This window comes from Oceanisphaera sediminis (genome assembly GCF_039539745.1).
GTDB classification, from domain to species: domain Bacteria; phylum Pseudomonadota; class Gammaproteobacteria; order Enterobacterales; family Aeromonadaceae; genus Oceanimonas; species Oceanimonas sediminis.
The window spans coordinates 57500-113196 of record NZ_BAABDS010000014.1 but is presented as its reverse complement, the minus strand read 5'-3'; the positions used below and the strand labels follow the sequence as shown (position 1 = coordinate 113196).

The window sequence follows — 55697 nt, the reverse complement described above, 5'->3', positions numbered from 1 at the left end:
TCAGGGTGTTAAGCAAAATTTCCTACTGTCATGATTTATAAAATAATTTGCGATAAGCAGGGAACTTCGTCCATACTTAGCTTGCCTAAGTGGTCTTTTGACTCCCATACAAACAAGGAGCAAGTAATGCGTAATAAAATGATGTTGGTTGGTGGTGTTGTAGGTACTCTGCTGCTGGCAGGTTGTAGCTCTACTGATGCTCTGGAAACCAAAATGGACAGCCTGGCCCAGGACGTACAAGCCGTTCAGCAAGGCCAGCAAATGAACTCTGCCAAGATCGATCGTCTGGCTGCCGACGTTGCCGAAGCCCGCGCTTCTGCCGACCGCGCCAACTCTCGTCTGGATCAGATGGGCCGTTACACCAAGTAATTTGGTACGACGGAAAAAAGCCTGGCTCATGCCAGGCTTTTTTATGTCTGCTATCCGGAGGTGGGCGTTAAGGTAATTGCCCCACCAGCTGCGGCATGCCTTGCTGGCTCTGGATGACCTGTTCGATCAGTTGACGGTCGGCGCCCTGCTCCAGCAGGGGTGCGAGCTGGGTCATATCCAGGGGGCGGTCATCGGCCAGTCCTTCGGGGGTCAGGGGCTCGTGGGCTTCAACAAAGGTCTGGCCGTATTGATCGGTACTGACCTTGAGTGCCTGATTGACGATCTGCACCTGAGTGCCGCTATCAACCTGGGCAAACAGCCATTCCACATGCTCGGGGTACATGCGAATACAGCCGGCGCTGGCACGCAGGCCCACATCCAGCGGGTCATTGGTACCGTGGATCAGGTACTCACCACGGCCATAAGCCAGACGCATGGCATACTCACCCAATGGATTATCGGGTCCGGCCGGAACCACTGCCGGCAGTGGCAGGCCTTTTGCCTCATACTCGCGCCGGGTGGTGGCGGTGGGCGTCCAGGTCGGATTCTTGCGCATCTGGCTGATACGGGTAATCATCTCGGGGGTGGCCCGACCGACCCGGCCGATACCGATGGGAAACACATAGACTTCACCACCCTGCTCCGGGTAATAGTACAGTCTCAGCTCGGCGAGATTGATGACGATACCTGTCGTTTCCGCCCGGGGTAGTAACAGTTGATTGGGAATCACCACCTGTTGCCCCGGTTTCAGCAAAAACAGGTCCTGATCCGGGTTGGCCGCCAGCATCAATATCGGGCTGACACCGTAGTAGCGAGCCAGGCTGGCCAGGGTGTCACCGTCCTGAGCGGTGTGCAGCAGTATCTGCCCCACCGGTTGGCCTCGATCCTCCGGCAGGGGGAGTGGGTTGATGTTGGCCCGGGCCAGTGCCGCGGGCAGCAAGAGTATCAACAGTAAAACACCTAATCTTTTCATCTGTGTTCTCGTGGGAATGTTGGAGTGATTGAATGACCATGATCGTATCATGGGCACAAAAAAGGGACGCGCCCATCGCGTCCCTTAGTAGACCTTAAAGTGCGGCTTACGCTTCCAGCTCTTTTAAGCACATTTCTTCATATACCTGTTTACACCAGTCTTTAACCCGGCTTTGCGTCAGCTCGGGTTGACGATCCTCATCGATCCCCAGACCGATGAAATGAGCATCATCTACCAGGGCGCGTGAGGCTTCAAAGTCGTAGCCTTCGGTCGGCCAGTGACCCACGATAATGGCACCCTTGGGTTCGATGATTTCACGCAGGGTGCCCATGGCATCGAGGAAGTATTCGGCGTAGTCTTCCTGATCGCCACAGCCGAACAGTGCGACCAGCTTGTCGTTGAAGTCGATGTTCTCCAGCTCGGGAAAGAAGTCGTCCCAGTCAGCCTGAGATTCGCCGTAGTACCAGGTAGGGATACCCAGTAGCAGCAAGTCGAAACCGGCGATGTCCTCTTTGGTGCTCTTGGCAATGTCATGCACCTCTATCAGATGCTTGCCCAGCTCTTTCTGGATCATCTTGGCCACGGCTTCGGTGTTGCCGGTGTCACTTCCAAAAAACAGACCTACACTTGCCATAATAATGCTGTACCTGTCGAAAATGTGGGTGGTCAGGCCGCCCGGCCTAATTGCCGTCCTGCTGCTCAAGTTGTTGCAACAGCAAAGCCTGGATCAATTCGGCCCGGCTGAGCTGCTGCTCGGCGGCCAGTAAGTTCAATCTACTCAACAATTGTTCGTCTACTTTCAGCTCTATGCGACGAAGACCACGTTCGCGATCACGCTTGAGCTGATTGCGCTTGTTGAGTTTGAGTTGGGCTTCCCGGGGCAGGGGATTGGTCTTGGGCCTGCCGCGCCGGCGTTCGTCGGCGAACAAATCCAGCGTGGTTCTGTCAGTATCTTGCTTGGCCATGAATTAACCGACACCGCCTCCTTCCCAGACGGCCTCGATAATGCCCTTGGCCACAAAGCCGGCACAGCCCAGAAACAGAACTGCCCAGACGATGTAACGGCCAAATTTGGGCACATTGCCTCGTTTGAGTACATCCTGAATAGCCAGTCCGATCAACAGAAATATCGCCACGAAAAACAGCTTGAGACCGAGGGTTTCCAGTAGCTCGATTTGTTCCAATGACATCTTGTTGTCCGACCCTGTAAATTGAGCGCCACTATATCATAAAGGATTTGAGCCTGTTAACTGGCCTCGGCCAGGAAATCCAGCACCAGGCGATTGAACAGCTGGGGCTTTTCCGCGTGCAGCCAGTGGCCGGCTCCCGGAATCACCCGGGCCCTGGCCCGGGGAAACTGCTGCACGACCTGTGACTGGTGTTCGGGCAGCAGATAGTCGGACTCGCTTCCCTTGATAAACAGCACCGGCCCCGAATAAGGCTGCTCGACCCCGGGCCAGTCCATGATATTGCGATAATGGCTGAACAATACCGGCACGTTGAAGCGCCAGGGGTCGACACTGTTGGTGACAAAGGATTTCAACAAAAACTGACGAACCCCGGCGATCTGCACATGCCGGCTCAACACCTCGTCGGCGGCTTTTCGGTCACGGCAACCGGCTTCGGTCACGGCCTGCAACCCCTTGAATACCTCGTCATGGCGGGCCTGGGTATAGGTCACCGGCGCCATGTCGGCCACCACCAGTCCGCCAATGGTGTCCGGGGCCAGCCCGGCGGCCATCATGGCAATCTTGCCGCCCATGGAATGCCCAACCAGTACGGGGCGCTCGAGTTGCAGTTGCTCGCTCAGGTGCAGAATGTCTTCGGCCATGTCGCGATAGTTCATGTGCTCGCTACGCGGTGACAAACCGTGATTTCGGACATCCACGGCGATCACGTCGAAATGCTCGGACAGTGACTTGCTGAGTCCGTTCAGGTTATCCAGGCTGCCGAACAGACCGTGGATGACGATCACCGGTCGACCTTGCCCCTGGCGGCGAAAATTCAGTTGCATGTGTATTTCCAAACGAGGAATCGAGGGCAATATTGTTGCCTGCCAATGCGGGCGGTGCAACCTGCTTGGGCCTGTGGTCCGCTCCATGTATAATCAGGCTCCGTCATTGGGAGTGGACATGCCAGAAAACATGATGAAAACCATAGAGGTAGATGAAGATCTTTATCGTTATATTGCCAGCAACACCCGGCATATCGGTGAAAGTGCCTCGGATATTCTACGGCGCCTGCTGAAACTGGAACCGATAGCGGCGACCGATGAGCCGTTACCGGCTACGCCGCCGACACCCGCAGCCCAGCCGGGGCGGGGGGTGGTACAGATGCTTGAGGGAGACGAGCTGGCGGAACAGGAATCCGCTATCGATCGTTTCATGCATATTCTGTCGGTGCTGTACCGCGAAAATCCGTCAGCCTTCTCGCAGGCCAGCGACATCAAGGGCCGCAAGCGCATTTATTTTGCCGACGACGAAGCGGCGCTGCTTGCCTGCGGTAATACCACCAAGCCGAAAGCGATTGAAGGCAGCCCTTACTGGGTGATTACCAACACCAATACCGGTCGAAAGCGCAATATAGTGGCGCAGCTGATGGCGGCCATGGGCTATCCGCACGGGTTGATCGAACGGGTGTGTCAAAGCATCTGATAAATTATTAAGGACGTATTTGATGAGTACAGACCCGAGAGCCGGAATGCCGGCCAATGCCGCCGATTTGGTTAATGTTCCGCGGCTGATGGCAGCGTATTACCAGCTGCGGCCCGACGTGACCAAGGTTGGGCAAAAGGTGGCGTTCGGCACCTCCGGACATCGGGGCTGCGCCCTGGATCTCGGCTTTAACGAGCGGCATATTCATGCCATCTGCCAGGCCATCGCCGAATATCGCCGGCAACAGGGACTGACCGGTCCACTGTTTCTGGGCATGGATACCCATGCGTTGTCGGAAGCGGCCTGGGGATCGGCACTTGAAGTACTGACGGCCAATGGGATAGAGGTCAGAATTCAGCCGGAGCGAGGCTATACGCCGACGCCGGTAATATCTCATGCCATTCTTAATCACAACAAAGCCCATCCCGATACGCTCGCGGACGGCATCGTGATCACGCCTTCGCATAATCCTCCTCGCGATGGGGGCATCAAATACAATGGTGCCGACGGTGGCCCGGCGTCAAGCGAAGCCACCGGCTGGATTCAGGACAGAGCCAACGCGCTGATTGCCGCCGATGATAACGGTATTCTTACCCAGCCTCTGACAACGGCATTGACTCAGGCGGTGCCCTTCGATTACATCAATCATTATGTTGCGGAGCTGGGCGAAGTTGTCAACATGGCCGCCATTCGTGACGCCGGCATTCGCATCGGTATCGATCCCTTGGGCGGGGCCGGCCTTGCCTATTGGGCTCCTATCGCCGAACGCTATGGTCTGGATATCACGGTAGTGAATCCCTGTCAGGAGCCGACCTTTTCCTTCATGACGCTGGATCATGACGGCAAGATCCGCATGGACTGCTCCAGTCCTTACTCCATGGCCAACCTGCTGGCGATGAAGAATGACTTCGATATCGCCTGTGGCAATGATCCCGATTACGATCGTCATGGCATCGTCGACGCCGACGGCCTGATGAACCCCAATCATTATCTGGCGGTGTGTATTCATTATCTGTTTACCCACAGAGCCGACTGGTCGGCAGATCTGGCGGTCGGCAAGACCCTGGTGTCCTCTTCCATGATCGATCGGGTGGCAGACAAATTGGGACGCCGCTTGATGGAGGTACCGGTCGGATTCAAGTGGTACGTCAAGGAGCTGATGGACGGTCAGCTGGGCTTTGTTGGGGAAGAAAGCGCCGGGGCGTCTTTTTTACGGATGAACGGCGAAGTATGGAGTACCGATAAAGACGGCTTTATTCCTTCTCTGCTGGCGGCGGAAATACTCGCCGTCACCGGGCTGACACCGCACCGGTATTATGCGCAGCTGACGACCGAGCTGGGGCAACCGGTATACCGCCGCGTCGATGCGCCCGCCACCCCGGCCCAGAAACAGGTGCTGGCGCAACTGGATGCCGAGGCTATTGATGCAGATACCCTGGCCGGAGACCCCATTATCGCGCGTTTGACCCAGGCGCCGGGGAACGGGGCCGCCATTGGCGGACTCAAGGTGGTAACCGAGCAGGGCTGGTTTGCGGCGCGCCCCAGCGGCACCGAGCAGGTCTACAAGATTTATGCCGAAAGTTTCCGGGGTGAGGCTCATCTCGAGACCCTGATCCAGGAAGCACAAGAGCTGGTCGGCGCCACTTTTGCCAAAGCCGGCGTTTAATCACTCCAGGGGTGGCCATGCTGCCCCTTTGACTCACCCCGCTGTTTTCTGTGTTTATTTTTCAGATTCATCACCATTCGTGGGTATTGCATAATCATACGACCAGATTGCTTATAACCGCATGAATTATCATGATTTATGCCAGTTAACTCATCCTGATCCTGTGCCAGCCTCATTTTCCTCCACCTTGAAAGCGCACGGACTGCGTCATCGCTAGACTTTAGTGCTGCAATCGTGTCTTATCACCATCGGATATTTTGATTTTATCGGTATTATTGGAGGTAAATGTGAACGGAAGCCGGCTCGATGATTTTTTAGCGCTCAGCAGGGCGCATCCCTGGGAGCTTGCTCCCTTCAGCGAGTCCTTGCCCGACGGTGGTCAGGTTCAGGTATGGGATACCGGGGTCTTGTGTATCGAGCCGGCGGTACCGGGCAATCGGGATCTGGTGCTGTCTTGCGGCATACACGGCAATGAAACCGCGCCTATCGAGCTGTGCGAGCGTCTGCTGAATGCCATATTGAGCGGCCGTTTAACCTGTCGGCAACGACTGCTGTTTATTTTCGGTAACCCGGCGGCGATGAATCTGGGCGTGCGTGAAGTGGAAGAAAACCTCAATCGGCTGTTTTCCGGCGCCCATGCCCGGGGCGAGCGACGCAATCACGAGCGCACACGGGCGGCCCGGCTGGAGCAGTATGTTAGCCGTTTCTTTCAGGCCCGGGACGGCGCCGAGCGACTGCATTACGATCTGCATACCGCCATTCGGCCCTCGGCATACGAAAAGTTCGCCATCTATCCCTTCACGCACGGTGCGCCCTATAGTCGCCGGCAGTTGGCTTTTTTGAGCAGCGCCGGGGTCGACACCATACTGCTGGCCCATGGCCCGACCACCACCTTCAGCTACTTCAGCGCCCATGGCTTCGGCGCCCATGCCTTTACCGTGGAGCTGGGCAAGGTGATGCCCTTTGGTCAGAACGACGCCCGCCGTTTTGCCGCCATGGAGCAAAATCTGGAACAACTGATAGGTGATCCCGACTGGCAGCCGCCTGCGTTTGACCTTGACCAGGTTCGTGTATTCAGGGTATGTCAGGAAATTATCAAGCAGAGTGAACAATTCTGTTTTCATTTTTCCGATGGGGTGGCCAACTTCAGCGCCTTTCCCGCCGGAGCCCGGCTGGCCGAAGATGGCGAGCAACAGTGGTTTGCCCGCGAGCCGGAAGAGGCGGTGGTGTTTCCCAATGCCGGGGTCGCCGAGGGGCAGCGCGCCGCGCTGATGGTGGCAGCGACCACGCTGACGGCCGACATGCTGGTATGACCCTGAAAACACTGTATACAATGAATTGGATCACAGTAGTGTGATTTTTTGTTTATTTTTGTGAACAAAATGTAGATTTATGGTGTCGGTCTGTGTAATTATTTTTGTGTCTAGAATAAAGCCGAATACATACCACTGACGCCGTTTAAATGAATAAAAATCAGGACGTCATATTTCAAGAATGTGAGGGAATCACGAATATGAAGCAACTCAGCAAGCGCATCTTTACCGTCTCCGCCCTGGCTCTGGCCGTTTCCGCCGCTCCCCAGCTGAGCGCCGCCACCTGGTCCGATACTTATATCGGTTATCGTTACGGCACCGAGTTCACCGAACCCAACAACGACAGGGATATTGAAAGGCATATTCTGCAACTGACCCACGCCAGCGGCTATGCCTACGGCCAGAACTTCTTCAACCTGGATGTGCTGCAGTCCGACGAAAATGATCCGGCTAATGGTAGTGCTCGTGGCGAAGGTGACGGCGCATTGGAAGCTTATCTGACCTACCGTCACCAGCTGCATCTGGGCAAGGTGCTGGACAAGGATCTGAGCTTCGGTCCGGTCAAGGAAGTGGCGCTGAGTGCGGGTTTCGATATGAACACCGAGAACACCGCTTTTGCGCCGCGCAAGCAGTTACTGCTGGTGGGGCCGACCCTAAAATTCGGTCTGCCCAAGGGTTTTGCCGATCTGAGCCTGTTTTATGCCTATGAGCGGAACCACTGCGGCTTGAGTGCGTGCAGTGCCCCCGGAAATAAAAACGATCTCAGTTTCGACCCTTATTATGTGATCAACCTGGCGTGGGGTGTGCCCTTCCAGGCGGGTCCGGTACCGATGAAATTCCAGGGTTTCGGTAATTATAATGGCGCCAAGGGTAAGGATTATTTCAATAATGAAACCAAGCCCGAAGTACTGATACGTACCTCGCTGATGGTGGATGTGGGCCAGCTGGCGTTCGACAAGAGCAACACCCTGTGGGCCGGTGTCGGCTACGAATACTGGGACAACAAGTTTGGTAACCACGGCAAGCCGGGCGTCGATACCCGTGCGCCTAGCTTTAACCTGGAATGGCACTTCTAAGCCTGTTCCCAGCCTCTGTGTTATCTGTCCTTGTAAAAAAGAGCGCCTCGGCGCTCTTTTTTTGCTGTGTTGTTACCCTCGAGTCATGAGGACTCGTTCGCCCGACTTTCGGCGGTGGTGGGTGTCGATGGCGCGGCTGGCGCCGGCTCGGCGGCCTTGGGCACCTTGGGACCGAAGGGGTAGCGGCGATGGGTAAAGATATAGTGATACAGACTGGCGAAACCGACCATGAACAGGCTGCCGAGCAGGGTGGGCATCATAAAGTCCATCGGCGGCAGATGAGCGCCGGACAGATAAATAAGAATCGGGTTGGCGCCCGCCGGCGGGTGCAGGGTGTCGGTTAAGACCATCAGGGTAATGCCGAGACCAAAGCTGGTGGCCAGCCCCAGCATGGGGTCGGGTATCAGCGCCATGCCGAGCACGGCGATACCGCTGGTCAGCAGGTGGCCCAGAATGACGTTTTTGGGGCGAGACAGCGGGGCGGAGGGTAGCAGCAGCAGCAGTACCAGGGTGGCACCCAGCGGGGCGCTCAGGACCATCAAATGGGCCCAGCTTTTGAGATAGCTCAGCAGAATCACCGCGACAAAGGCCGCCAGGCCGGCGAGGGTGGCGTCGCGCAGTCGGTGTTTAAAGTGCATAAAACCTCGATGAAAAAACGGGATAGCGTGCGAGAGTAGGTCAACGGATAAATTGTATTCAAAATGCATAAAAAATAAAAGGCACGGCTGCTACGCTAACGTTATAACTTAGTGCAGGAGGCGATATGAACGAGCATGAGTCATTACGCAAGGCGCTGTCTTGGTTGATGGAGCAGCCTAGCTTGGATCAAGAGACAATTGCCGAGGCCAGCCGGCATTTCGATTTGTCTCCGGTCGATGAAGAGTTTCTGCATCGCTATTTTACCGAGCAACAGCGACGGCAGGCCGATTTATCGCCAAAAAACACGCAAAATGATGATTTAGACAGCAGTTGAATCGCAAGCTGTTTACAGCGGTAATCGGGTTCAGTATGATTCATCTCGTTCGGAGGGGTGGCAGAGTGGTTGAATGCACCGGTCTTGAAAACCGGCATGGGTTTATAGCCCATCCAGGGTTCAAATCCCTGCTCCTCCGCCATATAGCAAAAGAAAACGCCGCCTGGCTTATGCCAGGCGGCGTTTTTCGTTGTGCAAAGCGTAAACGCCGAGAAAGGCTTTTGCACCGGCAGAATGGGGATAATACCAATCTGTAAAACTAACTGATCTGTTTAGCAGCCCCGAAAAGGTCGAACGAAGGGTCGACTCCACCGACACGCTGAACCGCATCCCTGCGACGCTCAGCACATGACGTCCTGTCATGTGATGGCCGCTGGAGTTGAACCCTTCATCCGCCCCTCTGCTGCGGAGTCGCCTGAGGGAGTGCCCTGCAGACAACTCGGTGCTTAAGGAAAGGTAACAGAGAGCGGCTCCCGCGACCGTGAAAAGCCAGGGTCAGTATGTCGGACCGGCATCACCGGCCCGACAAGAGAGTACTCAGCGATTGTTGATGGCGGCGATCATGCGATGCAGGGCCTCGTCCAGCATGGCGCGGGAGCAACCGAAGTTGAGCCGGACAAAATCGCTGCCGCCGAACTGGCCGCCGGGCGACAGGCCTACGCCGGCCTGCTCGAAAAAGCCGATGGCATCGTCCAGTTTCAGCGCGCTGATATCCACCCAGGCCAGGTAGGTGGCTTCCGGCGCCAGTACCTTGATGCCGGGCACCTGGTTCAGGCGTTCAACCAACAAGTCCCGGTTCTGGCGCAGATAGGTTATCTGGGCGTCCAGCCAGTCGTCACCGTCCCGATAGGCGGCTTCGGCTGCCACAAAGCCGAGCAGGTTGACGTCGGCCATGATGCCACGAGCGGCGCGGGTAAAGCGGGTACGCAGCTCGGGGTTGGGCACGATGGCAAAAGAGCAGCACAGGCCGGCGATGTTGAAGGTCTTGCTGGGTGCCATCAGGATCACACTGCGGCTGGCGGCATCGTCGTCCAGGGCGGCGTAGGGGATATGAGGCTTGCCTTCGTCGAGCAGCAGATCGCAGTGAATCTCGTCCGAGCAGACAATCAGGTTATGACGCTTGGCAATGTCGTTGATGGCCAGCAATTCTTCACGGGTGTAAATAGTGCCACCCGGATTGTGCGGATTGCAGAACAGCAGCAGTTCGCTTTCCTTGGCCTGCTCTTCCAACTGCTCCAGATCCAGCAGCCAGCGACCGTCTTTTTCGACCATCTCCACATAGGCGGCCTTGCGGCCATGAAAGCCCGGCGCATGCAGAAACGGGTAATAAATCGGTTTGGGGGTGAGCACGGCACTGCCGGGTTCGCTGAAAGTCTGGCAGGCCAGATTAAGAGCAGGAACAACACCGGGCATATACACCAGCCAGTCGGCTTCGATTTGCCAGCCGTAACGGTCGGCCATGCGTTGTATGATCAGTTCGGTCAGCTGCGGGCTGGGCCGACTGTAGCCGAAAATGCCGTGTTCCACTCGCTCACTCAATGCCTCGATCACGGCGGGCGGCGCCTTGAATTCGGTGTCCGCCACCCACATCGGCAAAATATCGGTACCTTCGTATTTCAGCCACTTCAGGGCACGGGTAGGGCGGCGGTCTATCCACTGATCAAAATCAAACATCGGGGTTCCTTGTCAAATGCGAGGCCATCAGCATAAGGAAGCCGCTTCGGCCTGGCAAGATCAAGGTGCCGGTAGCGTTCCTTCACGATAGTTCGAGCTGGCCGTGTTTTCACCGATAGGGGTGGTTTCATGATCGCCGTAATGATGGCGGATCAGGCTCAGCAGCAGGCTGGCGGCCGGACCCGGTGGCATGGGGCGGGGCAGTATCAAATGGGTAAAGCGCTTGCGCAGTGCCTGATTCGCCATGGGCAGGCGTTGCAGCAGACCGCTGTCGATCATCGGCGCCACCACTTCCAATGGCAACCAGGCAAAGCCGACACCACGGCGCAGCAGCGACAGGGTGTCGTGCAGGTGGTTGATAATCCAGCGCTGTTCCGCCCGTTCCCAGCCTTCTTCCTGCTCGCTGCCATCGGCCAGAATCAGTTCCAGCTCGGAATCAAGCTCATGGGCGGTGACCTCATCGAAGCGGGCCAGTGGATGTTCGGGGGCGCAGACCGGGATGTAAACGGTGGTGGCCAACGGCAGGCTGGTCACCCCACTAAAGGCGCGACAGGCAAACACCAGGTCGGCGGCCTGTTTGTTCACCACCGCCTGGCAGCCCGAAGGCTGGGCTTCGACCAGGTGAATGCGGCAACCGCGCGAGCGAGGGGAAAAGTCTGCCAACGCCTGATACAAGGGCTGACGGGGGAGGGATGCTTCTACCACCACGCGCAGAATGGGCTCCCAGCCGCTGGCCAGTACCCCGGCGAGCAGCTCCAGTTCTTCTATGCCCTGAGTCAGTTTGCGTGAGCGGCGTAAGAACACCTCTCCTTCCGGCGTCAGATACGCCTTGCGGCCTCGAACTTCCAGCAGGGGGACACCCAGCCCCTGCTGCAGCTTGGCCACGGCGTGGTTGAGCGACGACTGGCTTTTACAGAGCTGTTCCGCCGCCTGGGCATAGCCGCCGCAGTCGACGACCGCCTGAAAAATTCGCCATTGTTCTACCGTGCTCTTGGGACGATACATGAGTGGTGCCTCATCCTTTTGGCAATGGGGTCAAGCTGTTATGACCCCGGAGTTAATAAACCCGTACGCTTAGTTTTAGACGAAGTCCGGCGGCCTGTCAGCTTATTGGTCGGCGCGGGGGCGGACTTTGTCGGCCTGGGCATCCAGTGACTGGCCGTTGACCTCCTGGCTGTCATGCCCCATCAGATACAGGTACAGCGGCATGAGATCCTTGGGCGTACGCAGGGTCGACGCGTCTTCGCCGGGGTAGGCCCGTGCCCGCATCTCGGTACGGGTGGCGCCCGGATTGATGCAGTTGACGCGCACGCCGGTGTTGTCGAGCTCGTCCGCCAGTACTTCCATCATGCCTTCGGTGGCGAATTTGGATACCGCATAGCTGCCCCAGTAGGCCCGGCCCCGTTTACCCACGCCGGAGCTGGTATAAACGATGGCGGCGCCGGGGGTGGCCTTGAGTAGCGGCAACAGCGCCTGAGTCATCAGAAACTGGGACTTGAGGTTAACCTGCATCACGCTGTCCCACTCGTCTTCTCCGATCATCTCGAAGGGGCCAAGTGCGCCCAGTTGGCCGGCGTTGAACAGCACGCCGTCCAGGCGGCCGAATTGCTGTTTGATGGTTTCGGCCATGTCCAGGTAATGCTGTTTGGTCGCGCCCTGCAAATCCAGCGGAATAATCGCCGGCTCGGGGCTGCCCTGGGCCAGCAGTTCATCGTAGACCGCTTCCAGTTTTTTCACGGTTTTGCCCAGCAGAATGACGGTGGCACCATGAGCACCATAGCTCAGCGCCGCCTCGCGGCCAATGCCGCTGCCGGCACCGGTGACCAGAATCACCTTGTCGTTGAGTAAGTCGGGGGATGCATGATAATCGAGCATGTGCCTGTGTTCTCTCAGCAAAAATCAAAGTAGTCGGATCAAACCAGACTCTGGCCACGGATACCAGCCTCTGAGATCAAAAGTTGGCAGGAAAAGGGTAAATGAAAAGCACCGGCGGCAAAAAGCCCGTTGGTGTTCGCCACGAGGACTTTTACAATGGGGATCGAATTGGGTCTCAAGGAAATCTTATGCTGGAATTTTTATACGAATATGGCCTCTTCATGGCCAAGAGTGTGACCTGGGTGCTGGCCATCGGCGCCGTGGTGGCCTTGGTCGCCGGGACCGCCATGCGACAAAAGCGGGGAGAGGATCGGCTGGAGGTCGAGGATCTCGGCGCCGGGTTGCGTCGCCAGCAGCAACGGCTGCAACTGGCCTCGGCGGCCAACGACAACGAGCGCAAGGCGCTCAAGCAGCAATTCAAACAGCAGGCCAAAAACGAGAAAAAAGCCGAAGAGACGGGTAAACGACTCTATGTGCTCGATTTCAAGGGCAGCATGGATGCCCATGAAGTGAACGGCCTCAGCCGGGAAATCACCGGTCTGCTGCAGTTGGCTCGCGAAGGGGACGAGGTGCTGCTGAACCTGGAGTCCGGCGGTGGCGTGGTGCATGGCTACGGCCTCGGGGCCGCCGAACTGGCGCGACTCAAGGCCAAGGGACTGCATCTTACGGTGGCGGTCGACAAGGTCGCTGCCAGTGGCGGTTACATGATGGCCTGTGTGGCCGAGCGTATTATCGCCGCGCCCTTCGCCATCGTCGGCTCCATCGGGGTGGTGGCACAGTTGCCCAACTTCAATAAATTCCTCAAGAGCAAAGACATCGACGTCGAGCTGCATACCGCCGGCCAATACAAACGCACCCTGACCCTGTTTGGCGAGAACGACGACGAAGGTCGCGCCAAGTTCCGCGAAGAGCTGGAGGTGATTCACCGTCGGTTCAAGGACTTTATCGCCGAGAATCGGCCGGCTTTGGCACTGGACGAGGTGGCGACCGGTGAGCACTGGCTGGCGACCGATGCCCGGGAACTGGGGCTGGTAGACGAGCTGATGACCAGCAGCGATTACCTGTTGGCGGCGAGTGCCGACAAGCGGGTGATCCGGCTGCACTACCAACCGAAACAGACGATCAAGGATAAGCTGGGCAAGGCGGTGGAAGCGGGTGTCAGCCGGGGGCTGATGAAGCTGGTGGAAGCGGGACAACGCCCCTTCGGCTGATTAAGTTCGGGGAATAGGGAATAGGGAATAGGGATCAGGGAATGGGGAATAGGGAGTTGGGAGCCCCAATCCCCAGTCCCTGGTTTTTAACTACCGCTGGAAGGGGTAGACGGAGCCCAGCTGCAGTATCTGGGTCAGCTCGTCCAGGGCCGAACGAGACTCCAGCAACAGCGCCGGATCACGCAGATCGTTCAGGCTCAGGCTGTCGCGGTAATGGCGGTCTACCCACTGATTCAGTCGGCCGAACAGCGCCTCGTTCATCAGGCAGGCGGGGTTGGTGGCCGCATGCTCGGCGGCGGTCATCGCCACCCGCAGTCGCAGACAGGCCGGGCCGCCGCCGTTACGCATGCTTTGCTTCACGTCCATGAAGTGGACTTCCCGAATGGGGGTGTTCAGGGTCAGCAGCTTGTCCAGATAGGCCTTGACGCTGGGGGTGTCGGCGCATTCCGACGGCGCGATAATCGCCATGTGGCCGGGGCGCAGCGTCACTATCTGGGTATTGAACAGGTAGCTTTTCACCGCGTCCAGTACCGGCACCTCGGCGGTGGGGACTTCGATGAAGTGCAGCTCGGTTTCGGGCAGCTTGCGGCGGATTTCGTCCAGGGCGGCATGGGTGTCGAGAAAGGCCTGCTGATGGTAAAACAGCACATTCTGGTTGCCGACCGCAATCACGTCGTTATGGAATACGCCCTGATCGATCACCTCCGGATTCTGGGCAATGAAAATGGCGGTGTCGTCATTCAGACCGTGCAGGCGGGCCACCGCACGAGAGGCTTCCAGGGTCTGGCGAGCCGGATAGCGGCGCGGCGCCGGCCGGCTTTGATCGAAGGCGCTGCGGCCATACACGAACAGCTCGACGCCGGCCTGGCCGTAGTCGGCACACAGGCGGGTGTGGTTGGCGGCGCCCTCGTCACCGAAATACTCGTTGGCAGGCAGGGCGGCGTGGTGGCAAAAATAACGATCGTCGGCAAAAACCCGGCCCAGAATTCGGCCGGTCACTTCGTGCTCGATGGAGCGATGAAACTTGTTGGTCAGGTTGGCCGGGGTAAAGTGAATACGGCCATCCAGCGTATCGGCGCCGGGTGAAACGGTGGCGGCGTTGGCGGTCCACATGCTGGATGCGGAACAACAGGCGGCCAGCAGCACCGGATCTTCGCGAAAGGCTTTTTCCAGCACCTGGGCGTCGCTGCCGGTAAAACCCAGTCGGCGCAGAGTTTGAATATCGGGGCGCTCCTGGGGGGCCAGTACCCCCTGTACCAGACCCAGATCGCTTAGCGCTTTCATTTTCTGCAGGCCCTGCTTGGCGGCCTGTTGGGGACTGGAGGCATCCTGCGCATTGCTTTGAGAGGCTACATTGCCGTAAGAAAGGCCGGCGTAGTTATGGGTAGGGCCAACCAGACCGTCGAAGTTAGCTTCAAACTGTACCATTATATTGTCCTTTTAAATGGTTAAAATAGCCGAGATAATTCTGAGTTGCGCCATTATATGTGGATTTTTCAAGGAGATGTAACCCGAATTTAACAACAGATTATGCCTTAATCATAACAATGCATAAAAAGCGGTCGAACAGGCAACTTAAGCAAAAAAGCGGTTGATTCCTGCAGGTATGAAGGTGTTAATAAGTAAATATAAATTCACTCAACTTTTTTTCGGCCCTGGCCTGGTAAGTTTGCTTTTTGCGGCTTTTTCACTTATACAGCCGTCATTACCTTGCCGCCGTACCCCTGAGTTGGGGGCCAGACCTTAAGGACCTATACGCGCTTTATGAGCAAATCCCTCGTTATCGTGGAATCGCCCGCCAAGGCAAAAACCATCAACAAATATCTGGGTAAAGACTTCATCGTCAAATCCAGTGTCGGTCATGTGCGGGATTTGCCCACCGCCGGCTCCTCTGCCGCCAAAAAAACCGGAGGTAAAAAAGCCGACACCAAGCAGCTCAGCCCCGAAGAAAAAGCCCGGCTCAAGCAGCAGAAAGAGCAAAAGGCGCTGATCGCCCGTATGGGCGTCGATCCCAATAACGGCTGGCAGGCGAATTATCAGGTACTGCCCGGCAAAGAGAAGGTGGTCACCGAATTGCAGGCGCTGGCCGAGAAAGCCGACACCATCTATCTCGCTACGGATTTGGACCGCGAAGGGGAGGCGATTGCCTGGCACCTTAAAGAGCTGATCGGCGGTGACGATGAGCGCTTCAAGCGGGTGGTCTTCAACGAAATCACCAAAACGGCCATTCAGGATGCGTTCAGCCGTCCGTCCGATCTTAACCAGAACCGGGTGAATGCCCAGCAGGCGCGCCGCTTTCTGGACCGGGTCGTGGGCTATATGGTCTCGCCCCTGCTGTGGAAAAAAGTGGCCCGTGGCCTGTCTGCCGGTCGAGTACAATCGGTAGCGGTACGTCTGCTGGTAGAAAAAGAACGTGAAATCAAGGCGTTCGTACCGGAAGAATACTGGGATATTCAGGCCGATCTGAGCAACAAGGAAAAGCTGGCGCTGTCGATGGCGGTGGCCAAGTATCAGGGCAAGGAATTCCGCCCGGTCAACGAAGCCCAGACCATGGCGGCGGTGGATGCGCTCAAGGCGAGTCGCTTCGAGGTGGTGTCGCGTGACGACAAGCCCACCCAGAGCAAGCCGCCGGCGCCCTTTATCACCTCAACCCTGCAGCAGGCGGCCAGTACCCGGCTGAGTTTTGGCGTAAAACGCACCATGATGCTGGCCCAGCGCCTGTATGAAGCGGGTTACATCACCTATATGCGAACCGACTCCACCAACCTGAGTCAGGAAGCGGTGGCCGGTGTACGTGAGTATATTCAGGAGCAGTACGGCCCGGGTTATCTGCCTGAAGATCCCAATGTATACAGCGCCAAGGCCAATGCCCAAGAAGCGCACGAGGCGATTCGTCCCTCCGATGTAGCCCTGTCCGCCGACAAGCTCGATGGCATGGAAGCGGATGCCAAGCGATTGTACGATCTTATCTGGCGCCAGTTTGTGGCCTGTCAGATGGTGCCGGCGCTGTACGACAGCAGCACCATTACCGTGCGCGCCGGTGACTACGATCTCAAGGCCCGCGGTCGCATTCTGCGCTTTGCCGGCTGGACCAAGGTACAGGCCGCCGCTCAGGGCCGCAAAGGCGAAGACACTGTCTTGCCGGCGGTGCAGGCGGGCGAGGTACTGACCCTCGAACAGCTCGATCCCAAGCAGCACTTTACCAAGCCACCGGCGCGTTTCACCGAAGCGGCGCTGGTGCGAGAGCTGGAAAAGCGCGGCATTGGCCGACCTTCCACCTATGCATCCATCATTTCCACCATTCAGGATCGAGGCTATGTGAAGGTCGAAAGCCGACGCTTCTATGCGGAAAAAATGGGTGAGATCGTGGCCGATCGGTTGCAGGAAAGCTTTGCCGAGCTGATGAACTACGACTTTACCGCCCAGATGGAAAGCAAGCTGGATGAAATTGCCGGCGGCAGTCTAAACTGGACTCAGGTGCTGGACGCCTTTTACGCTGAATTCAGCGAAGATCTGGGCAAGGCGGAGCAGCCGGCGGAAGAGGGCGGTATGCGTGCCAATGAAATGGTGCTGACCGACATCGACTGCCCCACCTGTGGCCGCAAGATGGGCATTCGAACCGCCAGTACCGGGGTGTTTCTGGGCTGCTCCGGCTATGCCCTGCCGCCCAAGGAGCGTTGCAAGCAGACCATTAACCTGATTCCGGGTGACGAGTTTGTGCTGGCCAACGACGAAGAGGCGGAGACCGATGCCCTGCGTGCCAAACACCGCTGTGGCAAGTGCGGCACCGCCATGGACGCCTATCTGATCGATGACAAGCGTAAACTGCACGTGTGCGGCCAGAACCCGGACTGTGACGGTTACGAGCTGGAAGAAGGTCAGTTCAAGCTGAAGGGCTATGAAGGGCCGGTGATCGACTGTGATCGTTGCGGTGCCGAGATGCAGCTTAAAACCGGCCGCTTCGGCAAGTACATGGCCTGCACCAACGAGGAATGCAAGAACACCCGCAAGATCCTCAAGAATGGCGAGGTGGCGCCGCCCAAGGAAGATCCGGTGCACCTGCCCGAGTTGCCCTGTACCCAGTCCGACGCCTATTTCGTACTGCGAGACGGTGCGGCGGGCATCTTCATGGCGGCCAGCAACTTTCCCAAATCGCGGGAAACCCGGGCGCCACTGGTGGAAGAGCTGGTGCAGTTCAAGGACAGACTGCCCCCCAAGTTCCTGTATCTGGCCGAGGCGCCGACGCAGGATCCGGAAGGTAACAAGGCGGTGGTGCGCTTCAGCCGTAAAAACAAGGAACAATATGTGATGACCGAGGTCAATAAGAAAGCGACCGGTTGGACGGCACACTATGTTGACGGTAAATGGCAGCAGAGCCAGAAAGGCAAGAAATAAGCGTTAAGCCATCACCGCGAACCGGGCCGGCAGACAAGGGCGGCCCTGATGGGGGCGGATTATTACCCTATAACGACAGAGTGAACCGTGATGAAACAGGGACGTTAAATTCAATGCAGGCATGCCTGCTAACGGGAGACTGAATATGGATATTCATGACATCAGACCGGGAATGATCTGTCACACCTCGGACGGTTCCGGTTATGTGCTGGAAGTCGACATCAACAATCAGCTGGTGCTGTTGCAGCGCGAAGACGAGACGATTCCCTTTCAGGTTCATGTCAGTGAGCTGCAGGAAGAAAGAAACTGAGTTTATTTCAAGACCATTAACTTACTGATCCATCAACATCAGAATAGCGGCCAGATCCGGCCGCCATCTGTATTGCGCCATCGACACCCTGTCCCCTTTCAGTAATATCCCCTCTGCCTGCAACCGTTGCCGTTGCTCATGCCAGCCATCACTGCCTTTGGGCAGACTGATGCGGCCGTTTGCGGCCAGCACCCGGTGCCAGGGCAACATAGCGGTATCTTCGATACGCAGAATACGCCCGACCAGCCGCGCTCTTCCCGGCAGGCCGGCCAGATCCGCCAGTTGCCCGTAACTGACCACCTGCCCCGGGGGTACCAGGGCAAGCAGGGTCAGTACCTTGTGGCTGTGAGCGGGACGGTTACTACTGCGAGGCACAGTCTCAGGAAAAGGTCCGGGTCAGATCGTTGAGTCCCTGAGAGCGGTCCAGTAGCTGTTTGCTGGCGTCTTCCACATGAGCGATTTTGTGCAAATTGGTCGAGGACGTTTCGGAAATTTGATGGACATTGTGGCTGATTTCTTCTGCCACCAGCTGTTGTTGTTCGGCGGAGGTGGAAATTTGTATGGTAATGCCGACGATGTTGTCAATTTCGGTGACGACTCGTGCCAGGCTGGCACTGCCGGTTGCGGCCGCATTCACGCATTCCTGACTGTGTTCCATGTTGGTGTCCATCATGGAGCGCCACCGGGCCAGGGTTTGCTGGATTTGATTGATGCTGGTCTGAATCTGTTCGGTCGCGCCGTGGGTACGGGTAGAGAGGGCGCGTACTTCTTCTGCCACTACCGCAAAACCGCGACCATGCTCGCCGGCGCGGGCGGCTTCGATAGCGGCATTCAGCGCCAGCAGGTTGGTCTGGTCGGCAATACCCTGAATTTCACTCATCAGGGTACCGATACGATCCGACTCCTGGGTCAGAGCAAAGGTCGCCTCGGCGGCTTGTTCCGCCTCCCGAGCCAGATCGATAATTTTCTGTTTGGTCTGCTCCAGTTGCCCCTGGGTCAGGTGGCACTGGTGCTGGGCTTCTTCTGCATTGGCGGCCGCCAGCTGGGTATTGCGGGTGATTTCATTGGCGGTGGCCGACATTTCATCGATGGCGGCGGCGATTTGATGGGTATCGCTGTCCTGCTGGCTCAGATCGGTGCGAGCGCCGGTCATGGCCTGCATCATGGAACTGGCCAGCCCTTTCAGCGAGTCGGTGGCGTCATCAACCCGCCCGAGTATGGTACGGGTACGGGCCTGCCACATTTTCAGATGGTAGTCGGCGATGGAGTGGGGCTCATCGCCGGAATAGACCAGTCGGGAAATACTGTCGTATTCGCGGCCCAGTCCCTGCAAGTAATGCTGGGTGCCAAACAGTGATTTGCGATAGCTTAGCGCAAGCCAGGCGACCGGCAGCAGGCTCCAGATCAGCTGGCTGCTACCGCCATAGGCAAAGGATCCGGCCAGCAGTGCCGCCAGGCCGCCGGCCGGTAACCAGGGCGTGATCCGTTTCAGTGAGAGGCGAACGCCGCCGTTATTCTGTTCCTGCTTCAGTAATTGACGATAGGCCTGCGCGGCCCGGTCACGGGTGCGATCGTCGAGCTGGGTACGCACCGACTGATAACCGATTATTTTTCCCTGCTGGTAGATAGGGGTGACATAGGCATCAACCCAGTAATAACGGCCGTCCTTACAACGGTTTTTTACCGCACCGCGCCAGGCCTGGCCAGCCTTGGCATGTTCCCACAAGTCCTGAAAGGCGGCCTTGGGCATGTCCGGGTGACGCACAATGTTGTGGTTTTTGCCAACAAGCTCTTCCGGCTGGTAGCCGGCGACACGACAGAATACCTCGTTGGCATAGGTAATGACGCCGCGCAGATCCGTGGTCGAAACCAGTTGTTCCTGGCTGCTGTAAGTGACTTCCTCGTCAATAACGTGCTGGTTGCTTGTGTTCATCGGTATCCGGTTTTTGTTATCGGGTGGCGGTGACTCGTGCCGTGGCTATCGGCTTTCCGGGCTCAAACTTGAGCCGAGTCTGTCAGAACTGCCAATATACGAGGGTTCGCGATAAAATTCATGCGCTACCTCTCTATTATCCAAGGTCTTTTGGCGGTCTACGGCATTTCAGTCCGCAGCCAGCGCCAGGCCTTCTCGTCGGGGATCGGCAGCGGCACTGAGATGATCCTTGTGCAACATGATGCCATGCAGGCCTGAATTGAGCTCGGTCAGTCGGGTGTCAAAGCCCAGTTGGACCATGGCCGCTTGCAGTGGCAGGTTTCGTCCCGTCGGCTCCATTTCCAATACGCCGCCACGATGCAGTACATGAGGTTGATGCAATGCTTCCTGCAGGGTCATGCCCCAGTCGAGCACATTGATCAGGCTGTGCAGCACATAACCGATGATACTGCTGCCACCGGGGGAGCCAATAACCAGCAGCGGCTGGTTCTGATGCAGTACTATGGTGGGCGCCATGGAGGAACGCGGGCGCTTGCCCGGCTGCAGTCGGTTGGCCACCGGTATGCCATTTCGGCTCGGACTGAAGGAAAAGTCGGTCAACTCGTTATTGAGTAAAAAACCCTGCACCATCAGGCGAGAGCCGAAGCCGTTTTCGATGGTGGAGGTCATCGACAGGGCATTACCCTTGGCATCGACAATGCTGATGTGGGTGGTAGAGGGGAACTCGGGAGAGCGGTCGGGCGCACGACGGCCGAGCGCAGGCACCGGAATGCCGGGGCTCACCTGTGGCAGGGCGACGGCGCCGCTGGTGACCAGTTTGGCCCGACCGGCCAGATAGTCAGGATCGAGCAGTTCGGCCACCGGCACCGAGACAAAGTCGCTGTCGGCGGCATAAAGGTTACGATCGGCAAAGGCCAGGCGCGAGGCATCGGCAATCCACCGCCAGCTGACGGGGGCATTGGGGCCTGTGGTGGTCAGATCGACATGAGACAGGATGCCGAGAATCTGCCCCAGGGCCAGGGCGCCGGAGCTGGGCGGCCCCATACCGCAAATTCGGTATTGACGATAAGGAGCACAGAGCGGCGCCCGCTCCTTGACCCGGTAATCGGCCAGATCGGTCAGGCTCAAATGGCCGGCGGGGCTGGCCTGACGTACCTTGTTGACCATGGCGGTGGCGAGCTGGCCCCGATAAAACGCCGAGGGACCTTCAATGCTGATCCGGCTTAGCGCCGCGGCCAGCAGAGAATTGGTTCTGGTGCTGCCGGCCTGTAGTGGCCGGCCCTTATCATCGAAGAAGTAATGACGACTTTCGGGGTCTCGCGACAGATAGTCCTGATCCTGTGCTATCAGTCGCGCCAGGCGTGGTGATACGGTAAAGCCGTTTAATGCCAGCTCGATGGCGGGTTTGAACAGCTCGCGCCAGGTCAGGGTGCCAAAGCGTTGGTGTGCCTGCCACATCAGCATGACGGTGCCGGGAGTACCGACCGATTGCCCGCCGACCACGGCGTCGAAGAAGGCCTGCGGCTGGCCTTCGTCATCGAGAAACAGATCCTCCGGCGCCGTCATGGGGGCGGTTTCCCGCCCGTCCAGTGTGGTCAACTTGGCCTGTTGCTGTTGCCAGTACACCAGAAAGGCACCGCCGCCGATACCTGAAGACTGAGGCTCGACCAGCGTCAGTACTGCCTGGGCCGCAATCATGGCATCGACCGCACTGCCGCCTTGTTGCAACATCTGTTGTGCCGCCCGGCTGGCATAGGGGTTGGCCGTCACCACCATGGCTTTTTGGGCGGTGACCAGCGGCTTGTTGTGCCAGCCGGTAGCGGCTTCCGGCGCCGGCGTATCGACCGGCGTGGGCATGGGCATAGTGGTGACAGTGTCGGCCCAGGCATGGGAAAGGGGAGCCAGCAGAATAACCGATAGTAACAACAGACGCATGGAATAGACTCCGTACAACAGGGTGTCTGCAAGCTTAGCCAGTTCTGATGGCGTGGCCAAGGGAGCAGTTTGTTAAAAAACACACAAGGTGCTGAAAATTAAAGCTAATAAACCAAGGGACATAAAAAAGTCTTGTATTGTTCAACCGCCTGCCTATAATGCGCAGCCATCGGACGGCAGCAACTGCCACTCGATACACCAGTAATTAAAGAAGTTTAAGCGGGAATAGCTCGGTTGGTAGAACACAACCTTGCTGAAGTTGAAAGAGGGTCGCTCGCGGCACCTTGCACAGCTTCACAGAAATACCGCAGTAAAAACCAGTAAAGATTAAGCGGGAATAGCTCAGCTGGTAGAGCACAACCTTGCCAAGGTTGGGGTCGCGAGTTCGAATCTCGTTTCCCGCTCCAAGTTCTGCACAGGCGCGTTAGCAAAGCGGTTATGCAGCGGATTGCAAATCCGTTCAGTCCGGTTCGACTCCGGAACGCGCCTCCATCATTCTGTTCTGCATTTCTCCCCAATTGTTATTTCTCGTCAAGCCACTGTGAATCTACCTTGATATACCAGTTGCCCTTCTCATCCTGAAAATTCTGCCTTCTGTCCTGATATTCGCTGCGGCGCCCACCGGTCAGCCAGCCCAGTTTTTGCTGCGGCTCAAAAGATGCGTCCGGATATTCGACTCCCCACTGTCCTCGTTCGCCCTGATCGGACAAAAACTGCTGGCAGGAGGGCGGATAATAGAGGCGTCCCTTCATGATCATCCGGGTGCATTGTGGCATCAGCTGCTGCTGCTGCAGGCGTTCACGGATCTGTGGATGTTGACTGAGTCTGAGCTGATGATTGAGCATGTACTCTACCTTGTGTCGTAACTTGTCGCGTGTATTTATGCCGCAGGCTTGCTCGTAGGCTTCATTTGGATTGCTTATCAGGTAGAATTTGACCGCCAGCTCCCAGTGTTCGATGCGCTGTGACTGTTGATCCCACACGATAAAATCGAAGGCGCCCAGGGTGGTGCCCTCGATCACCTGCTGCCAGTTGTGGGCCAGCAGTTGAAAGCGGGAATGGTCGAGCAGGAAAAAGTGCCAAAGTGCTTCGAAATACAGTCCCAGGCGGCGATGAGGGCGGCAATGGGCGTGCAGTATGCCCGGGGCGGCATCCAGTTCATATAGCCGCGGTTGGTACTCGATGAGCAATTGTCGATACCAGCCATGGTCGGGTGTCTGCGGCGAGCTTTGCAGCAGGTTGGGGCTGGCCAGCGCCCAGGCCAGATCCCGCACCACAGGATCGGACAGCCGCGTTAATAAAAGGCGCAGTGAATCGCTCATCTAAGGGAACCTTTTGTTTTGCTTTTTGTTTTACAATGGACCGAAATCACGCCATGGAGTCAGCATGAACAATCTGGAACTCGAACGGCTGCTGAACAGGCAGCTCAATGTAGCAGCCATCAAGGATTATTGTCCGAATGGCCTGCAAGTGGAAGGCAAAACCGAGGTGAAGCAGCTGATGACCGGCGTTACTGCCAGTCAGGCGCTGATAGATCATGCCGTCGAGGTGGGCGCAGATGCCCTGCTGGTACATCATGGTTACTTCTGGAAAGGAGAAGACGAGCGGGTGCGGGGTATCAAGCGCAAGCGACTCAAGGCCCTGCTGAGTCATGACATCAATCTTTATGCTTATCACCTGCCGCTGGACATCGCCCCCGAGCTTGGCAATAACGCCCAATTGGCCGCCTTGCTGGGGATTGGCATCGACGGGCCACTGGAGCCGGACAATGCGCTGTCGGTATCGATGCGGGGGACGCTTGATACCCCGCTCGGTGGCGCCGACTTGTGTGCTCGGCTGCAACAGCAACTGGGCCGTTCGGTGTTGCATGTGGGTGAGCAGGGGCCGGCGCTTATTCGCCGGGTGGGCTGGTGTACCGGCGGCGGTCAGGGTTATATCGATCTGGCGGCCGACCAGGGCATGGATGCCTTCATCACGGGTGAAGTGTCGGAGCAAACCGTGCATGTGGCGAGAGAGCGGGGTATACACTTTTTTGCGGCCGGGCATCATGCTACCGAACGCTATGGTATCAAGGCGCTGGGTGAATGGCTGGCACGCGAGCAGGGGCTAGAGGTCAGTTTCAAGGATCTCGACAATCCGGCTTAAGTCCATTTTGCCGGAATTGTAACAAGGCAGGCATAAAAAAAGACCAGGGTACATGAATACCCTGGTTTCGCAGCAGCCACACAGGCTTAAAACGGTTGTCGTTACTAACGCTGGCAATGAGAAACAATGAAGTGGCAGTCAATACAATAGCCACGAAATGAGTTACAAATGAGTCGCAAGCAGTGTTGATCTGATGTTAACATGAAGTTAATTCACTGCAAGTGTTTTTTGTAGACAATATTTTCGTAGAAAATTTTTCGCAGAGAAGATGAACCAGACGGTTAAGGGTGAGAGATAAAAGATGGTAGATGAGAGACTGAGTGTCTTGTTGGTAGAGGATACGGCATCGCTGGCGGCGCTGTATCAGGCCTATTTGCAGGATGAGCCACTGTCGCTGACGGTGGTCAGCAATGGTCAGCAGGCGCTGGAACATATTCGGCGACAACCACCAGATATTCTGTTGCTTGACTTGATCTTGCCCGACATGCCCGGCATGGAGATCCTGAAGTGGCTACACCGGGAGCAGCCGAATGTGACCACCATAGTGATGACGGCCCATGGCTCGGTGGACGTGGCGGTGGATGCCATGCGCCTGGGAGCGCATGATTTCATCAATAAGCCGGTGGAAGCCGAGCGCCTCAAGGTGACCCTGCATAACACCATGAAGTTCCGCCATCTCAACCAGTTGGTGGACCGCTATCGCCACGAAATCGAGCGAGAGCCCTTTCAGGGTTTCATCGGCGCCAGTCTGCCGATGCAGAAGGTGTTTCGCCTGATTGAAAATGCCGCGCCCAGTACCGCGACGGTGTTTGTTACCGGTGAAAGTGGTACCGGCAAGGAAGTCTGCGCCGAGGCGCTGCATCAGCTTAGTGGCCGCCGCGAAGGGCCCTTTATCGCCCTGAACTGTGCCGCCATTCCCAAGGATTTGATGGAAAGCGAGTTGTTCGGCCATATCAAGGGCGCTTTTACCGGCGCCCTGCAGGATCGGGACGGCGCCGTGATCCGAGCCGATGGCGGTACCCTGTTCATGGATGAAATCTGTGAAATGGATCTGGAGCTGCAGAGCAAGCTGCTGCGCTTTTTGCAGACCGGTCAAATACAACCGGTGGGCAGCTCTCAGCAGATAAAGGTTGATGTGCGCATCGTCTGTGCCACCAACCGGGATCCTCTGGTCGAGGTGGAGCAGGGGCGTTTTCGGGAAGATTTGTATTATCGTCTGCATGTGATCCCCATTCATCTGCCGCCGCTGCGGGAGCGGGGAGGTGATGTGATCAGCATCGCCAACGCCCTGGTGCGTCAGGCGTCGCGAGAAGAAAACAAGTCGTTCGTCGGCCTGTCCGAGGCCACCAAAGACCGACTGCAGGGCTATCATTGGCCGGGTAACGTGCGTCAACTGCAAAACGTGATTCGTAATGCGGTGGTGCTGCATCAGGGCGAGTGGATAGAGCAGGACATGCTGCCGGCGCCGCTGGATACCCCGCAGACGGCCAACTCAACGGCACAGCCGGTGACCGATGCCATGCCTGCGCCCATAGTGCCCTTGTCGGTGATCGAGCGCCAGGCGATAGAAAGGGCCATCAGCCATTGCCAGGGCAATGTTTCCCGGGCCGCCGCCCTGCTGGAAGTCAGCCCTTCCACCATTTATCGTAAACTGCAGAGTTGGGATAGTAACTGATGGCTGACTGGCAACGTCTGCAGGCACGGCTTCCCTTGCTTGATCAACATCAGTTGCAACGGATGGAACAAGAGCTGGGAGCCGAGGTGCTGACTCGGTTGCTGCGGCTCTTTGTCGAAGATAGCAGACAGCAGGGGGAGGCCCTGCAAGGGGCCTTTGCCGAGCGGGATCAAGCCTTGATGGCCCGCTGCTGCCATAGCCTGAAATCGGCCTGTGGCAGTTACGGTGCCCTGCGCTGTCAGTACCTGAGCGAAAAGCTGGAGCAATCCTGTCATGAGCAGGATGAGGAACAGGTGGAAAGCCGGATGCGGGCATGGCAGCAAGCGCTGGCAGAAACCCTGCAGCAACTTGAAACCCGGCTGCACGCCGAATAACAGGCAAAAAAAATGGCCAACCCAAAGGGTTGGCCGAACTTCAGCTAGAGCTGAAGAGAGCACGGGATAAAAACAACTGCATACATATATGAAATAATCGTGCCAACTTTTCAAATGCAGTCATGACGGGGTTTTTCATCTTTTCGGTCAAAATATAAACTGGTCATATTGCGAGAAATATTCTTTTTGCAATGGTAATATTCTCAATATGATAATCTCACGCCTCACGCCTCACGCCTCACGCCTCACGCCTCACGCCTCACGCCTCACGCCCCACACTGAAGCTGTGAACTCATCCAGAGAATTAAGCACGCATCCATATTTTCCTTGATCTGAAGCTATGCTTTTACCTAAGGTGAGCGTATATAATCGAAATATGTCAAAAACTCCGAGTCGGGTACACCTACGTTGGCCAAGGTTAATAGGGTGACCAGACCGTTCAGCCAATGGCTGTCAGGGTTGGGAGAGAAATGTCCCTGCCTCCCGTATTTGGAAAGGTGTTTTATGTTTGAACTACAGGATGCGTTTGCGCGCAAGTTCCAGTATCTGCGGCTGTCGGTGACCGACGTCTGCAACTTCAAGTGCAATTACTGTCTGCCGGACGGCTATCGCCCCGATGGTCGCAAGACATTCCTCACTCTGGATGAAATCCGCCGTCTGACCCGGGCCTTTGCCGCCATGGGCACCAGCAAGGTGCGCATTACCGGCGGAGAGCCCTCGCTGCGCAAGGATTTTACCGACATCATCGAAACCGTGGCGGCCACGCCCGGCATTCAAAAGGTGGCCATGACCACCAATGGCTATCGCATGGCCAAGCACGCCGCTGACTGGCGTCGTGCCGGCCTGACCGCCATCAACGTCAGCGTCGACAGCCTGGATCCGAGGATGTTTCATCAAATCACCGGCCAGAATCGCTTTCATGAAGTGATGGCAGGCATCGATGCCGCCTTTGACGCCGGCTTCGAGCAAATCAAGGTCAATGCGGTGCTGATGCGCGGTCTTAACGACGGTGATCTCGACCGCTTTCTGGCCTGGATCAAGCACAACCCCATTCAGCTGCGCTTTATCGAGCTGATGCAGACCGGCGAAATGGACGAGCTGTTCAACCGGCACCATGTGCGTGGTCAGCTTATCAAGCAACAGTTGCTGCTGCAGGGCTGGCAGCAGAAGTTGCGCGCCCATAACGACGGCCCGGCCGAGGTATTCTGGCATCCGGATTATATGGGTGAAATCGGCCTGATCATGCCCTATGCCAAGGACTTCTGTGCCAGTTGCAACCGACTGCGGGTGTCGTCGCTGGGCAAACTGCACCTGTGCCTGTTTGGTGACTATGGTGTGGACTTGCGCGATCTGCTGGCCGAGGATAATCAGCATGCCGCCCTGCAGCGGCGACTGCGCGATGCCCTGGCCGATAAAAAAGCCACCCACTTCCTGCACGAAGGTCATACCGGCATGACGCCCAACCTTGCCTCCATCGGCGGCTAAACCAGAACAGGGCCCCAAAAAAAGGGTCCCTGCCGGTTTGGTTTTTGAGAGGGCGTTCGTTGAGCCAATGTATCCCTGTGCGAAAATATTGTTATCTACACGCTTTGCATCAACATCCCGAGAGGATTCTATGAGCCATGCCAATACTGCCTTTGTGCCGCTGAACATAGCGGTACTGACTGTTTCCGATACCCGTAACGAAGACACCGACAGCTCGGGCCGTTATCTGGTCGAGGCGCTGACCGGAGCCGGCCACCGGCTGGCAGAAAAAGTCATCCTCAAGGACGATAAATACGATATTCGCGCCCTGGTTGCCCGCTGGATCGCCGGCACCGAGGTGCAGGTAGTGATCATTACCGGCGGCACCGGCTTTACCGGCCGCGATACCACCCCCGAGGCGGTCATGCCACTGCTCGACACCCAGATTGACGGCTTCGGCGAGCTGTTCCGCCACATTACCTATCAGGAACTGGGTACCTCTACGGTACAGAGCCGTGCCCTCGGCGGTCTGGCCAACCGCACCGCCGTGTTCTGCCTGCCGGGCTCTACCGGTGCCTGCCGTACCGGCTGGAGCGGCATTCTGGCCGAGCAGCTCGATGCCAGCCACAAGCCTTGCAACTTCGTTCAGCATCTGGTGAGCGCATGAGCGAGCTGACCCACATCAATGCCTCGGGCGAGGCCAACATGGTCGATGTCAGCGACAAGGCGGTGACGGTACGCGAAGCCCGGGCCGAAGCCTGGGTGCTGATGGCCGACGAGACCCTGCAACTGATCCTGAGTGGCCGGCACCACAAAGGGGATGTGTTCGCCACCGCCCGCATCGCCGGCATCATGGCCGCCAAGAAAACCGCCGATCTGATCCCGCTGTGCCATCCGCTGGCGCTGTCCAAGGTGGAAGTGCAACTGACCGCCGACGCCGAACGGGGCGGGGTGCAGATCAGCAGTTACTGCAAATTATCCGGCCAGACCGGGGTGGAAATGGAAGCGCTCACCGCCGCCTCGGTGGCGGCGCTGACCATCTATGATATGTGCAAGGCGGTGCAGAAAGACATGCGCATCGAAGGCGTTCGCCTGCTGGAAAAACGCGGCGGCAAATCGGGGGATTTCACGGCATGACCATCAAGGTGGTATTTTTCGCTCAGGTACGCGAACTGGTCGGGCAGGATGAACTGAACCTGACGGAGGACTACGCCAACGTGGAGTCGCTGCGCCAGGCATTGGTGACCCGGGGCGACAAGTGGGCGCTGGCGCTGGCCAACGACAAGTTGCTGGCGGCGGTCAATCACACCATAGTGCCGCTCGACACCCCGGTGAAGTCGGGGGATGAAGTGGCCTTCTTCCCACCGGTTACCGGAGGTTGAGATGATTCGGGTACAAACTGCCGACTTCAGTCTGGGCGACGAATACGCCGCGCTCAGCCAGTCGCACCAGACCGGTGCCGTGGTCACCTTTATCGGCAAGGTGCGGGAAATGAACCAGGGCGCGGCGGTCAGCGGCATGACCCTGGAACACTATCCGGGTATGACCGAGCACGCGCTGCAACAGATAGTGGATCAGGCCCACACCCGCTGGCCGTTGCTGGAATGCCGGGTGATCCACAGAGTCGGGCCGCTGGCGCTGGGCGATCAAATCGTGTTTGTCGGGGTGGCCAGCCAGCACAGAGAGGCGGCATTCGAGGCCTGTCATTTCATCATGGACTACCTCAAGACCCGGGCGCCGTTCTGGAAGAAAGAACAAACCGACGATGGCGAACGCTGGGTAGAGGCGAAAGACAGCGACACCCAGGCGGCGGAAAAATGGCACGAGTGATCTCCGTCTCTTTCTCCTCTTGGTATCAAACGGACTCCGGTATTACTGATGCATCGCTCATGGCAGCTTGAGGTTCAGGGTCGTCGGCTGGCGGTAATGGAGTGGGGCGACCCGCAAGGGGTGCCGGTGGTGGCGCTGCACGGCTGGCTCGACAATGCCGCCGGCTTTACCCTGCTGGCTCGATATTTACCACAGATACGGCTGATTGCCCTCGATCTGGCCGGACACGGCCTGTCGGATCACCGCGCCGCCGGCCAGCCCTATTACATCTGGGACAACGTGGCCGATGTGCTGGCCCTGGTCGACGAACTGAAATTGAAACGGGTGGCGCTGCTGGGACATTCGATGGGGGCAAGCATTGCGACGCTGCTGGCGGGCAGCTTTCCCGAGCGGGTCAGCCGCTTGTTTCTGCTCGATGGCTTGGCCCCGCGCCATTACCGTGCTGACAGTCTGCCCGAGCAAATGGCGGCAGCCCTGCGAAAAGGCAACCGCATACGCCGCCGGGGTTGGCGCCCTTATGAACAATTTGAACAGGCGGTACAGGCCCGCATGGGCGGCCGCTACCCGGTCAGCCGCGAGGCTGCCATCTGGCTGCTGGAGCGGAGCCTGGAGCAAAGACCCGATGGCTGGTGCTGGCGCCACGATATTGCCCTGTCACAGCCTTCGGTCGTGCGTTTGTGCGAGCAGCAAATCGCCGCCTTTCTCACGCGTCTGACCATGCCGGTGCTGCTGATGATGGCGGAGCGGGGCGACGAGCTGGACGGCGTTGAGCCATTGACTGAACTCGTACGGGATCTTGAGCTGAAAGTACTCGACGGCGGCCACCATATGCATCTGGAAGCAAAAGCGGCGGCACAGATTGCCGATTGGATCGGTGAGCGACTGACCTAAAGCAGCGAGTTAGCGGCATCGCCCCGAGCCCCGCTCCTAAGCAGAGCTGCATCACAGGTGTGGTTCTGCCGACATTCCCGCCCCCTCTCTTGTCATTCCCGCGCACCTTCGCTTGTCATCGGCGAAGGCGGGAATCCAGAGCCGGTAACGCAGAACGGTCAGACTGCGAGTCGGCTGCAAAACACTGGCCCCCGCCTTCGCGAGGGTGACGATAAAGGCAAACCAGCCCCAGCATCCACATCAGTTACGCGGCATTACCTAGACGATAAACTCCAGGGCAATGCCATCTCTCTCTACCCGTACCACCTTCATCATGAGGGGGGGCAGGGTCTGATCCCAGTCCGGGTCCAGGACTTTAGCTTCAAACAACATGCCCGGTGAAAAATCCGAAGAAGTGGCGACTTCTACCAGGACACCGCTTTCGGACATGTTTCTGATATTACCTTTGATGGGCCCAAAGTGTTCGTTACTCAGGCATATACTGCAGTTCGTTTTACGGCGCGGGTGATAGCGGCGGTCTTCCATTGCCTGTTCCCCCAATGTCTGTGTTTAATGCGGTTCCATCGGCATGAAAAGAGCCTGACGGGTCCTTCAGGTCTCAAGTATAGGCAGGTCTTGAAGCATCGAGGGCAATATCTATAAAGACACAGATATTCATGCTGTGGAACAAGGCAGTCATCATCTGTGTCTGGAGGAAGAGGCTGCCGTGTGGATCGGCGAACGGCTGGCTTAAAGCAGCGAATCCTGAGGCGGAGTGTCTTGCTGGACCAGTTCCAGTTCCAGCTGTTTCTTGCGGGCGGCGGCCAGCACCCGGCGCTTGCGATCCTGGCACAGGCGAATGACCTCGCGCTTTTGTCCCGAGCTGAACTGCAGCCAGTTGAAGCGTTCGTCCCGGCTGCGAAAGCAGCCCTTGCAGTAGCCTCTGTTATTGACCTGACAGACGCCGATACAGGGGCTGGGTACCTCGAAAAACTCCAGTTGCTCCATTTGTTTCCTCCCAATGCTCCCTAAATGGAGCATATTTCACCGCCTTCGGCAAGCGGCCCGCTGTTTAGAGAGGCAACAGAGTTGCCTCTTCCCGTTAACTCGAATGCCAAGAAGAGGAAACAGGGATTGCCTCAGCCGACCGTCAAATGCCAGGGATGGCATTTGTTGAGCGATACAGGGATGTACTCGCAGCGTGTCGGAGGGGGCAACCCTGTTGCCTCTTTCCGCCGCTAGCCTACAGCCAGTCCCTCATTCGGTACCAGGCCATGGCCAGCACCAGTGCCGGGGTGCGTAATAAGCGGCCACCGGGAAAGTCGTGATGCGGGATCTTGCCGAACAGATCGAAGCGCTCGGCCGAGCCTGCGATAGCATCGGCCATCAGGTTGCCGGCCATGCCGGTGAGGGCGATGCCGTGGCCGGAAAAACCCTGGGCAAAATAGACGTTGCCGTTCAGGCGGCCGAAGTGCGGTGCCCGGTTCATGGTGATGCCCACATAGCCGCCCCAGGTGTATTGCTGTTTCACGTCCTTGAGCTGGGGGAACACCCGGCGCAGTCGCTGGCCCATGGCGCCGGCCAGATTGAGCGGATCCAGCCGGGAGTAACTGACCCGGCCGCCGAACAGCAGCCGGGTGTCGGCACTCAGGCGAAAGTAGTCGAGTACGAAGTTGATGTCCGCCACCGCCATGTTGTTTTTGATAAGCGCTTTAGCTCGCTCGGCACCGAATGGTTCGGTGGCGGTGATATAGGTACCCACCGGCATGATCTTGCGCTCTATGTCCGGGGCTATGCCTTCCAGATAGGCGTTGCCGCACAGCAACAGATGCCGACAGCGCACCCGGCCCCGGGCCGTGTGGGCCACGGGCGTGGCGCCTTGTTCGATGCGGGTGACGGCCGTCTGCTCATAAAACTGCGCGCCGGCCTTCTGGGCCGCCTGCACCAGCCCCAGGGTGTAGTTGAGCGGATGCACATGGCCGCTGTCGGGATCATAGAGACCGCCGAGATAAGACTCGGTGGCCAGCTCTGCCTGTACCTGCTCCTTGCTCCACAGTTGCAGGCTGTCGTAGCCGAAGTGACGACGCAGATCATCGGCCCAGCCTTCCAGCTCGGTCAGGTGGCGGGGTTTGACCGCCGCATGCAGGTGGCCGTCGGCCAGATCGCAGTCGATGGCATGGGTCTTGATGCGCTGGCGCATCTGGGTCATGGCTTCCAGCGAGATGTCCCACAGCGCCCGGCTGGCGTCCTGGCCGACCATGCTGGTGAGTCTGGACTGATCGCAGGCGTAGCCGAAAATCATCTGGCCACCGCTGCGCCCGGAGGCGCCCCAACCGACCCGATGGGCTTCCAGCACCGCCACCTTGTAGCCCTTTTCCGCCAGCGATAGCGCGGCCGAGGCGCCGGTGATGCCGGCACCGACGATACACACGTCCACATCCAGGTCTTGCTCCAGGGTCGGGTAGCTCAGGGGCAGGTTGAGGGAGGCGGCATAGTAGGAATCGGCGTGCGGCTGCATAAGGGCTCCGTTAGTTGGCTTAAACCAGGTGTTGGTACCACTGGTATTCCAGCGGGGTCACGTGCTGGTCGAATTCGGCCAGCTCGAAGCGCTTGTTGATAAGGTAGGCGCGGTGAAACTCCTTGCCCAGATACTGGGACAGCCGGTGCGACTGGGCGAAGCGGTCCAGCGCATCCTGCCAGCGATAGGGCAACAGCGGCAAGTCCAGCTTGTTGGCATCGCCCTGAATGGGGGCCGGGGCCTGCAGCTGCTCGCTGATGCCGTGATCCACCGCCGCCAGAATGGCCGCCACCACCAGATAGGGGTTGGCATCGGCCCCGGCCACCCGGTGCTCCAGCCGGGTATTGGCCTTGTCGCCGGACGGCACACGCAGCGCCACGGTGCGGTTGTCGAAGCCCCAGCTGGCGTGCAGCGGCACAAACATGTGTGGTTGCAGCCGACGGTAGGAGTTGGCGTTGGGGGCAAACAGCGCCATGCATTCGGGCAGCATGCTGCAGTTGCCGGCAATGGCCTGGCGCAACAGCTCGTGATCCTCGGCGAACACGTTATTGCCCGCTTCGTCGAGCAGGCTGACGTGAATGTGCATGCCGGAGCCGGCCTGGCCATTATAGGGTTTGGCCATGAAGGTGGCGTACATGCCTTCCTTGTTGGCCACCGCCTTGATGGCGCGCTTGAGCAGCACCGCCTGATCGCAGGCGTCCACCGCGTTGTGCTGGTGGGTCAGGTTTATTTCGAACTGGCCCGGGGCATATTCGGCCACGGCGTTGTCGGCAGGAATCTGCTGCAGCTTGCACACTTCCGACACCCGCACCAGAAAGTCTTCCCAACTGTCGAGATCGTCGAGCGAATAGACCTGGGTGTCGTGCATGCGTTCATCGGTGCCCGGCAGAATCGGCGGCTGGGGCAGGCCATCGGCCCCTTCTTTCTGATCCACCAGATAGAACTCCAGCTCCACCGCCACACAGGGGCGCAGGCCCTTGTCCAGCAGCCGTTGTATCACCTTCTGCAAGACATGGCGCGGATCGGCGAAAAAGGGGCTGCCGTCCGTCTCTTCCATGGTCATCAGGATCTGGCCGGACGGGGTCTTGTGCCAGGGTACCGGCACCAGGGTATGGGGCAGCAGCCGGCACAGGCGATCGCTGTCTCCCTGGGCCAGCCCCAGGCCGGTTTCTTCTACCGTCTGGCCGGTGATGTCGAGCGCAAACACAGACGCGGGCAGGCAGATGCCATCGCGCAGGGCTGTTTCCATGGCGCTGCTTTGAATGCGCTTGCCTCTGAGTACCCCGTTGAGATCGCACAGCATCAGATCGATGGACTGATAATCGGCCCAGGGGCTGTCGGGCGCCGAGTGATGGTGTTTGCGAGGGTCCTTGATCATGTCGTCATCCTTAACGTGCGCTTGCCATCTGGTCAGTTAATCATGCAAGCAGGTGTTTAATATATGGGTATTTTGGTGAATCTTGATTTCGGTCCCGTTCCGGCTCATTGTGATAATGAATCATTTGTCTGGTAATAATTTCTATGTATAGCATGAACTTAGCCAAAGATAGTCTATGCTTTCCCTTATTTCCCACACCACGGGTATGAATAATGAGTGTTCAAGATCCTGAAAAGCGCGACATGGAATGGTTACGGCTGTGGATGCAGCAGCACGCCATTACCGAGGTGGAGTGCCTGTTGCCGGACTTTACCGGCAACGCCCGGGGCAAGATATTGCCCGCCAGCAAATTCCTCAAGGAAGGGGGCATGCGGCTGCCGGAGAATATCTTTCTGCAGACCGTCAATGGCGACTGGCCGGACGATGACAATATCGACTGGACCGAACGCGACATGGAACTGCACGCCGACATCAATACCCCCCGGCTGGTGCCCTGGGCCAGCGAGCCGACGGCCCAGGTGATTCACGATTGCTTCGACGCCGACGGCAATCCGGTCGACATGGCGCCGCGTAGCGTGTTGCGCCGGGTGCTCAACCTCTATGAGGCCCAGGGCTGGCGCCCGGTGGTGGCGCCGGAGCTGGAGTTCTTTCTGGTCAAGAAAAACGAGGACTGGGACTATCCGCTGGAGCCGCCCATCGGTCGTAACGGCCGGCCCGAGACGGCCCGCCAGTCGTTCAGTATCGACGCGGTCAACGAATTCGATCCCATCTTCGAGGACATGTACGACTTCTGCGAAGCCCAGGGGCTGGAGGTAGACACCCTGATCCACGAGTCGGGCGCGGCACAGATGGAGGTCAACTTCATTCACGGCGATGCGCTGGATCTGGCGGATCAGGTGTTTCTGTTCAAGCGCACCATGCGCGAAGCGGCCATGCGCCATGACGTCTACGCCACCTTCATGGCCAAGCCGATGAAGAACGAGCCGGGCAGCGCCATGCACATCCATCAGAGCCTGATCGATGCCAATGGCAACAATCTGTTTGCCAATGCCGATGGCAGCCACAGCGAGCTGTTTCTGCACTTTATCGGCGGCATGCAGCACTACATTCCCAGCGCGGTGGCGCTGTTTGCGCCCAACGTCAACTCCTATCGCCGACTGGCGTTTGGTGACTCGGCGCCGCGCAACATGGCCTGGGGCGAAGATAACCGCACCGTGGGCCTGCGGGTGCCGCGTTCGGTGCCGGCCGACCGGCGGATTGAAAACCGCTTTGCCGGGGCCGATGCCAACCCCTATCTGGCGCTGGCCGCCAGCCTGGCCTGTGGTTACCTGGGCATGATGAACAAGATAGCACCCACAGAGCAGATACAGGGCAGCGCCTATAACATGCCCTTCGGCGTGGCCCGCAGCCTGGAAGAAGCGCTGCTGGAACTGGAGCAATGCGATGAATTGTGCCAGTTGCTGGGCCCCCGCTTCGTCAACGCCTTTATTTCGGTCAAACGCAAGGAATACGAGGCCTTCTTCACCGTGATCAGCGCCTGGGAACGGGAGTTTCTGCTACTGAACGTGTGACAGACACCGGCGTGAAACCGTCGGCAACCAGCCGGGCAGGCCGAAGCCGTCCCTGAAACTGGCCGTAGGGTCGAATTTATTCGACCGATAAATCTCAATGGAATGGGTATAACGCACAGGGAGTCAAGCATGGCAAAGCTACCGAAGAGTCCGTTGCAACAACTGGATGCGGCCCATCATCTGCATCCCTTTACCGACAGTCAGGCGCTGCATCACAAAGGCGCCCGGGTAATTGAGCGGGGCGAGGGCGTGTATCTGTGGGATGCCGACGGTAACCGTATTCTCGACGCCATGGCCGGACTCTGGTGCGTCAACCTGGGCTATGGCCGGGAAGAGCTGGTGCAGGCCGCCGAGCAGCAGCTGCGCCGGCTGCCCTATTACAATCTGTTCTTTCAGACCACCCACCCCAGGGCCACCGAGCTGGCGGCCAGCCTCGCCACCCTGCTGCCTGGCGACATGGAGCACCTGTTTTTTACCGGCTCCGGCTCCGAGTGCAACGATACCGTGGTGCGTATGGTGCGCCATTACTGGGCCGAGCAGGGCCAGCCCGAGCGCAACACCATCATCAGCCGCCACAACGCCTATCACGGCTCCACCCTGGCCGGCGCCTCGCTCGGCGGCATGAAGCCCATGCATGCCCAAGGCGGCTTGCCGCTGCCCGGCATAGTGCATATCGACCAGCCTTATTATTTCGGCGAAGGCGGGGGCCAGAGCCCGCACCAGTTTGGTCTGCAGCGGGCCCGTCAGCTCGAGCAGAAAATTCTGGAGTCGGGGCCGGACAAGGTGGCGGCCTTTATCGGCGAGCCCATTCAGGGTGCCGGTGGTGTCATTATTCCGCCCGACTCTTACTGGCCGGAAATTCAACGCATCTGCCGGCAGTATGACATTTTGCTGGTGATGGACGAGGTGATCTGCGGCTTTGGCCGCACCGGTCACTGGTTTGCCAGCGAATATTACGGCCTGCAGCCGGATCTGCTGTGCATGGCCAAGGGCATCACCTCCGGCTATATCCCGCTGGGGGCGGTAGCGGTCGGGGCGCGGGTGGCCCAGGGGCTGATAAGCGGCGGCGAGTTCTTTCACGGCTTCACCTATTCCGGCCACCCGGTGGCCTGTGCGGTGGCGCTGGCCAACATCGCGGTGATGCAAAAGGAGCGGCTGGTGGAGCGGGTGCACGACGACATAGGCCCCTATCTGCAGCAGGAGTGGGCCAGCCTCGGCAGTCACCCCCTGGTGGGGGAAACCCGGGGTCTGGGGCTGCTGGCGGCGCTGGAGCTGGTGGCCGATAAAAGCGACAACCGGCGCTTTGACGAGGATGTCGGGGCCGGAGTCATCTGCCGCGAACACTGTTTCGAGCTGGGCCTGGTAATGCGGGCAGTGGGCGACACCATGATTATTTCGCCGCCGCTGGTGATCGGCAGGCTCGAAGTCGACGAGTTGATAACCAAGGCGCGTCAGGCGCTGGATCTGACTTACCAAACACTGATGAAATGACAAGGATGGAGAGACGCAGCTGGTCCGCAGCGCTGGCATCCGAAGGAGAAGACATCATGGAGCTTGCCGAACGACTGAAATGGCTGCGGGGCCGTCATGGCCTGACCCAGCGTGAGCTGGCCCGTCGGGCCGGGGTGAACAACAGCCTGATCTCGCAAATCGAGCAGGCGGCGGTCAACCCTTCGGTGGCCACGCTCAAGCGCATACTGGACGGCTTTCCCATCACTATGGGCGCCTTTTTCAGCCTGGAACAGGAACCGGTTCGACAGTGCTTTTTTCGCCAGCAAGACCTGTTGCCCATGCAGAGCGGTGAGGTGCAGATGTGGCTGCTGGGCCCGCTGCACCGGGGCCACAAACTGGCGCTGCAACGGGAGCGGTATCCGCCGGGGGCCGACACCGGTCCCGAAATGCTGAGTAACGAGGCGGAGGAAGCCGGTCTGGTTCTGAGTGGCGAAATCGAGGTCACGGTGGGGGAGCAGTGCTGCGTGTTGCAGGCCGGCGATGGCTATTATTTCGATACCCGCCAGCCCCATCGATTTCGCAATATCGGCAAGGTACCGTGCGAGCTTGTCTCGGCGGCGACCCCACCTACTTTCTAGCGGTATCGGTACCGTCCTGTAGCTTGCAAATAATTGAATGTGAAAACGCAAACGCGCAAGATGAAGGTAACCAACGATTTATTGACGCCGTCTCGCCGCCTGGCGCCGGGATGGCATCATCGACAACATTGAGTACAGAGGTGGATATGGATATCGGGGTACTACGGGAAATCAAGAATAACGAATATCGGGTCGGCATGACCCCCGGCGGGGTCAAGGAGCTGGTGCGAGATGGCCATAGCGTGCTGGTGCAGTGTGGGGCCGGCAGCGCCATCGGCCTGTGCGATGAAGATTATGCCGCCGCCGGCGCCGAGCTGGTGTCGGAGGCGAGCGAGGTGTTTGCGCGGGCGGAGATGGTGGTCAAGGTCAAGGAGCCTCAGCCTGAGGAATACCAACAGCTGAGACCCGGCCAGTTGCTGTTTACCTACCTGCATCTGGCGCCGGATCTGGCTCAGACACAGGGGTTGCTGAAGTCCGGTTGTACCGCCATCGCCTACGAGACCGTCACCGATGCCCGGGGCGGCCTGCCCTTGCTGGCGCCGATGAGTGAGGTGGCCGGCCGCATGGCGATACAGGCCGGTGCCCACTGTCTGGAAAAAGCCCAGGGCGGACGAGGCGTGCTGCTGGGTGGCGTGCCGGGCGTGGCCCCGGGCCGGGTACTGGTACTGGGCGGCGGTGTGGTGGGCATCAACGCCGCCCGCATGGCGCTCGGGCTGGGCGCCGATGTAACCATACTCGACAAGTCACTGGCGCGCTTGAAAGAGCTGGACGGCCTTTACGGCCCCGGGCTGAAAACCCTGTATTCCACCGCCGATAACATCGAGTTTGAATTGTCTCGCAGCGATCTGGTGATCGGCGCCGTGCTGATCCCGGGGGCGGCGGCGCCACGGTTGGTAACCCGCGACATGCTCAAGCTGTTGCCTCAGGGCGCCGTGCTGGTGGATGTGGCCATCGATCAGGGCGGCTGTTTCGAAACCAGCCGTGCCACCACCCATCAGCAGCCGACCTTCGAGGTAGATGGCATCGTCCATTATTGTGTGGCCAACATGCCGGGCGCGGTAGCGCGTACCTCGACTTTTGCCCTGACCAATGCCACCTTGCCCTTTATTCAGGCGCTGGCCAACCAAGGCTGGCGGCAGGCGCTGCAGCAGGACGAGCATCTGGCTCGTGGCCTCAACGTGCACCAGAATCAGGTGGTCTGCCAGGCGGTGGCCGAGGCTCATGGCCTGAGTCATACCCCGCTTGATCAGGTGTTGACCACGAACTGAGCAGGCGGCCTGCCCACGTAAGGATAGTTGACGATGGCGCTGAGTAGAGAGCAGGAAGCGCGCGCCCGGGCGCGATTTACCGATGATATGGACGAGGTCGGCGATGCCGAGCTGCATCAGGCGGCCCGTGAGGGCGAACGCAAGCTGGACCGGCTCGCCGACACGCCGCCGGCCGCGCTGCTTGACTGGTGGCAAGAGCTGAAACTGATGGTGAGTCTGCTCAACGACTACCGCAAGGGTGACTACCGGGCCGTGCCCTGGAAGGTGATGGCCGCCTTGACCGGGGCCGTCATCTATTTTGTATCACCGCTGGATGTGGTGCCGGACTTTCTGCCGCTGGCCGGTTATCTGGATGATGCGCTGGTGATCAAGCTGGCACTGGATCTGGCTCGCGCCGATCTGGCCCGATACGCTGCTTGGAAAGCGCAACAGCCTGGTGAATGAACTGAACACCGAATTTCTGTCTGGCCACGCCACCTTGATTCGGCTGGGTCTGGCCTTGTTGCTGGGCACCCTTATCGGCATTCAGCGCGGCTGGCAAAGCCGGGACAGTCAGACCGGGCAACGGGTGGCGGGCATACGCACCCACGCGCTGGTCGGTCTGTTTGGCGGCCTGGTGGCCTTGCTCGGCAGCCACGTCGGTCAGTGGTTGATTGGCGTCGGCCTGCTGGGAATGATGGCATTGACGCTGGTGGCTTACCGGGCGCGCAGCCGGGATCTGGCCGACTACAGCATCACCGGCAGCATGGGGCTGGTGCTCACCTTCTGCTTCGGGGCCCTGGCGCTGCTCGATGACCCGGCCATTGCCGCTACCGCGGCGGTGATCACCGCCTTTATTCTGGACAACAAGCGCGAAATTCACGGTCTGCTGCAAAAACTGCAAGAGCATGAACTGGATGCGGGACTCAAGCTGTTGCTGATTTCGGTGGTGATGCTGCCCTTGTTGCCCAACCGGGCCATGGGGCCGGGCGGCGCCATCAACCCCTTTGAAATCTGGTGGATGGTGGTGCTGATCGCCTCCATTTCCTTTCTCGGCTACTTTGCCATCCGGCTGGGAGGCACCGAAAGGGGGATCTTCTTTACCAGCCTGTTTGCCGGCCTCACTTCCTCCACGGCGCTGACCCTGCATTATGCCCGGCTGTCGCGCACCTCGCCGGTGCTGGCGCCGCTGCTGGCCGCCGGTATTCTGCTGGCCTGCGGCACCATGTTTCCCCGTATTCTGGTGTATTGTGCGCTGATCAACCCGGCGTTGCTGGCCACGCTGTGGCTGCCGGTGCTGGTGATGACCCTGTTGCTGTATGGTCCGGCGGCGATGATCTGGTATCGGCACCGGGGCAGTAAGCTGGTGGATCAGCCCAGCCTCGACATGAATCCACTCGATCTGAAGGCGGCGTTTTTCTTCGGCGGTCTGATTCTGGTGATCATGTTGCTCGGCGAATGGTTGAAAGCGCTGCTGGGGAACGCCGGTATCCTGTTGCTGGCGCTGGTCTCTGGGGTGACCGATGTGGATGCCATTACCCTGTCGCTGAGCCGAATGTCACTCACGGGTATCGATCATGGCACCGCGGTACTCGGCATCGTGCTGGCGGCTTCGGTCAACAACCTGGTGAAAACGGCGATGGCGCTGACCCTGGGCGACCGCGCCCTGGGACGACGGGTCGCGCTGGCCATGGCAGCCTCGCTGCTGGGCGGTTTGCTGGTGGCTTGGGGAGTGAATTGAAAAGGCCCGGAAAACCGGGCCTTAGGGCTAATACCAATCCCACTAAACAAATGATCTATTTCATTTTCGTATAAAAATCGAACAAAGGGCCCGCTCCGCCGACTCGCCGTGAATACCTCCCTGTAGGCTCCACCGCGCCATCCTTGGCGCGGAGGGTCGGCGGAGCAGATCCCTTTGTCCTCCTTGATGCACCGGCGTTGCCTGTTGGCGTCGTCTACAGGCAACTCGATGCTCGAGAAGAGGCAACAGAGAACGGCTCCCACGACCGTGAAATGCCAAGGACGGCATTTCCGAGCCCCCAGGGGGCGAGCTTGCCTCGCCGTGACGAACGGTTGCAGCCTGACCGAGCATCCAGTGAATGTTCGCAGCAGGCTGCAACGGTGAGTGTCATTTACCAGTGGCGTGTCGAGGGAGACGGCTGTGTTGCCTTCGGTATCTGAGGCCTCAATATGATCAGATGCTTAATGGAATTGATATAAATTGAAAAGGCCCGGAAAACCGGGCCTTGATGCTTGCCGAAGCGAACGGCGGTTATGCCGGCAGCAGCTCTCTGTGCAGGTCGATGATCACCTGATTGGCGTTGTCTTCCTGTACCAGGAAGCACAGGTTGTGCGGGCTGGCACCATAGCAGATCATGCGAATGTTGACGTTTTCCAGCGCCTGAAACACCCGGGTGCCGGTGCCGTTGACTTCGCTCATGCGGTTGCCGATCAACGCCACCAGCGCCAGGCCCTGTTCGACCTTGAGGTGACAATGCTTGCCGAGTTCGGCCTGCACTTCCTCGGTCAGCAGCTCGGCACCGGCGTCCAGGGTCAGCGACACGCTGATCTCGGAGGTGGTGATCAGGTCGACCGAAATCTTGTGCTTGGCCAGAATGCCGAACACCTCGGCCAGAAATCCGTGCACCTGAAACATGCTTTGGTTGGTCAGGGTCAGCAACACTTGATTGCGACGCAGGGCCAGGGCGCGGAACAGCGGCTGGCTGGGGGTGCTGTTGCGAATCCAGGTGCCACCCGCTTCCGGCGCCTTGCTGGAGCCGACAAACACCGGAATCTGCTTGCGTACCGCCGGTTGCAGGGTAGCCGGGTGCAGCACCTTGGCACCGAAGGTGGCCATTTCGGAGGCTTCGCTGAAGCTGATTTCGGGAATGGCGCGGGCGTCACTCACCAGCCGCGGATCCGTGGTGTAGATACCGGGCACATCGGTCCAGATTTGCACGGCGATGGCGTCCAGCGCCTCGGCCAGCAGGGCGGCGGAAAAATCGCTGCCGCCCCGACCCAGGGTGGTGGTGCGACCGTCCTGAGCGGCGCCGATAAAGCCCTGGGTCACCACCAGCTGGTTGTCGCACAGCGGTGTGAGTTCCTTTTCCACTTCGGCACGCAGGGTGGCCAGATCCGGGGCGGCCCGGCTGAAACGATCGTCGGTACGCATCACTTTGCGTACATCAAACCATACCGCCGGAGTGCCGCGGTGGCGCAACAGCTCGACAAACAGCTTAGTAGACATCATCTCGCCCTGGGCCACGATTTCATCGTGCAGTGCCTTGGTGGGACTGATGGCGGCGCTGTCGGACAGCTCCTTGATATGAACCAGAATATCCTCGATATGCCGGGTCAGCATGTCGGGCTTGTCCAGGCTGTCGAGAATGCCTTGCTGAATATCGGTCAACTGTTGCAGCAGGGTGGCGCGAACCTCGGGCTGTTGTTCGCCCGAGGCCAGGGCCACCAGCAGGTTGGTGACGCCGGAACTGGCGCTCAGTACCGCCAGGCGGGTATCGGGGTTTTGTTCAAGAATGGCGGCGCAACGGCTCATGGCGTCGGCATCGGCGACGCTGGTTCCACCAAATTTGGCAACGGTTAACTGACTCAAGTGCAGCTCCTTGATATATGTATATGATAAGTAACGGGGAAACGGCTGCAGAGACGGGAAAGGTCACTTAGAAGCACGCCACCCACAGGTGACAACCCGAAGGATTCAGCCTTCGTAGCCGAGGATGATACGCTGCCCCGCATCATCCTCTCGGCGTTATCTCCCCTGACCGGCGATCCTGGGAGTGGGAGCTCCTCCTGCCGGCTGCCTGAATAACGCGCCTCTTCTTGCCCGATAGTCGGGCTGCCATATAAGTACTGACTCTGTCTGTCGCTGTCAATAATTAAGTGGTCAAAACCGGGCTATATCGATGTTATAGCACATCTTTCATCATGATCTTGGAGCGACGCTGGAAGTTGTAGAGTGCCTGCTTGCCCATCGGCAGGGCGCTGACATCCACCGGTTCGAAGCCACGCTCCCGAAACCAGTGAATGGAACGGGTGGTCAGAATAAACAGCCGGCTCATGCCGCGCTTCTTGGCCTGCTCTTCCACCTTCTGCAACAGCATATCGCCCCGGCTGCCCCGGCGATAATCGGGATGAATGGCGACACAGGCCATCTCGGCCATCGCCTCCTCCGGAAAAGGATAGAGGGCGGCACAGCCGATGATGGCACCGTCTTTCTCGATGATGGTGAACTGATCGACTTCCATTTCCAGTTGCTCGCGGGAGCGACGCACCAGAATACCTTCTTCTTCCAGCGGGCGGATCAAATCCAGGATACCGCCGATATCGTCGATACGGGCCTGGCGTGCCTGCTCGGCACTCAGACTGACCAGTTGGGTACCCAGACCGTCACGGGTGAACAGTTCCTGAATCAGGGCCCCGTCTTCCTTGTAGCTCACCAGGTGGCTGCGTGGCACCCCGGCGCGACAGCTGGAAATGGCGGCCCGCAGATAACGGGCGGTGCCGGACAGGGTGTCGCCATCGGACATAAGGCGCTGCAGATGCTCTTCGGCCTGTTCGGGAAACAGCTCCGGAATAGCCACGCCTTCGTCGTCGAGCACGCCGCGCTGTGAGCAGAACCCGATCAGCTTGGTGGCTTTTAGTTCGATGGCCAGCCGTCGGGCCAGCTCTTCGGACGACAGATTGAAGCTTTCACCGGTCACCGAAAAGCCGATGGGAGAGATCAACACGGTGGCGCCGTTGGACAGCTGGTGATGAATGGTGTCGGTATGAATGCGGCGTACCCGGCCGGAATGCTGATAGTCCACGCCATCGTCCACACCCAACGGCTGGGCGGTCACAAAGTTGCCGGTCACCACATTGATGCGGGCATTCTGCATGGGCGTATTGATCAGCCCCATCGACAGCCGGGCCATGATGTCCATCTGCAAGCCGCCACAGACATTTTTGATGATGCGAAAACTGTGCTCGTCGGTCACCCGGGTGTGCTTGTGAAAAACATTTTCCAGACCGGCTTCTTCCAGCCCCTGATCGATTTGCGGCCGGGCACCAAAGACGATAACCAGCCGAATGCCGAGGCTGGTCAGCAGCGCGATATCGGTAATGATATTGGGGAAATTATCCTGATCGATGGCTTCGCCACCGAGCATGACCACGAAGGTGGAGCCCCGGTGCAGATTGACATAGGGGCTGGATTGACGAAATGCCTTGACCAGGGCGGCATCGGTATCGCGCACGGACTGTCCTTTGATGACGGAAGATAATATAAGTCCATGATCGTGAAAATTAATGCAAAAAACAAGATTAAATATTTACTTTTTGGCTGTCGACAGCGCATCGGCATGCGACGGGGAAGGGCCTTTTCGGGTCTGATTCGACACCCCCCTTGTTGTGGCGGAGGCCAGGTTCCGCTGTGTTAATCCTGACGCATTTTGATATGAAAAATGCGAGCGAGCGCCAATAAAGCGGCCTGCCTTGCCGGGGGCTTTATGTTAACCTTTTTAGGGTTTTACCCGTTCGCGCGGGGAAAATCGGTAACTATAGCCACAATAAAGCTAAAACAACAAAAGCGAGAACAACAATGCAAAGGAAACTGTGCTTACTCACTCTGGGGGGGCTGGCAGCGCTGTTCAGTACCTCTGTGTTTGCGGCCGGAGGTCAACTGGACTTAACCGGTACGTCTGTCGGCATCTTCGCCGTGGTTATCTTCGTGATTGCCTATCTGCTGGTGATGGGCGAAGAATATCTGCATCTGCGCAAGTCCAAGCCGGTGCTGATTGCCGCCGGTATCATCTGGGTTAGTATTGGCTGGACCTACATGGTCAACGGTATTCCCGGCGTCACCGAAGCCTCGTTTCGGCATAACCTGCTGGAATATTCCGAACTGCTGTTATTCCTGCTGGTGGCGATGACCTACATCAATGCCATGGAAGAGCGCCGACTGTTCGATGCCCTGCGGGCCTGGATGATACGCAAGGGTTTCAGCTACAAGTCGCTGTTCTGGCTGACCGGCTTGCTGGCCTTCTTTATCTCTCCTATTGCCGATAACCTGACCACGGCGCTGCTGATGTGTGCCGTGGTGGTCAAGGTGGCGGAAGGGGACAAGCGTTTCATCAACCTGTGCTGTATCAATATCGTGATTGCCGCCAACGCCGGCGGTGCCTTCAGCCCCTTTGGCGATATCACCACCCTGATGGTGTGGCAGGCCGGTATCGTCAAGTTCAACGAATTCTTCATTCTGTTCATTCCCGCCCTGCTCAACTATCTGGTGCCGGCAGCGGTGATGCATTTCTTTATCGAGAACCGCAAACCCGCCGCCCTCTATGAAGAGGTGGAGGTGAAACGCGGTGCCATTCGCATCGTACTGTTGTTCCTGCTGACCATCGCCACCGCCGTGACCTGCCACAGCCTGCTGCACCTGCCGCCGGTACTGGGCATGATGACCGGCCTGGGTTACCTGCAGTTTTTCGGTTATTACCTGCGCCGCACCCTGCCGGGCTCGCTGGCGCGCAAGCGGGTCATGGCCGAGAAACGGGGCGATGAAGAAGCGCTCAAGCGGCTGGGTAGCGTGGTGCCTTTCGACGTTTTCAACCGGGTGGCGCGGGCCGAGTGGGACACCCTGCTGTTCTTCTACGGCGTGGTGATGTGTGTCGGTGGTCTGGGCTACATGGGTTATCTGGCGCTGGTGTCGGAGCTGCTCTATACCGGCTGGGATGCGGTGTATGCCAACGTCGCCCTCGGTGTGATTTCGGCGGTGGTGGATAACATTCCGGTGATGTTTGCGGTGCTGACCATGGAGCCGGAAATGTCGCACGGCAACTGGTTGTTGATCACCCTCACTGCCGGTGTGGGCGGCAGCCTGCTGTCTATCGGCTCGGCCGCCGGGGTGGCGCTGATGGGCCAGGCCCGCGGCATGTACACCTTTTTCGGCCACCTCAAGTGGGCCCCGGTGATTTTTCTCGGCTATGTGGTGAGCATTCTGGCGCACCTGTGGCTGAACGCCGACAGCTTCAACGTTTTTGGCTGAATAACAGCCGTCAGCGTTAAGCCATAAATTTAAAACCAATCGCATTTAAACAATCGATTGGTTTTATTACTTTGTACGATCGGACAAAGGGCCCGCTTCGCCGACTCGCCTGCTGGCACCGTCTGCAGGCAACTCGGAAGAGAAGGAGGAGGTGGCAGGGATTGCCTCAGCCGACCTTCCGCTTCAGGGATGAAGTGGTAGAGCGTCACATGGATGTGCTTGAAGCGTGTCGGGAGAGGCAACCCTGTTGCCTCTTTGCGCACTCATTAATAACCAATCAACCAAGCGGTTGGTTTGCTCCCCAGTCGCCCATTTTTGTTTCTGCTCATAAAAAAGCCCCGGCATGGCTGCCGGGGCTTTGTAGTTGTTATAGTGGATCAGGTCAACCGGCGGTGCCGGTTAACGGCTTCTGGCGTCGGCGTTGCAGCCAGGCCACCAGGCCGAGCAACAGGAAGCCGGGGATCCATATCAGCTCCTTGAGCCAACGTTCGGTCGGTGCACGCACCACCAGAATTTGCTGGTCGAAGTCCAGACCGGCATCGGCGGCGGGGCTGGCGAAGGCCACGCTGTCGACCAGTACCTTGCCGTCATCTTCATACAGCATCAGCCCGAGTTTCTGCATTCGCTCTTCACCGTTGTCGCCTGCCGGTACCGGCAGTAACAGACTGAATTCCTGCGGGTCGCCGACCGCATCTACCCCGAGTATGCGCAGACGCAGCTTGCTCTCGGCATCAACCTGACCGATTACCTGCTCAAATTGCGCCGGCGGCACCTCGCGATAGGGGTCGTGCAGCATGTCCATCCAGAAGCCCGGACGGAACAGGGTAAAGGCCACCAGTAGCAGCAGAATTCCTTCATACCAGCGGCTGCGTACCAGGAAAAAGCCCTGGGTACCGGCGGCGAAGATCAGCATGGCGGCGGTGGAGATCACGAAGATAACCACCCCGTGCCAGAAACTCACATCAATCAGCAGCAGATCCGTGTTGAAGATGAACAGGAAGGGCAGGGCGGCGGTACGCAGACTGTAGTAGAAGGCGGTGACACCGGTCTTGATTGGGTCGCCCTTGGACACGGCCGCGGCGGCAAACGAAGCCAGCCCTACCGGAGGGGTGACGTCGGCCATGATGCCGAAGTAGAACACGAACAGATGCACCGCGATCAGCGGCACTATCAGGCCGTTTTGCTGCCCCAGGGTCACCACCACCGGTGCCAGCAGGCTCGACACCACTATGTAGTTGGCGGTGGTCGGCAGGCCCATGCCCAGTATCAGGCTGAATACCGCGATGAACATCAGCATCAACAGCAGATTGCCCATCGACAGCAGCTCGACCAGATCGGCCAGTACCAGCCCGACCCCGGTTTGCGACACGGCACCGACGATAAGCCCTGCGGCGGCGGTGGCGATACCGATGCCAATCATGTTGCGGGCGCCGGCCAGCAGGCCTTCACGCAAGTCGATAACGCCATCCATAAAGGTACCGTGCTCGTGCAGGCCGTCGGTGCGCATCCAGCTCAGCAGCGGGCGCTGAGTCAGCAGTATCACCACCAGCATCATGCTGCCCCAGAAGGCGGACAGTCCGGGCGACAGACGCTCGACCATCAAACACCAGACCAGTACCACCACCGGCAGCAGAAAATGCAGGCCGGACAACAGCACGGCGCGGGTTTGCGGCAGGGCGTCTAGCGGCGCATTCGGATCTTCCGGCTCCAGCGGCGCCACACTGGCGGCAATTTTCAGCAGGCCCAGATAAGCCAGTGCCAGCAACAGGCCCACGCCTTCCAGCACATAATCGCCCAGCACCGGCTTGAGCCAGCCGAGACCGTAATAGACGGCCAGCGACAGACCGCTGATCAGGGTGGCGCCAAAGGCAAAGCCGGTCAGACGGCGCAGCCAGGGTTTGGGCTGGTGGCCGCCGATGGGCTGCAGGCCGAGCTTGAGCGACTCGAGATGAACAATATACAGCAGGGCGATATAGGAGATGGCCGCCGGCAGAAAGGCGTGCTTGATGATCTCTACATAGGGCATGCCGATGTATTCGACCATCAAAAAGGCCGCCGCGCCCATCACGGGCGGCATGATCTGGCCGTTGACCGAAGAGGCGACCTCGACCGCGCCGGCCTTCTCGGCGGAAAAGCCGGTGCGCTTCATCATGGGAATGGTAAAGGTACCGGTGGTCACCACATTGGCGATGGAAGAGCCGGAGATCATCCCGGTCAGCCCGGAGGCGACCACCGCCGCCTTGGCCGGGCCGCCGCGCAGGTGGCCGAGCAGGCTGAAGGCTAGCTGAATGAAGTAATGGCCGGCACCGGCCCGCTCGAGCAGGGCACCGAACAGCACGAACAGAAACACGAAGCTGGTGGACACACCGAGGGCGATGCCGAACACCCCTTCGGTGGTAATCCACTGGTGGTTGGCCAGGGCGCTGAAACTGACCCCGCGGTGGGCCAGCAGGCTCGGCATGTAAGGACCGGCCAGGCTGTAGGCCAGAAAGACCAGGGCGATGATCGCCAGCGGCGGCCCCAGCGCCCGGCGAGTGGCCTCCAGCAGCAGCGTCATGCCGACACAGGCGGTGACCAGATCGGCGGTGGTGAGACTGCCGGGACGCTGCGACAAATCCTGATAAAACACAAACAGGTAGGCGGCGGCGGCGGCGGCAATCAGGCCGAGCACGATATCGAGCAGCGGCACCCGATTGCGCGGCGATTTATTGAAGGCGGGAAACACCAGAAACGCCAGCAGCAGGGCGAAGGCGAGGTGAATGGAGCGGGTTTCGGTGTTGTTGAGTACGCCAAAGCCGAAAATGAAAGGCAAGGGGGACGCGATCCAGAGCTGGAACAGTGACCAGCACAGGGCCAGCCCGGCAATCACCCTGGCCATGATGCCATCGGGCGTGCGCGCACCGACATCCTGGGCGATCAGCTCCTCTGCGGACAAGTGTTTTTCTGACATAGGGGATACCTATTTTGATGGTGCAACAGAAAGGAGAAAACCTCTCCCGTGATGACGGGAGAGGTTTGGTTGCCAGCAAATACCGATGTCAGACAGTGAGCCCGGTGACGGATATCTCACGGCTTACCGCATTGCCGGCAGACGGTTACAGCCAGCCTTTTTCCTTGTAGAAACGCGCGGCGCCTTCATGCAGCGGCGCGGTAATGCCGGCACTGATCATGTCTTCGGCCTTCAAATCGGCAAAGGCGGGGTGCAGACGCTTGAAACGCTCCAGGTTGTCGAACACGGACTTGACCAGCTGATAGACCACGTCTGCATCGGTTTCTGCCGTAGTGGCCAGCACCGCCTTGCCGCCGATGGAAGGAATCGGCTGATCAACCCCCGGATAGAGGCCGGCGGGAATGTTGGCGCGGGTGAAGTAGCTGGCCTTCTCCAGCAGGGTGTCGACACCGGCTCCTTCTACCGGGATCAGCTTGGCATCGGCGGTGGTCAGTGCTTCCTGAATGGCGCCACTGGGGTGACCCACTACATAGGTGATGGCATCCAGGTTGTTGTCGCCCAGGGCGGCGGCCATTTCAGCCGGCTTCAGCTCGGCGGCGAGAGAAAAGCTGTCTTTGGTCCAGCCGCTGGCCTGCATCAGTTCATCGAAGGTATCGCGGCTGCCGGAGCCGGGAACACCGATGTTGACGCGCTTGCCATTAAGATCCCCGATGCTGTCGATGTCACTGTCGTTACGCACCACCACGGTGAGAATTTCACTTTGCAGCGAGAAGACGGCGCGTAGATTGGCAACCGGTTTCTTGTCGAAGGGAGCCTGACCTTCCAGTGCCTTGAATTGGTGATCGGACTGAATAAAGCCGAAGTCGTAGTCACCGTTTTGCAGCGAGACGATATTGCCGACGCTGCCTGCCGATGAGGGAGCATTACATTTGATGTCATGCTCTTCGGCACCGCGGTTGAGAAAACGGCACACCGATTGGCCGGCGGTATAATAAACCCCGGTCTGACCGCCGGTACCTATGGTTACGTAGCGCGTGTCGGCGCTGACCTGGCTGCTGAACAGCAGGGCGGTTACTGCGCCGGCAAACAGCTTGGAGACGTTACGATTTTGCATATCCATATTGATTTTCCTCAGGCTATTATTCCAAATAACATCTTCATTTTCTTATGATTAACACATTTTTCCATGTGTATCCATATGAGGCATTCACGGTAATGTAATACGCCGTTAAATGCTAATAAAAGCAGGCGAATACATCAGGACACCCGTTGCAAACCCGCCAGAGAAATAGCGGCAGGCTCATTATCGATCAGATTAGCCAGTGTAGCAGCGCTGCCGCAGGCCAGCGTAAAGCCCAGGCTGCCATGGCCGACATTCAGCCACAGATTGTTGATGCCGCTGCGCCCGATGAGTGGTGTGCCCTCGGGGGTGGCGGGGCGCAATCCGGCCCAGGCGGTGGCCGTTTGATAGTCGCCGGCGTGCGGAAAGCAGGCCTGAGCCTGCCGGCGCAACGAGGCAATGCGGCGGGCATCGAGTTCGGTGTTCCAGTCGCCAATATCCACCATGGCGGCGACGCGCAGCTGATCCTCCAGGCGGGCATAGACGATTTTGCGATCGTAGTCGGTGACATTGGTCTGCGGCACTGTGGCGTAGTCGGTCACGGGCAGGGTCAGACTGTAGCCCTTCAAGGGGTAAAGCGGCAGCTTCAGCCCCAACGGCCGCAGCAGGGCGGCGCTGCCAATGCCGGCGGCCACCACCAGATGGTCGACTGCCACCTCGCCCTGGGTCAGCGACAAGGCTCTGACCTGGCCGCGTTCGAGCCGCAGCTTGTTCACGGTTTGCCCGGTATGCAGGGTGAAGTTGGCATGCCCGCGCAGGCGTCGCAACAGCTGCTGGCAGAAGCGGTGGCAATCGCCCACTTCGTCGCCGGGTGAAAAAATACCGCCCTGCAACTGAGCGGCCAGACTGGCCAGCGCCGGCTCGGCCTCGATGCATTGTGCGGCATTCAGCAGCCGTTGCGGTGAGCCGGCATCGACGCCAGCGGCGGCTTTCTTGAAGCTGGCGCCATCGCGATAAATGACCAGCTTGCCATTGGCACGCCAGGCGAAGTCGTTCAGACCGTCCTGCTCGCGCCAGTCATTCAATATCTGCTGGCTATGCAGTGCCAGTCGCAGCAGGTGGGCGCCATTGGACTGGTTGACGCTGCGGCGGCAGGCCAGCAGAAAGCGCAGGCACCAGCGCCATTGATCGGGGTTCATGCGTGGCTGAAAACGCAGCGGGGCGTCTTTTTTCAGCATCCAGCCCAGTGCCTGCAGCGGCACGCCGGCATCGGCCAAGGGTGCCACGTAGCGATAGCTCAGCTGACCGCCATTGGCAAAACTGGTTTCCATGGCCACCGCATCCCGTTGCTCGAACAGCTCGACCTGAAGCCCTTTTTTGACCAGGGCATAGGCGGTGGTCAATCCAATCACCCCACCACCGATAATCGCGACTCGCATGACTGATTCCTTTTAAACTCAATCGCTTCAGCATAGGCATTGCCGCCTCGGCCGAACAATGAAAAGATAAGGGCAGGTCATAACCTTTGGTTATGGTTTGTATCCAAAAGAGTCTAAATTATGCGTCTACGCCATATCGAGTTGTTTCAGGCCGTATTGCAAACCGGCAGCCTGACGGCGGCAGCCGAGTTGCTGCATATTTCCCAACCCGCCGCCAGCAAGCGCCTGCAGCAGGCCGAACAGCAACTGGGGTTTGCCTTGTTTCGCCGCGTGCGAGGCAAGTTGCTGCCCACCACAGAGGCGTTGATCCTGCAGCAGCCCGCCGAGCAGTTGTCGTCCGATCTGCAGAACCTTCGCCGGCTGGCGGGTAATCTGCGCCGCGGCAATGCCTGCGCACTGCGGCTGATGTGTACGCCGACGCTGGCGCAGAGTTTGCTGCCTCAAGCGCTGGGGCGCTGGCGTGAATATTATCCCGATACCGAATGTGAACTGGCCACCCAGCACACCAAAGAAATGACTCAGGCGCTGTTGCTGCGCGAAGCGGATCTGGGGTTGACGCTGCAGCGGGTGAAGCACCCCGGGTTGCAGGTGGAGATGCTGGCGCAGGGTCGGATGATGGCAATTGCCCCTGCCGGTAGCTGGACCGAGGCGCAATGTCGTGAACCCATTCGGCTGCAAAGTCTGGCGGGGGTCAGGCTGATTGGTCTCGATAGCCGGGACGGCCTGGGTGGGCTGCTGCACAGCCATACTCAGGAGCTGGATCCGCCGGTGCGCATTCATACTCGAGTACAAACCTATCAGCTGGCGCGCCAGATGGTGGCCGCCGGTCAGGGTATGGCACTGGTCGACCCTTTTACCGCGCTGATGGCGGCAACCGGAGAGGTGCAGGCCCGACCATTGGAGCCCAGCCTGACAGTATCACTCTATGTGCTGCGCCGGGCCGGCGAAACGCCAATACCGGCCCGGCAGGCGTTACTGAAACAGCTGCAGTCCGTGGCCACCAGCCTGTTGCAGGCGTAATTAAAAAAGCCGCCCTAAGGCTAACACCGTTGAGTTAACGGGATCGATTGGCTTTCAAACCGACCTTCTGCGCCAGGGATGGCGCAGCAGAGCCCCCAGGGATGGGTTTACGGCGTGTCGGTGGGAAGTCAATTGATCCCGTTTTACGCTTAACTGACAGGTGTTAGCCCTAAGGCGGCCTTGTTGCTTGAGCGATTTACCACCACAGGGTGGTGATGCCCAGTATCAGAAAGAGCAGGGCGCTGGCGCCGTGAATCCACTTCATTGGAATACGCTCGGCCCCTTTCTTGCCGATCAGCACCACGGGTACGTTGGCAGCCATCATGCCGAGAGTCGTACCGGCTACCACCAGCCAGTAGTCTTCCACGAAACGGGCGGCCAGCAGCACGGTGGCAAGTTGGGTCTTGTCGCCCATTTCCGCCAGAAAAAACAGCATAAAGGTGGTGATGAAGGGCCCGTAGCGGCGCAGCGTGCCGTCTTCATCGTCCAGCTTGTCGGGGATCAGCATCCAGCACGCCATGATGAAGAAGGAGCCGGCCAGCAGATAGCGCAGCCAGTCGGGATCCAGCCATTGCTGCACCCACACCCCCACCCAGCCGGCCAGACCGTGGTTGAGCAGAGTCGCGGCCAGTATACCGACAATAATGGGCAGGGGCTTTCTGAAACGACAGCTCAGCACCAGGGCGAGCAGTTGGGTTTTGTCACCGATTTCGGCGATGGCGACCGCGAGGGTCGAAGTAGTCAGTGCTTCCAAGGTAGTTACCGGGGGACGAGTGATGATCAACCAATGAGCAGGCCATGCCGCCCGTCCCCGGTATCGGCATCAGCCTGTCAAAGGTCTCGTCAAACCACGGATGTCTTGTTAATAACTTATCAACAAGATATGCGGGTCACGGCCACCATGGTGATTTGCACCAATTATGTTGACGACCGTCTCGACACTCACTGTCGAGAGACTACTCCCCCTTGTGCAGGAGTCGCGTATTCTAGTGATTTGAGCGGCGAGATCAAGGCGGTCGTTAATCTGTTCCTCACACCTCACACCTCACACCTCACACCTCACACCTCACGCATTCAAGCGAAGTGTTAGCCACCGACTTTTTTCACCGGCAAACCGGCCTTGACCAACAGCGTCATGACCTGCTCCAGCCGGTCGCCCTGAATTTCGATCACGCCTTTCTTCACCGCGCCACCGGTGCCCAGCTGTTTCTTCAGCTGCTTGGCCAGGGTGCCGACCTGCTCGGTGGGTACGCCGTACACGCAAATAACGCCGGCACCCTTGCGGCCCTTGGTTTCGCGGCGCAAGCGGACGGTACCATCGTCGGGGAAAAGACCGGGGCCGGCGGCGGATTTGTCCTGCTCGGCCTGCCAGTCGGGATCGGTGCTGTATACCAGTTTGTTCATGTTGTTGACTCAATAATCGGTGATAACATCAGGTGCTGAAGCGGCCGTTGACCAGGGTGGCCTTGACGTCCAGTTGGTGGCTCAGCACCACCAGATTGGCGACCTTGCCGACGGCAATGGCGCCGAGCTCATGGTCGAGCCCCAGCGCTCGGGCCGGATAGAGGCTGGCCATGCAGAGCGCTTCTTCCAGCGGCAGGCCGACCCGTTCAACCAGGTTCTTGACCCCGGCAATCATGGTCAGCGCCGAGCCGCCGAGTGTACCATGCTCGTCCACACAGCGGCCATCGCGCACCAGAACCGGGGTGCCGCAAAAGTCGAATTGGGTCAGCTCGGGCCCGGCACCGGCGGCGGCGGTGGCGTCGGTCACCAGACACAGGCGCTGGCCCAGTACCTTGTGTGCCAGTCGCACATTGGCATCATGCACATGCACCCCATCGGCGATAATGCCCGCGTATACCGATTCGCTGTCGAACACGGCCCCCACGGCCCCGGGTGACCGGCCGTTGAGGGTGGGGGTCATGGCGTTGTAGAGGTGAGTGGCAAAGCCGACGCCGGCGTCAAAGCCGGCCATGGCTTCATCATAACTGGCGGCGGTATGGCCCATGGCGACCATAATGCCGGCGGCCTGCAGGCGGCGAATATGCGCGGGATTATTGCATTCGGGCGCCAGGGTAATTTTGGCAATCACGGCGGCATGCCGACACAAAAATTCCAGCATCGGCTCATCCAGCTGGCGTATCTGCGCCGCCGGATGAATGCCCTTGCGCTCGAGGTTGGTGTAGGGGCCTTCCAGATGCAGCCCCAATACCCGATGTTGATGCCGGGCCATGTAGTCTTGAGTGACCGCGACCGCCTGCTGCATATCCCGGTCGGGGGAGGTGATCAGCGTGGGCAGAAAGCTGGTGGTGCCAGACCCTAGATTGGTTCTGTGCATGGTATCCAGCGTTCGAGTGCTGATGTCGTTATTGAACATGACGCCGCCACAGCCGTTGAGCTGCAGGTCGATGAAACCGGCGCTCAGCAGGGCACCGTTCAAGGAGTGACGGGGCAGTTCGGCACCAAGGTTGGCTTCGGGCTGAATGGCGACAATTCGGTCTTGTTTGATCACCACCGCCTGGCGTTCGAGCAGGCGCTCGCCGTCAAACAGGGTGCAATGGGTCAGGGCAAACATCGGTTACTCCGTGGCTGACTGAATGAGCGCGTTGGCGGCGATTGGCGAGGCCGCATCGAGAGAGGATGCCGAGAGATCCCGAGTGGCATCGG

Annotated in this window: 53 protein-coding genes, 3 tRNA genes and 3 riboswitches (1 of these 59 cut by a window edge); of the genes, 29 read left to right on the top strand and 27 right to left on the bottom strand. The window is 58.7% G+C overall.

Annotated elements, in window-relative coordinates:
- The first annotated feature begins 126 nt into the window (after nt 1-126).
- Nucleotides 127-369, top strand: a complete 243-nt coding sequence (locus ABD827_RS06005; protein WP_104485520.1) for an LPP leucine zipper domain-containing protein — start codon at nt 127-129, stop codon at nt 367-369.
- A 67-nt stretch (nt 370-436) separates the two neighbouring features.
- Here the strand turns inward: ABD827_RS06005 and ABD827_RS06000 are convergent, their stop codons facing one another.
- The 5 genes from ABD827_RS06000 to ABD827_RS05980 all read right to left on the bottom strand — a co-directional run bounded on the left by ABD827_RS06000 (nt 437) and on the right by ABD827_RS05980 (nt 3356).
- Nucleotides 437-1342 carry a L,D-transpeptidase family protein gene (locus ABD827_RS06000; protein ID WP_344963263.1) on the bottom strand — a complete coding sequence of 302 codons (906 nt, stop codon included), beginning with the start codon at nt 1340-1342 and terminating at the stop codon, nt 437-439.
- 106 nt (nt 1343-1448) lie between these two features.
- Nucleotides 1449-1976 carry a flavodoxin FldA gene (gene fldA, locus ABD827_RS05995; RefSeq protein ID WP_298721876.1) on the bottom strand — a complete coding sequence of 176 codons (528 nt, stop codon included), beginning with the start codon at nt 1974-1976 and terminating at the stop codon, nt 1449-1451.
- Between the two features lie 46 nt (nt 1977-2022).
- The gene (gene ybfE, locus ABD827_RS05990) at nt 2023-2307 is read right to left on the bottom strand and encodes a LexA regulated protein (protein ID WP_298721880.1); all 285 of its coding nucleotides are present in this window, start codon (nt 2305-2307) and stop codon (nt 2023-2025) included.
- 3 nt (nt 2308-2310) lie between these two features.
- Nucleotides 2311-2532 carry a DUF2788 domain-containing protein gene (locus ABD827_RS05985; RefSeq protein WP_298721883.1) on the bottom strand — a complete coding sequence of 74 codons (222 nt, stop codon included), beginning with the start codon at nt 2530-2532 and terminating at the stop codon, nt 2311-2313.
- 56 nt (nt 2533-2588) lie between these two features.
- A complete protein-coding gene (locus ABD827_RS05980) occupies nt 2589-3356 on the bottom strand; it encodes an alpha/beta fold hydrolase (protein WP_344963257.1) in 768 nt (255 codons plus the stop codon).
- Nucleotides 3357-3489: 133 nt separating this feature from the next.
- Between ABD827_RS05980 and seqA the strand changes: the two genes are divergently transcribed.
- The 4 genes from seqA (at nt 3490) to ABD827_RS05960 (ending at nt 8051) form a co-directional block, all read left to right on the top strand.
- Entirely contained in the window at nt 3490-3996 is a 507-nt protein-coding gene (gene seqA / locus ABD827_RS05975) for a replication initiation negative regulator SeqA (protein ID WP_344963318.1), read from the top strand.
- A 22-nt stretch (nt 3997-4018) separates the two neighbouring features.
- Nucleotides 4019-5662 carry a phosphoglucomutase (alpha-D-glucose-1,6-bisphosphate-dependent) gene (gene pgm, locus ABD827_RS05970; RefSeq protein WP_344963255.1) on the top strand — a complete coding sequence of 548 codons (1644 nt, stop codon included), beginning with the start codon at nt 4019-4021 and terminating at the stop codon, nt 5660-5662.
- A gap of 287 nt (nt 5663-5949) precedes the next feature.
- Nucleotides 5950-6975: a succinylglutamate desuccinylase gene (astE, locus tag ABD827_RS05965; RefSeq protein WP_344963253.1), complete on the top strand. Its 1026-nt coding sequence runs from the start codon at nt 5950-5952 to the stop codon at nt 6973-6975.
- A gap of 200 nt (nt 6976-7175) precedes the next feature.
- Complete coding sequence (locus tag ABD827_RS05960; protein WP_344963251.1) at nt 7176-8051, top strand: hypothetical protein; 876 nt, start codon at nt 7176-7178, stop codon at nt 8049-8051.
- An 83-nt stretch (nt 8052-8134) separates the two neighbouring features.
- On the opposite strand, the gene ABD827_RS05955 is transcribed toward ABD827_RS05960, so the two are convergent.
- Complete coding sequence (locus tag ABD827_RS05955) at nt 8135-8689, bottom strand: HPP family protein (RefSeq protein WP_344963249.1); 555 nt, start codon at nt 8687-8689, stop codon at nt 8135-8137.
- Between the two features lie 125 nt (nt 8690-8814).
- On the opposite strand from ABD827_RS05955, the gene ABD827_RS05950 reads away from it, so the two are divergent.
- Both ABD827_RS05950 and ABD827_RS05945 read left to right on the top strand, forming a co-directional pair.
- Nucleotides 8815-9024, top strand: coding sequence for a hypothetical protein (locus ABD827_RS05950; protein WP_344963247.1), 210 nt, complete (start codon nt 8815-8817; stop codon nt 9022-9024).
- 51 nt (nt 9025-9075) lie between these two features.
- Nucleotides 9076-9166: transfer RNA gene (locus ABD827_RS05945), tRNA-Ser, on the top strand.
- 395 nt (nt 9167-9561) lie between these two features.
- On the opposite strand, the gene ABD827_RS05940 is transcribed toward ABD827_RS05945, so the two are convergent.
- The 3 genes from ABD827_RS05940 to ABD827_RS05930 all read right to left on the bottom strand — a co-directional run bounded on the left by ABD827_RS05940 (nt 9562) and on the right by ABD827_RS05930 (nt 12573).
- Nucleotides 9562-10698 (bottom strand): MalY/PatB family protein, encoded by a 1137-nt coding sequence (locus ABD827_RS05940; RefSeq protein ID WP_298721904.1) that lies wholly within the window; start codon nt 10696-10698, stop codon nt 9562-9564.
- Nucleotides 10699-10758: 60 nt separating this feature from the next.
- Nucleotides 10759-11703 carry a LysR family transcriptional regulator gene (locus ABD827_RS05935; RefSeq protein WP_298721907.1) on the bottom strand — a complete coding sequence of 315 codons (945 nt, stop codon included), beginning with the start codon at nt 11701-11703 and terminating at the stop codon, nt 10759-10761.
- A gap of 102 nt (nt 11704-11805) precedes the next feature.
- Nucleotides 11806-12573, bottom strand: a complete 768-nt coding sequence (locus ABD827_RS05930; protein WP_344963244.1) for a YciK family oxidoreductase — start codon at nt 12571-12573, stop codon at nt 11806-11808.
- Between the two features lie 191 nt (nt 12574-12764).
- On the opposite strand from ABD827_RS05930, the gene sohB reads away from it, so the two are divergent.
- Nucleotides 12765-13784 carry a protease SohB gene (sohB, locus tag ABD827_RS05925; protein ID WP_425567968.1) on the top strand — a complete coding sequence of 340 codons (1020 nt, stop codon included), beginning with the start codon at nt 12765-12767 and terminating at the stop codon, nt 13782-13784.
- A gap of 90 nt (nt 13785-13874) precedes the next feature.
- On the opposite strand, the gene astB is transcribed toward sohB, so the two are convergent.
- Nucleotides 13875-15212, bottom strand: a complete 1338-nt coding sequence (gene astB / locus ABD827_RS05920; RefSeq protein WP_344963241.1) for an N-succinylarginine dihydrolase — start codon at nt 15210-15212, stop codon at nt 13875-13877.
- 336 nt (nt 15213-15548) lie between these two features.
- Between astB and topA the strand changes: the two genes are divergently transcribed.
- On the top strand, nt 15549-18179 hold the full coding sequence (topA, locus tag ABD827_RS05915; RefSeq protein WP_344963239.1) for a type I DNA topoisomerase: 2631 nt from the start codon (nt 15549-15551) through the stop codon (nt 18177-18179).
- A 145-nt stretch (nt 18180-18324) separates the two neighbouring features.
- Nucleotides 18325-18489: a hypothetical protein gene (locus ABD827_RS05910; protein ID WP_204794860.1), complete on the top strand. Its 165-nt coding sequence runs from the start codon at nt 18325-18327 to the stop codon at nt 18487-18489.
- Nucleotides 18490-18510: 21 nt separating this feature from the next.
- Here the strand turns inward: ABD827_RS05910 and ABD827_RS05905 are convergent, their stop codons facing one another.
- The 3 genes from ABD827_RS05905 to ggt all read right to left on the bottom strand — a co-directional run bounded on the left by ABD827_RS05905 (nt 18511) and on the right by ggt (nt 22357).
- Nucleotides 18511-18864, bottom strand: coding sequence for an MGMT family protein (locus ABD827_RS05905; RefSeq protein WP_344963237.1), 354 nt, complete (start codon nt 18862-18864; stop codon nt 18511-18513).
- 4 nt (nt 18865-18868) lie between these two features.
- On the bottom strand, nt 18869-20422 hold the full coding sequence (locus ABD827_RS05900; RefSeq protein ID WP_344963234.1) for a methyl-accepting chemotaxis protein: 1554 nt from the start codon (nt 20420-20422) through the stop codon (nt 18869-18871).
- A 168-nt stretch (nt 20423-20590) separates the two neighbouring features.
- Entirely contained in the window at nt 20591-22357 is a 1767-nt protein-coding gene (ggt, locus tag ABD827_RS05895) for a gamma-glutamyltransferase (RefSeq protein ID WP_344963232.1), read from the bottom strand.
- Nucleotides 22358-22688: 331 nt separating this feature from the next.
- Between ggt and ABD827_RS05890 the strand changes: the two genes are divergently transcribed.
- Together ABD827_RS05890 and ABD827_RS05885 are read left to right on the top strand one after the other, a co-directional pair.
- Nucleotides 22689-22764, top strand: a tRNA-Gly gene (locus ABD827_RS05890).
- Nucleotides 22765-22775: 11 nt separating this feature from the next.
- Nucleotides 22776-22849, top strand: a tRNA-Cys gene (locus ABD827_RS05885).
- A gap of 29 nt (nt 22850-22878) precedes the next feature.
- On the opposite strand, the gene ABD827_RS05880 is transcribed toward ABD827_RS05885, so the two are convergent.
- Nucleotides 22879-23679, bottom strand: a complete 801-nt coding sequence (locus ABD827_RS05880) for a DUF1853 family protein (RefSeq protein ID WP_344963230.1) — start codon at nt 23677-23679, stop codon at nt 22879-22881.
- Between the two features lie 64 nt (nt 23680-23743).
- On the opposite strand from ABD827_RS05880, the gene ABD827_RS05875 reads away from it, so the two are divergent.
- The 9 genes from ABD827_RS05875 to ABD827_RS05835 all read left to right on the top strand — a co-directional run bounded on the left by ABD827_RS05875 (nt 23744) and on the right by ABD827_RS05835 (nt 30736).
- Entirely contained in the window at nt 23744-24502 is a 759-nt protein-coding gene (locus ABD827_RS05875) for a Nif3-like dinuclear metal center hexameric protein (protein WP_344963228.1), read from the top strand.
- 301 nt (nt 24503-24803) lie between these two features.
- Nucleotides 24804-26177 (top strand): sigma-54-dependent transcriptional regulator, encoded by a 1374-nt coding sequence (locus ABD827_RS05870; protein ID WP_344963226.1) that lies wholly within the window; start codon nt 24804-24806, stop codon nt 26175-26177.
- Nucleotides 26177-26551, top strand: a complete 375-nt coding sequence (locus tag ABD827_RS05865) for an Hpt domain-containing protein (protein ID WP_344963224.1) — start codon at nt 26177-26179, stop codon at nt 26549-26551. Before ABD827_RS05870 ends, ABD827_RS05865 begins: the two co-directional genes overlap by 1 nt.
- 374 nt (nt 26552-26925) lie before the next feature.
- A riboswitch (molybdenum cofactor riboswitch) is annotated at nt 26926-27067 on the top strand.
- The gene (moaA, locus tag ABD827_RS05860; RefSeq protein ID WP_344963222.1) at nt 27056-28036 is read left to right on the top strand and encodes a GTP 3',8-cyclase MoaA; all 981 of its coding nucleotides are present in this window, start codon (nt 27056-27058) and stop codon (nt 28034-28036) included. (Overlaps the previous riboswitch by 12 nt.)
- A gap of 130 nt (nt 28037-28166) precedes the next feature.
- Complete coding sequence (gene moaB / locus ABD827_RS05855; protein WP_298721947.1) at nt 28167-28682, top strand: molybdenum cofactor biosynthesis protein B; 516 nt, start codon at nt 28167-28169, stop codon at nt 28680-28682.
- Nucleotides 28679-29152 (top strand): cyclic pyranopterin monophosphate synthase MoaC, encoded by a 474-nt coding sequence (gene moaC / locus ABD827_RS05850; protein ID WP_298721950.1) that lies wholly within the window; start codon nt 28679-28681, stop codon nt 29150-29152. Before moaB ends, moaC begins: the two co-directional genes overlap by 4 nt.
- Complete coding sequence (gene moaD, locus ABD827_RS05845) at nt 29149-29397, top strand: molybdopterin synthase sulfur carrier subunit (RefSeq protein WP_298721953.1); 249 nt, start codon at nt 29149-29151, stop codon at nt 29395-29397. The genes moaC and moaD overlap by 4 nt, the downstream gene beginning before the upstream one ends.
- Nucleotide 29398: 1 nt before the next feature.
- Nucleotides 29399-29845, top strand: coding sequence for a molybdopterin synthase catalytic subunit MoaE (gene moaE / locus ABD827_RS05840; RefSeq protein WP_344963219.1), 447 nt, complete (start codon nt 29399-29401; stop codon nt 29843-29845).
- Between the two features lie 48 nt (nt 29846-29893).
- Nucleotides 29894-30736, top strand: a complete 843-nt coding sequence (locus ABD827_RS05835; RefSeq protein WP_344963217.1) for an alpha/beta fold hydrolase — start codon at nt 29894-29896, stop codon at nt 30734-30736.
- A gap of 258 nt (nt 30737-30994) precedes the next feature.
- Here the strand turns inward: ABD827_RS05835 and ABD827_RS05830 are convergent, their stop codons facing one another.
- From ABD827_RS05830 to ABD827_RS05815, 4 genes are all read right to left on the bottom strand, one after another.
- Nucleotides 30995-31261, bottom strand: coding sequence for a PilZ domain-containing protein (locus tag ABD827_RS05830; protein WP_298721964.1), 267 nt, complete (start codon nt 31259-31261; stop codon nt 30995-30997).
- 204 nt (nt 31262-31465) lie between these two features.
- On the bottom strand, nt 31466-31723 hold the full coding sequence (locus tag ABD827_RS05825) for a DUF1289 domain-containing protein (RefSeq protein WP_298721967.1): 258 nt from the start codon (nt 31721-31723) through the stop codon (nt 31466-31468).
- 235 nt (nt 31724-31958) lie between these two features.
- Complete coding sequence (locus ABD827_RS05820; RefSeq protein WP_344963215.1) at nt 31959-33233, bottom strand: NAD(P)/FAD-dependent oxidoreductase; 1275 nt, start codon at nt 33231-33233, stop codon at nt 31959-31961.
- A 19-nt stretch (nt 33234-33252) separates the two neighbouring features.
- Complete coding sequence (locus ABD827_RS05815; RefSeq protein WP_344963213.1) at nt 33253-34611, bottom strand: glutamine synthetase family protein; 1359 nt, start codon at nt 34609-34611, stop codon at nt 33253-33255.
- Between the two features lie 242 nt (nt 34612-34853).
- Here ABD827_RS05815 and ABD827_RS05810 point away from each other — a divergent pair, with 242 nt between their 5' ends.
- The 6 genes from ABD827_RS05810 (at nt 34854) to ABD827_RS05785 (ending at nt 41260) form a co-directional block, all read left to right on the top strand.
- Nucleotides 34854-36182 (top strand): glutamine synthetase family protein, encoded by a 1329-nt coding sequence (locus tag ABD827_RS05810; RefSeq protein ID WP_344963317.1) that lies wholly within the window; start codon nt 34854-34856, stop codon nt 36180-36182.
- Nucleotides 36183-36311: 129 nt separating this feature from the next.
- Nucleotides 36312-37673 (top strand): aspartate aminotransferase family protein, encoded by a 1362-nt coding sequence (locus ABD827_RS05805; RefSeq protein WP_344963211.1) that lies wholly within the window; start codon nt 36312-36314, stop codon nt 37671-37673.
- A gap of 5 nt (nt 37674-37678) precedes the next feature.
- Nucleotides 37679-38272 carry a cupin domain-containing protein gene (locus ABD827_RS05800; protein WP_344963209.1) on the top strand — a complete coding sequence of 198 codons (594 nt, stop codon included), beginning with the start codon at nt 37679-37681 and terminating at the stop codon, nt 38270-38272.
- A 146-nt stretch (nt 38273-38418) separates the two neighbouring features.
- Entirely contained in the window at nt 38419-39540 is a 1122-nt protein-coding gene (ald, locus tag ABD827_RS05795; RefSeq protein WP_344963207.1) for an alanine dehydrogenase, read from the top strand.
- A 33-nt stretch (nt 39541-39573) separates the two neighbouring features.
- On the top strand, nt 39574-39984 hold the full coding sequence (locus ABD827_RS05790) for a YkvA family protein (RefSeq protein ID WP_344963205.1): 411 nt from the start codon (nt 39574-39576) through the stop codon (nt 39982-39984).
- Nucleotides 39977-41260 (top strand): MgtC/SapB family protein, encoded by a 1284-nt coding sequence (locus ABD827_RS05785; protein WP_344963203.1) that lies wholly within the window; start codon nt 39977-39979, stop codon nt 41258-41260. Before ABD827_RS05790 ends, ABD827_RS05785 begins: the two co-directional genes overlap by 8 nt.
- Nucleotides 41261-41791: 531 nt before the next feature.
- Here ABD827_RS05785 and lysC read toward each other — a convergent pair.
- Entirely contained in the window at nt 41792-43129 is a 1338-nt protein-coding gene (lysC, locus tag ABD827_RS05780) for a lysine-sensitive aspartokinase 3 (RefSeq protein WP_344963201.1), read from the bottom strand.
- A 63-nt stretch (nt 43130-43192) separates the two neighbouring features.
- Nucleotides 43193-43363, bottom strand: a riboswitch (Lysine riboswitch).
- 79 nt (nt 43364-43442) lie between these two features.
- Nucleotides 43443-44771, bottom strand: a complete 1329-nt coding sequence (argA, locus tag ABD827_RS05775; protein WP_344963199.1) for an amino-acid N-acetyltransferase — start codon at nt 44769-44771, stop codon at nt 43443-43445.
- A 344-nt stretch (nt 44772-45115) separates the two neighbouring features.
- Between argA and nhaD the strand changes: the two genes are divergently transcribed.
- Entirely contained in the window at nt 45116-46561 is a 1446-nt protein-coding gene (nhaD, locus tag ABD827_RS05770; protein ID WP_344963197.1) for a sodium:proton antiporter NhaD, read from the top strand.
- Between the two features lie 382 nt (nt 46562-46943).
- Here the strand turns inward: nhaD and ABD827_RS05765 are convergent, their stop codons facing one another.
- From ABD827_RS05765 to ABD827_RS05755, 3 genes are all read right to left on the bottom strand, one after another.
- Nucleotides 46944-49511: a TRAP transporter permease gene (locus ABD827_RS05765; RefSeq protein WP_344963195.1), complete on the bottom strand. Its 2568-nt coding sequence runs from the start codon at nt 49509-49511 to the stop codon at nt 46944-46946.
- A gap of 145 nt (nt 49512-49656) precedes the next feature.
- Nucleotides 49657-50625 carry a TAXI family TRAP transporter solute-binding subunit gene (locus ABD827_RS05760; RefSeq protein WP_344963315.1) on the bottom strand — a complete coding sequence of 323 codons (969 nt, stop codon included), beginning with the start codon at nt 50623-50625 and terminating at the stop codon, nt 49657-49659.
- Nucleotides 50626-50768: 143 nt separating this feature from the next.
- Nucleotides 50769-52010 (bottom strand): D-amino acid dehydrogenase, encoded by a 1242-nt coding sequence (locus ABD827_RS05755; protein ID WP_344963192.1) that lies wholly within the window; start codon nt 52008-52010, stop codon nt 50769-50771.
- Nucleotides 52011-52130: 120 nt separating this feature from the next.
- Between ABD827_RS05755 and ABD827_RS05750 the strand changes: the two genes are divergently transcribed.
- Entirely contained in the window at nt 52131-53030 is a 900-nt protein-coding gene (locus tag ABD827_RS05750) for a LysR family transcriptional regulator (protein ID WP_344963191.1), read from the top strand.
- A 196-nt stretch (nt 53031-53226) separates the two neighbouring features.
- Here ABD827_RS05750 and ABD827_RS05745 read toward each other — a convergent pair whose 3' ends face one another.
- The 4 genes from ABD827_RS05745 to nagB form a co-directional block, all read right to left on the bottom strand.
- Nucleotides 53227-53784: a TMEM165/GDT1 family protein gene (locus ABD827_RS05745; RefSeq protein WP_344963189.1), complete on the bottom strand. Its 558-nt coding sequence runs from the start codon at nt 53782-53784 to the stop codon at nt 53227-53229.
- Between the two features lie 44 nt (nt 53785-53828).
- A riboswitch (yybP-ykoY riboswitch) is annotated at nt 53829-54007 on the bottom strand.
- Nucleotides 54008-54116: 109 nt separating this feature from the next.
- Entirely contained in the window at nt 54117-54434 is a 318-nt protein-coding gene (locus ABD827_RS05740; protein WP_298722014.1) for a translation initiation factor, read from the bottom strand.
- A gap of 28 nt (nt 54435-54462) precedes the next feature.
- Nucleotides 54463-55605, bottom strand: coding sequence for an N-acetylglucosamine-6-phosphate deacetylase (gene nagA, locus ABD827_RS05735; protein ID WP_344963186.1), 1143 nt, complete (start codon nt 55603-55605; stop codon nt 54463-54465).
- Nucleotides 55606-55608: 3 nt separating this feature from the next.
- Nucleotides 55609-55697 carry the 3' end of a glucosamine-6-phosphate deaminase gene (gene nagB, locus ABD827_RS05730; protein ID WP_344963184.1) on the bottom strand. It continues 721 nt past the right edge of the window, so the window shows 89 of its 810 coding nt (coding positions 722-810); its start codon lies off the right edge, out of view; its stop codon occupies nt 55609-55611.

What these genes read in the sequence shown, in the direction of transcription:
- ABD827_RS06005 (WP_104485520.1), top strand. Translation starts at nt 127, where the DNA reads ATGCGTAATAAAATGATGTTGGTTGGTGGTGTTGTAGGTACTCTGCTG.
- ABD827_RS06000 (WP_344963263.1), bottom strand. Translation starts at nt 1,342, where the DNA reads ATGAAAAGATTAGGTGTTTTACTGTTGATACTCTTGCTGCCCGCGGCA.
- fldA (WP_298721876.1), bottom strand. Translation starts at nt 1,976, where the DNA reads ATGGCAAGTGTAGGTCTGTTTTTTGGAAGTGACACCGGCAACACCGAA.
- ybfE (WP_298721880.1), bottom strand. Translation starts at nt 2,307, where the DNA reads ATGGCCAAGCAAGATACTGACAGAACCACGCTGGATTTGTTCGCCGAC.
- ABD827_RS05985 (WP_298721883.1), bottom strand. Translation starts at nt 2,532, where the DNA reads ATGTCATTGGAACAAATCGAGCTACTGGAAACCCTCGGTCTCAAGCTG.
- ABD827_RS05980 (WP_344963257.1), bottom strand. Translation starts at nt 3,356, where the DNA reads ATGCAACTGAATTTTCGCCGCCAGGGGCAAGGTCGACCGGTGATCGTC.
- seqA (WP_344963318.1), top strand. Translation starts at nt 3,490, where the DNA reads ATGAAAACCATAGAGGTAGATGAAGATCTTTATCGTTATATTGCCAGC.
- pgm (WP_344963255.1), top strand. Translation starts at nt 4,019, where the DNA reads ATGAGTACAGACCCGAGAGCCGGAATGCCGGCCAATGCCGCCGATTTG.
- ABD827_RS05960 (WP_344963251.1), top strand. Translation starts at nt 7,176, where the DNA reads ATGAAGCAACTCAGCAAGCGCATCTTTACCGTCTCCGCCCTGGCTCTG.
- ABD827_RS05955 (WP_344963249.1), bottom strand. Translation starts at nt 8,689, where the DNA reads ATGCACTTTAAACACCGACTGCGCGACGCCACCCTCGCCGGCCTGGCG.
- ABD827_RS05950 (WP_344963247.1), top strand. Translation starts at nt 8,815, where the DNA reads ATGAACGAGCATGAGTCATTACGCAAGGCGCTGTCTTGGTTGATGGAG.
- ABD827_RS05940 (WP_298721904.1), bottom strand. Translation starts at nt 10,698, where the DNA reads ATGTTTGATTTTGATCAGTGGATAGACCGCCGCCCTACCCGTGCCCTG.
- ABD827_RS05935 (WP_298721907.1), bottom strand. Translation starts at nt 11,703, where the DNA reads ATGTATCGTCCCAAGAGCACGGTAGAACAATGGCGAATTTTTCAGGCG.
- ABD827_RS05930 (WP_344963244.1), bottom strand. Translation starts at nt 12,573, where the DNA reads ATGCTCGATTATCATGCATCCCCCGACTTACTCAACGACAAGGTGATT.
- astB (WP_344963241.1), bottom strand. Translation starts at nt 15,212, where the DNA reads ATGGTACAGTTTGAAGCTAACTTCGACGGTCTGGTTGGCCCTACCCAT.
- topA (WP_344963239.1), top strand. Translation starts at nt 15,549, where the DNA reads ATGAGCAAATCCCTCGTTATCGTGGAATCGCCCGCCAAGGCAAAAACC.
- ABD827_RS05910 (WP_204794860.1), top strand. Translation starts at nt 18,325, where the DNA reads ATGGATATTCATGACATCAGACCGGGAATGATCTGTCACACCTCGGAC.
- ABD827_RS05900 (WP_344963234.1), bottom strand. Translation starts at nt 20,422, where the DNA reads ATGAACACAAGCAACCAGCACGTTATTGACGAGGAAGTCACTTACAGC.
- ggt (WP_344963232.1), bottom strand. Translation starts at nt 22,357, where the DNA reads ATGCGTCTGTTGTTACTATCGGTTATTCTGCTGGCTCCCCTTTCCCAT.
- ABD827_RS05880 (WP_344963230.1), bottom strand. Translation starts at nt 23,679, where the DNA reads ATGAGCGATTCACTGCGCCTTTTATTAACGCGGCTGTCCGATCCTGTG.
- ABD827_RS05875 (WP_344963228.1), top strand. Translation starts at nt 23,744, where the DNA reads ATGAACAATCTGGAACTCGAACGGCTGCTGAACAGGCAGCTCAATGTA.
- ABD827_RS05870 (WP_344963226.1), top strand. Translation starts at nt 24,804, where the DNA reads ATGGTAGATGAGAGACTGAGTGTCTTGTTGGTAGAGGATACGGCATCG.
- ABD827_RS05865 (WP_344963224.1), top strand. Translation starts at nt 26,177, where the DNA reads ATGGCTGACTGGCAACGTCTGCAGGCACGGCTTCCCTTGCTTGATCAA.
- moaA (WP_344963222.1), top strand. Translation starts at nt 27,056, where the DNA reads ATGTTTGAACTACAGGATGCGTTTGCGCGCAAGTTCCAGTATCTGCGG.
- moaB (WP_298721947.1), top strand. Translation starts at nt 28,167, where the DNA reads ATGAGCCATGCCAATACTGCCTTTGTGCCGCTGAACATAGCGGTACTG.
- moaC (WP_298721950.1), top strand. Translation starts at nt 28,679, where the DNA reads ATGAGCGAGCTGACCCACATCAATGCCTCGGGCGAGGCCAACATGGTC.
- moaD (WP_298721953.1), top strand. Translation starts at nt 29,149, where the DNA reads ATGACCATCAAGGTGGTATTTTTCGCTCAGGTACGCGAACTGGTCGGG.
- moaE (WP_344963219.1), top strand. Translation starts at nt 29,399, where the DNA reads ATGATTCGGGTACAAACTGCCGACTTCAGTCTGGGCGACGAATACGCC.
- ABD827_RS05835 (WP_344963217.1), top strand. Translation starts at nt 29,894, where the DNA reads ATGCATCGCTCATGGCAGCTTGAGGTTCAGGGTCGTCGGCTGGCGGTA.
- ABD827_RS05830 (WP_298721964.1), bottom strand. Translation starts at nt 31,261, where the DNA reads ATGGAAGACCGCCGCTATCACCCGCGCCGTAAAACGAACTGCAGTATA.
- ABD827_RS05825 (WP_298721967.1), bottom strand. Translation starts at nt 31,723, where the DNA reads ATGGAGCAACTGGAGTTTTTCGAGGTACCCAGCCCCTGTATCGGCGTC.
- ABD827_RS05820 (WP_344963215.1), bottom strand. Translation starts at nt 33,233, where the DNA reads ATGCAGCCGCACGCCGATTCCTACTATGCCGCCTCCCTCAACCTGCCC.
- ABD827_RS05815 (WP_344963213.1), bottom strand. Translation starts at nt 34,611, where the DNA reads ATGATCAAGGACCCTCGCAAACACCATCACTCGGCGCCCGACAGCCCC.
- ABD827_RS05810 (WP_344963317.1), top strand. Translation starts at nt 34,854, where the DNA reads ATGGAATGGTTACGGCTGTGGATGCAGCAGCACGCCATTACCGAGGTG.
- ABD827_RS05805 (WP_344963211.1), top strand. Translation starts at nt 36,312, where the DNA reads ATGGCAAAGCTACCGAAGAGTCCGTTGCAACAACTGGATGCGGCCCAT.
- ABD827_RS05800 (WP_344963209.1), top strand. Translation starts at nt 37,679, where the DNA reads ATGGAGAGACGCAGCTGGTCCGCAGCGCTGGCATCCGAAGGAGAAGAC.
- ald (WP_344963207.1), top strand. Translation starts at nt 38,419, where the DNA reads ATGGATATCGGGGTACTACGGGAAATCAAGAATAACGAATATCGGGTC.
- ABD827_RS05790 (WP_344963205.1), top strand. Translation starts at nt 39,574, where the DNA reads ATGGCGCTGAGTAGAGAGCAGGAAGCGCGCGCCCGGGCGCGATTTACC.
- nhaD (WP_344963197.1), top strand. Translation starts at nt 45,116, where the DNA reads ATGCAAAGGAAACTGTGCTTACTCACTCTGGGGGGGCTGGCAGCGCTG.
- ABD827_RS05765 (WP_344963195.1), bottom strand. Translation starts at nt 49,511, where the DNA reads ATGTCAGAAAAACACTTGTCCGCAGAGGAGCTGATCGCCCAGGATGTC.
- ABD827_RS05760 (WP_344963315.1), bottom strand. Translation starts at nt 50,625, where the DNA reads ATGCAAAATCGTAACGTCTCCAAGCTGTTTGCCGGCGCAGTAACCGCC.
- ABD827_RS05755 (WP_344963192.1), bottom strand. Translation starts at nt 52,010, where the DNA reads ATGCGAGTCGCGATTATCGGTGGTGGGGTGATTGGATTGACCACCGCC.
- ABD827_RS05750 (WP_344963191.1), top strand. Translation starts at nt 52,131, where the DNA reads ATGCGTCTACGCCATATCGAGTTGTTTCAGGCCGTATTGCAAACCGGC.
- ABD827_RS05740 (WP_298722014.1), bottom strand. Translation starts at nt 54,434, where the DNA reads ATGAACAAACTGGTATACAGCACCGATCCCGACTGGCAGGCCGAGCAG.
- nagA (WP_344963186.1), bottom strand. Translation starts at nt 55,605, where the DNA reads ATGTTTGCCCTGACCCATTGCACCCTGTTTGACGGCGAGCGCCTGCTC.